The organism is Kitasatospora sp. NPDC085464 (assembly GCF_044541955.1).
Classification (GTDB): Bacteria; Actinomycetota; Actinomycetes; order Streptomycetales; family Streptomycetaceae; genus Kitasatospora.
The window spans coordinates 1-55745 of record NZ_JBITTM010000020.1; the positions used below are offsets into that span (position 1 = coordinate 1).

53 protein-coding genes and 1 rRNA gene (1 of these 54 running past the window's edge) are annotated in these 55745 nt (G+C 72.3%); 37 read left to right on the forward strand and 17 right to left on the reverse strand.

The genetic code is table 11. The annotated features are described in order from the left end of the window. The 9 genes from rrf to pstB form a co-directional block, all read left to right on the forward strand. Nucleotides 1–92: ribosomal RNA gene (gene rrf, locus ACIGG8_RS19025) — 5S ribosomal RNA — on the forward strand; the annotation flags it as partial. Between the two features lie 72 nt (nucleotides 93–164). Further along, nucleotides 165–1172, forward strand: a complete 1008-nt coding sequence (gene mshD, locus ACIGG8_RS19030) for a mycothiol synthase (RefSeq protein ID WP_396549271.1) — start codon at nucleotides 165–167, stop codon at nucleotides 1170–1172. A 342-nt stretch (nucleotides 1173–1514) separates the two neighbouring features. After that, nucleotides 1515–3692: an RNA degradosome polyphosphate kinase gene (locus ACIGG8_RS19035; protein ID WP_396549273.1), complete on the forward strand. Its 2178-nt coding sequence runs from the start codon at nucleotides 1515–1517 to the stop codon at nucleotides 3690–3692. 121 nt (nucleotides 3693–3813) lie between these two features. Beyond that, entirely contained in the window at nucleotides 3814–4899 is a 1086-nt protein-coding gene (locus ACIGG8_RS19040; RefSeq protein ID WP_350525716.1) for a CHAD domain-containing protein, read from the forward strand. Nucleotides 4900–4972: 73 nt separating this feature from the next. Beyond that, on the forward strand, nucleotides 4973–5410 hold the full coding sequence (locus tag ACIGG8_RS19045) for an NUDIX hydrolase (protein ID WP_396549435.1): 438 nt from the start codon (nucleotides 4973–4975) through the stop codon (nucleotides 5408–5410). A 245-nt stretch (nucleotides 5411–5655) separates the two neighbouring features. Continuing rightward, a complete protein-coding gene (gene pstS, locus ACIGG8_RS19050) occupies nucleotides 5656–6789 on the forward strand; it encodes a phosphate ABC transporter substrate-binding protein PstS (protein WP_396549275.1) in 1134 nt (377 codons plus the stop codon). Between the two features lie 150 nt (nucleotides 6790–6939). After that, entirely contained in the window at nucleotides 6940–7917 is a 978-nt protein-coding gene (gene pstC / locus ACIGG8_RS19055) for a phosphate ABC transporter permease subunit PstC (RefSeq protein ID WP_350525713.1), read from the forward strand. Beyond that, entirely contained in the window at nucleotides 7914–8984 is a 1071-nt protein-coding gene (gene pstA / locus ACIGG8_RS19060; RefSeq protein ID WP_396549277.1) for a phosphate ABC transporter permease PstA, read from the forward strand. Before pstC ends, pstA begins: the two co-directional genes overlap by 4 nt. Before the next feature lie 39 nt (nucleotides 8985–9023). Continuing rightward, entirely contained in the window at nucleotides 9024–9800 is a 777-nt protein-coding gene (pstB, locus tag ACIGG8_RS19065) for a phosphate ABC transporter ATP-binding protein PstB (RefSeq protein ID WP_350525711.1), read from the forward strand. 186 nt (nucleotides 9801–9986) lie between these two features. On the opposite strand, the gene ACIGG8_RS19070 is transcribed toward pstB, so the two are convergent. Both ACIGG8_RS19070 and ACIGG8_RS19075 read right to left on the reverse strand, forming a co-directional pair. Then, nucleotides 9987–10982, reverse strand: a complete 996-nt coding sequence (locus ACIGG8_RS19070) for an anion permease (protein WP_396549278.1) — start codon at nucleotides 10980–10982, stop codon at nucleotides 9987–9989. A gap of 5 nt (nucleotides 10983–10987) precedes the next feature. Continuing rightward, the gene (locus ACIGG8_RS19075) at nucleotides 10988–11608 is read right to left on the reverse strand and encodes a DUF47 family protein (RefSeq protein ID WP_350525709.1); all 621 of its coding nucleotides are present in this window, start codon (nucleotides 11606–11608) and stop codon (nucleotides 10988–10990) included. A 360-nt stretch (nucleotides 11609–11968) separates the two neighbouring features. On the opposite strand from ACIGG8_RS19075, the gene ACIGG8_RS19080 reads away from it, so the two are divergent. Next, nucleotides 11969–12358 carry a metal-sensitive transcriptional regulator gene (locus ACIGG8_RS19080; RefSeq protein ID WP_396549280.1) on the forward strand — a complete coding sequence of 130 codons (390 nt, stop codon included), beginning with the start codon at nucleotides 11969–11971 and terminating at the stop codon, nucleotides 12356–12358. Nucleotides 12359–12409: 51 nt separating this feature from the next. On the opposite strand, the gene ACIGG8_RS19085 is transcribed toward ACIGG8_RS19080, so the two are convergent. Together ACIGG8_RS19085 and ACIGG8_RS19090 are read right to left on the reverse strand one after the other, a co-directional pair. Next, a complete protein-coding gene (locus ACIGG8_RS19085; protein ID WP_396549282.1) occupies nucleotides 12410–12598 on the reverse strand; it encodes a hypothetical protein in 189 nt (62 codons plus the stop codon). A gap of 196 nt (nucleotides 12599–12794) precedes the next feature. After that, entirely contained in the window at nucleotides 12795–13691 is an 897-nt protein-coding gene (locus ACIGG8_RS19090) for a hypothetical protein (RefSeq protein ID WP_350525706.1), read from the reverse strand. Nucleotides 13692–13854: 163 nt separating this feature from the next. On the opposite strand from ACIGG8_RS19090, the gene ACIGG8_RS19095 reads away from it, so the two are divergent. Continuing rightward, entirely contained in the window at nucleotides 13855–14043 is a 189-nt protein-coding gene (locus ACIGG8_RS19095) for a hypothetical protein (RefSeq protein WP_350525705.1), read from the forward strand. 87 nt (nucleotides 14044–14130) lie between these two features. On the opposite strand, the gene ACIGG8_RS19100 is transcribed toward ACIGG8_RS19095, so the two are convergent. Further along, on the reverse strand, nucleotides 14131–14853 hold the full coding sequence (locus ACIGG8_RS19100; RefSeq protein WP_350525704.1) for a phosphatase PAP2 family protein: 723 nt from the start codon (nucleotides 14851–14853) through the stop codon (nucleotides 14131–14133). 194 nt (nucleotides 14854–15047) lie between these two features. Beyond that, nucleotides 15048–16235, reverse strand: coding sequence for an NlpC/P60 family protein (locus ACIGG8_RS19105; RefSeq protein WP_396549285.1), 1188 nt, complete (start codon nucleotides 16233–16235; stop codon nucleotides 15048–15050). A 239-nt stretch (nucleotides 16236–16474) separates the two neighbouring features. On the opposite strand from ACIGG8_RS19105, the gene ACIGG8_RS19110 reads away from it, so the two are divergent. The 6 genes from ACIGG8_RS19110 (at nucleotide 16475) to ACIGG8_RS19135 (ending at nucleotide 24053) form a co-directional block, all read left to right on the forward strand. Continuing rightward, entirely contained in the window at nucleotides 16475–16825 is a 351-nt protein-coding gene (locus ACIGG8_RS19110) for a hypothetical protein (protein WP_350525702.1), read from the forward strand. A gap of 167 nt (nucleotides 16826–16992) precedes the next feature. Further along, nucleotides 16993–17811, forward strand: coding sequence for a hypothetical protein (locus tag ACIGG8_RS19115; RefSeq protein WP_396549286.1), 819 nt, complete (start codon nucleotides 16993–16995; stop codon nucleotides 17809–17811). A 79-nt stretch (nucleotides 17812–17890) separates the two neighbouring features. Continuing rightward, complete coding sequence (locus tag ACIGG8_RS19120) at nucleotides 17891–19078, forward strand: hypothetical protein (RefSeq protein WP_396549288.1); 1188 nt, start codon at nucleotides 17891–17893, stop codon at nucleotides 19076–19078. Nucleotides 19079–19085: 7 nt separating this feature from the next. After that, on the forward strand, nucleotides 19086–20660 hold the full coding sequence (locus ACIGG8_RS19125) for an SCO6880 family protein (RefSeq protein WP_396549290.1): 1575 nt from the start codon (nucleotides 19086–19088) through the stop codon (nucleotides 20658–20660). Between the two features lie 57 nt (nucleotides 20661–20717). Next, nucleotides 20718–22067: an ATP-binding protein gene (locus ACIGG8_RS19130; protein ID WP_396549292.1), complete on the forward strand. Its 1350-nt coding sequence runs from the start codon at nucleotides 20718–20720 to the stop codon at nucleotides 22065–22067. Nucleotides 22068–22253: 186 nt separating this feature from the next. Continuing rightward, nucleotides 22254–24053, forward strand: coding sequence for a bifunctional metallophosphatase/5'-nucleotidase (locus ACIGG8_RS19135; RefSeq protein ID WP_396549294.1), 1800 nt, complete (start codon nucleotides 22254–22256; stop codon nucleotides 24051–24053). 92 nt (nucleotides 24054–24145) lie between these two features. Here ACIGG8_RS19135 and ACIGG8_RS19140 read toward each other — a convergent pair whose 3' ends face one another. The 5 genes from ACIGG8_RS19140 to ACIGG8_RS19160 all read right to left on the reverse strand — a co-directional run bounded on the left by ACIGG8_RS19140 (nucleotide 24146) and on the right by ACIGG8_RS19160 (nucleotide 29766). After that, nucleotides 24146–25672 carry a sensor histidine kinase gene (locus ACIGG8_RS19140; protein ID WP_396549296.1) on the reverse strand — a complete coding sequence of 509 codons (1527 nt, stop codon included), beginning with the start codon at nucleotides 25670–25672 and terminating at the stop codon, nucleotides 24146–24148. Then, the gene (locus tag ACIGG8_RS19145; RefSeq protein ID WP_350525696.1) at nucleotides 25669–26439 is read right to left on the reverse strand and encodes a response regulator transcription factor; all 771 of its coding nucleotides are present in this window, start codon (nucleotides 26437–26439) and stop codon (nucleotides 25669–25671) included. The genes ACIGG8_RS19140 and ACIGG8_RS19145 overlap by 4 nt, the downstream gene beginning before the upstream one ends. Nucleotides 26440–26507: 68 nt before the next feature. After that, nucleotides 26508–27662, reverse strand: coding sequence for a S1C family serine protease (locus ACIGG8_RS19150; RefSeq protein WP_396549298.1), 1155 nt, complete (start codon nucleotides 27660–27662; stop codon nucleotides 26508–26510). A 185-nt stretch (nucleotides 27663–27847) separates the two neighbouring features. Beyond that, entirely contained in the window at nucleotides 27848–28909 is a 1062-nt protein-coding gene (locus ACIGG8_RS19155) for a LacI family DNA-binding transcriptional regulator (RefSeq protein WP_396549300.1), read from the reverse strand. Between the two features lie 125 nt (nucleotides 28910–29034). Then, nucleotides 29035–29766, reverse strand: coding sequence for a response regulator transcription factor (locus ACIGG8_RS19160; protein WP_396549302.1), 732 nt, complete (start codon nucleotides 29764–29766; stop codon nucleotides 29035–29037). A gap of 708 nt (nucleotides 29767–30474) precedes the next feature. Between ACIGG8_RS19160 and ACIGG8_RS19165 the strand changes: the two genes are divergently transcribed. The 7 genes from ACIGG8_RS19165 to ACIGG8_RS19195 all read left to right on the forward strand — a co-directional run bounded on the left by ACIGG8_RS19165 (nucleotide 30475) and on the right by ACIGG8_RS19195 (nucleotide 35361). Beyond that, complete coding sequence (locus ACIGG8_RS19165; protein ID WP_350525692.1) at nucleotides 30475–30768, forward strand: MoaD/ThiS family protein; 294 nt, start codon at nucleotides 30475–30477, stop codon at nucleotides 30766–30768. 5 nt (nucleotides 30769–30773) lie between these two features. Next, on the forward strand, nucleotides 30774–32291 hold the full coding sequence (locus tag ACIGG8_RS19170) for a hypothetical protein (protein ID WP_396549305.1): 1518 nt from the start codon (nucleotides 30774–30776) through the stop codon (nucleotides 32289–32291). A 188-nt stretch (nucleotides 32292–32479) separates the two neighbouring features. Then, nucleotides 32480–33214: a DUF2993 domain-containing protein gene (locus tag ACIGG8_RS19175; protein ID WP_350525690.1), complete on the forward strand. Its 735-nt coding sequence runs from the start codon at nucleotides 32480–32482 to the stop codon at nucleotides 33212–33214. A gap of 273 nt (nucleotides 33215–33487) precedes the next feature. Beyond that, a complete protein-coding gene (locus tag ACIGG8_RS19180; protein WP_350517234.1) occupies nucleotides 33488–33568 on the forward strand; it encodes an Ms5788A family Cys-rich leader peptide in 81 nt (26 codons plus the stop codon). Nucleotides 33569–33802: 234 nt separating this feature from the next. Beyond that, on the forward strand, nucleotides 33803–34636 hold the full coding sequence (locus tag ACIGG8_RS19185; protein WP_396549307.1) for a sulfurtransferase: 834 nt from the start codon (nucleotides 33803–33805) through the stop codon (nucleotides 34634–34636). Nucleotides 34637–34674: 38 nt separating this feature from the next. Then, nucleotides 34675–34965, forward strand: a complete 291-nt coding sequence (locus tag ACIGG8_RS19190) for a DUF1416 domain-containing protein (protein WP_030059605.1) — start codon at nucleotides 34675–34677, stop codon at nucleotides 34963–34965. A gap of 123 nt (nucleotides 34966–35088) precedes the next feature. After that, nucleotides 35089–35361, forward strand: a complete 273-nt coding sequence (locus ACIGG8_RS19195) for a DUF3099 domain-containing protein (RefSeq protein ID WP_350525688.1) — start codon at nucleotides 35089–35091, stop codon at nucleotides 35359–35361. 37 nt (nucleotides 35362–35398) lie between these two features. On the opposite strand, the gene ACIGG8_RS19200 is transcribed toward ACIGG8_RS19195, so the two are convergent. Then, the gene (locus ACIGG8_RS19200) at nucleotides 35399–35761 is read right to left on the reverse strand and encodes a DsrE family protein (protein WP_350525687.1); all 363 of its coding nucleotides are present in this window, start codon (nucleotides 35759–35761) and stop codon (nucleotides 35399–35401) included. A 348-nt stretch (nucleotides 35762–36109) separates the two neighbouring features. Between ACIGG8_RS19200 and ACIGG8_RS19205 the strand changes: the two genes are divergently transcribed. The 3 genes from ACIGG8_RS19205 to ACIGG8_RS19215 all read left to right on the forward strand — a co-directional run bounded on the left by ACIGG8_RS19205 (nucleotide 36110) and on the right by ACIGG8_RS19215 (nucleotide 38291). Beyond that, entirely contained in the window at nucleotides 36110–36712 is a 603-nt protein-coding gene (locus ACIGG8_RS19205) for an FABP family protein (RefSeq protein WP_396549310.1), read from the forward strand. A gap of 114 nt (nucleotides 36713–36826) precedes the next feature. Continuing rightward, nucleotides 36827–37309: a Fur family transcriptional regulator gene (locus ACIGG8_RS19210; protein ID WP_350525685.1), complete on the forward strand. Its 483-nt coding sequence runs from the start codon at nucleotides 36827–36829 to the stop codon at nucleotides 37307–37309. 19 nt (nucleotides 37310–37328) lie between these two features. Continuing rightward, the gene (locus tag ACIGG8_RS19215) at nucleotides 37329–38291 is read left to right on the forward strand and encodes a folate-binding protein (protein ID WP_350525719.1); all 963 of its coding nucleotides are present in this window, start codon (nucleotides 37329–37331) and stop codon (nucleotides 38289–38291) included. Nucleotides 38292–38322: 31 nt separating this feature from the next. Here the strand turns inward: ACIGG8_RS19215 and dtd are convergent, their stop codons facing one another. Then, the gene (gene dtd, locus ACIGG8_RS19220) at nucleotides 38323–38763 is read right to left on the reverse strand and encodes a D-aminoacyl-tRNA deacylase (protein ID WP_350525684.1); all 441 of its coding nucleotides are present in this window, start codon (nucleotides 38761–38763) and stop codon (nucleotides 38323–38325) included. A gap of 784 nt (nucleotides 38764–39547) precedes the next feature. On the opposite strand from dtd, the gene ACIGG8_RS19225 reads away from it, so the two are divergent. The 3 genes from ACIGG8_RS19225 (at nucleotide 39548) to ACIGG8_RS19235 (ending at nucleotide 41615) form a co-directional block, all read left to right on the forward strand. Further along, nucleotides 39548–40168, forward strand: coding sequence for an ABC transporter substrate-binding protein (locus ACIGG8_RS19225; protein ID WP_396549313.1), 621 nt, complete (start codon nucleotides 39548–39550; stop codon nucleotides 40166–40168). A gap of 74 nt (nucleotides 40169–40242) precedes the next feature. Beyond that, the gene (locus ACIGG8_RS19230) at nucleotides 40243–41202 is read left to right on the forward strand and encodes an asparaginase (protein WP_396549315.1); all 960 of its coding nucleotides are present in this window, start codon (nucleotides 40243–40245) and stop codon (nucleotides 41200–41202) included. 203 nt (nucleotides 41203–41405) lie between these two features. Continuing rightward, the gene (locus ACIGG8_RS19235; protein WP_350525681.1) at nucleotides 41406–41615 is read left to right on the forward strand and encodes a dodecin; all 210 of its coding nucleotides are present in this window, start codon (nucleotides 41406–41408) and stop codon (nucleotides 41613–41615) included. Between the two features lie 197 nt (nucleotides 41616–41812). On the opposite strand, the gene ACIGG8_RS19240 is transcribed toward ACIGG8_RS19235, so the two are convergent. Then, nucleotides 41813–42481, reverse strand: a complete 669-nt coding sequence (locus ACIGG8_RS19240; protein ID WP_396549317.1) for a heme oxygenase (biliverdin-producing) — start codon at nucleotides 42479–42481, stop codon at nucleotides 41813–41815. 374 nt (nucleotides 42482–42855) lie between these two features. Beyond that, the gene (locus tag ACIGG8_RS19245; protein ID WP_030244505.1) at nucleotides 42856–43347 is read right to left on the reverse strand and encodes an inorganic diphosphatase; all 492 of its coding nucleotides are present in this window, start codon (nucleotides 43345–43347) and stop codon (nucleotides 42856–42858) included. A gap of 76 nt (nucleotides 43348–43423) precedes the next feature. Here ACIGG8_RS19245 and dacB point away from each other — a divergent pair, with 76 nt between their 5' ends. From dacB to folE, 6 genes are all read left to right on the forward strand, one after another. Beyond that, nucleotides 43424–45040 carry a D-alanyl-D-alanine carboxypeptidase/D-alanyl-D-alanine-endopeptidase gene (gene dacB, locus ACIGG8_RS19250; protein WP_396549319.1) on the forward strand — a complete coding sequence of 539 codons (1617 nt, stop codon included), beginning with the start codon at nucleotides 43424–43426 and terminating at the stop codon, nucleotides 45038–45040. Nucleotides 45041–45352: 312 nt separating this feature from the next. Next, nucleotides 45353–46522 (forward strand): zinc-dependent metalloprotease, encoded by a 1170-nt coding sequence (locus ACIGG8_RS19255; RefSeq protein WP_350525678.1) that lies wholly within the window; start codon nucleotides 45353–45355, stop codon nucleotides 46520–46522. Nucleotides 46523–46801: 279 nt separating this feature from the next. Continuing rightward, complete coding sequence (gene tilS / locus ACIGG8_RS19260; RefSeq protein ID WP_396549321.1) at nucleotides 46802–47929, forward strand: tRNA lysidine(34) synthetase TilS; 1128 nt, start codon at nucleotides 46802–46804, stop codon at nucleotides 47927–47929. A gap of 71 nt (nucleotides 47930–48000) precedes the next feature. After that, nucleotides 48001–48555, forward strand: coding sequence for a hypoxanthine phosphoribosyltransferase (hpt, locus tag ACIGG8_RS19265; RefSeq protein ID WP_030059589.1), 555 nt, complete (start codon nucleotides 48001–48003; stop codon nucleotides 48553–48555). A gap of 227 nt (nucleotides 48556–48782) precedes the next feature. Continuing rightward, nucleotides 48783–50837 carry an ATP-dependent zinc metalloprotease FtsH gene (gene ftsH / locus ACIGG8_RS19270; RefSeq protein WP_350525676.1) on the forward strand — a complete coding sequence of 685 codons (2055 nt, stop codon included), beginning with the start codon at nucleotides 48783–48785 and terminating at the stop codon, nucleotides 50835–50837. Nucleotides 50838–50944: 107 nt separating this feature from the next. Beyond that, nucleotides 50945–51550: a GTP cyclohydrolase I FolE gene (gene folE, locus ACIGG8_RS19275; RefSeq protein ID WP_093861483.1), complete on the forward strand. Its 606-nt coding sequence runs from the start codon at nucleotides 50945–50947 to the stop codon at nucleotides 51548–51550. Nucleotides 51551–51587: 37 nt separating this feature from the next. On the opposite strand, the gene ACIGG8_RS19280 is transcribed toward folE, so the two are convergent. Next, nucleotides 51588–52376 (reverse strand): ferritin-like domain-containing protein, encoded by a 789-nt coding sequence (locus tag ACIGG8_RS19280; protein ID WP_350525674.1) that lies wholly within the window; start codon nucleotides 52374–52376, stop codon nucleotides 51588–51590. A gap of 120 nt (nucleotides 52377–52496) precedes the next feature. Then, a complete protein-coding gene (locus ACIGG8_RS19285) occupies nucleotides 52497–53651 on the reverse strand; it encodes an alpha/beta hydrolase-fold protein (protein ID WP_350525673.1) in 1155 nt (384 codons plus the stop codon). 381 nt (nucleotides 53652–54032) lie between these two features. Between ACIGG8_RS19285 and ACIGG8_RS19290 the strand changes: the two genes are divergently transcribed. Next, nucleotides 54033–55745, forward strand: the 5' portion of a protein-coding gene (locus tag ACIGG8_RS19290) for a phosphatidylglycerol lysyltransferase domain-containing protein (RefSeq protein WP_396549324.1). It continues 129 nt past the right edge of the window; only the first 1713 of its 1842 coding nucleotides appear in the window; it begins with the start codon at nucleotides 54033–54035; its stop codon lies off the right edge, out of view.

A 55745-nucleotide genomic window follows, 5' to 3' on the forward strand; every position in this document is an offset into this window, starting at 1 on the left:
CGCCCGGTTACATTCCGAACCCGGAAGCTAAGCCTCACAGCGCCGATGGTACTGCAGGGGGGACCCTGTGGGAGAGTAGGACGCCGCCGAACAATCATTCCAAAGAACCCCTGATCCACTCGGATCAGGGGTTCTTTGCATTTCCGGTGACGTATCGTCAGTGCATGGACGAACAGACGGCAGTCACTGCGAACAACGTGCTCCACCCCGGGCAGCGCGACGGCGCCCTGCGTGTCCTGGCCGAGGCCCAGGCGGTGGACGGTCGGGCCGCCGTCTCGGAGCAGGGCCGGCTCCGGCTGCGTGCCGCGGAGAGCGCGCGCCCGGGGGTCACCCACTTCGTGGAGACCGAAGCCGGGACCGAAGCCGCGACCGAATCCGAACCCGGGGTCGTCCTCGGTTACGGCCAGCTGGAGATCCCGCAGGGCCCCGCCGCCGACCAGTCCGCCGCCCCCGCCGCCGAGCTGGTCGTCGACCCGGCCGCCCGCGGCCGCGGCCTGGCCCGCCCGCTGGTGGACGCCGTACTGGCCCAGGCCCACCGGGCGGGGCACGACGCAGTGGACTTCTGGGTGCACGGCGGGCACCCGGCGGCCCGGCACCTGGCCGCGTCGTACGGCGCCGAGCTGGTCCGCGAGCTGCGGCAGATGCGCCGCACCGGTCGGCAGGCCGAGGAGGTGGCGTTCCCCGCAGGCGTCGAGCTCCGCACCTTCCGTCCGGGGGAGGACGACGCCGAGTGGCTGCGGCTGAACGCGCTGGCCTTCTCCCACCACCCGGAGCAGGGCGCCTGGACCGAGCAGGACCTGGCGGAGCGGATCGCCGAGTCCTGGTTCGACCCGGCCGGCTTCTTCCTCGCCACCCGCGACGGCAAGGTGGTCGGCTTCCACTGGACCAAGGTGCACCCGGCCACCGTCACCGAGCCCGAGCGCGGCGAGGTGTACGTGGTCGGGGTGGACCCGGCGGAGCAGGGCAGCGGCCTCGGCCGCGCGCTGACCGCGGCGGGTCTGCGTCACCTGACCGGCTCCGGCCCGGACGAGCGAGGACTGGAAACCGTTCTCCTCTACGTCGACGCCGACAATCCGGCCGCCGTGCGGGTATATGAACGACTGGGATTCACCATTCACGAGGTGGACCTCATGTACCGAGCCCGGTACCAGGAGCAGAACCGGTCGGCCTGACCCCCTCACCCCACGGTCCGGCCGCCTCCCGGAGGTGGTGAAGTCGGCCCGGAGCGGTCGCGGGCGGAGTGGCCGGAACGGCAACGGCCCTTGCCCCGACCGACTCAGCTTTCCTCCTGGCCATGCGGTGTTTACCGTGGATTCAATTGCTGCCGCGAAGATCACAGGATGAAGTCCGTAGTGTCTCGCTCGTGCAGAGTCGACCGCCCCACGGCGGCCGGTCCTGTACGGACCGCGCCCGGCGGATGGGCGCTGTTCCCGGGATCGCCCCGGGGCGAGGGCGACGGCCCGCAGAGCCATTCGCGTCCGGACGCCGTCCTGCTGCTGGAGGAGCTGGAGCCCATGAGCATCCCCCGCCCCGTCTCTGCCGCGCTGTCGCCGACGGCCCGGATGTCCGGTGCGCTGGGCATCCCGCCCGAGCTGCCGGCCACGGACGAGCAGGAGTTCGAAGCGTTGCCGCAGGGCCGCTTCCTCGACCGCGAGCGGAGCTGGCTCGCGTTCAACGAGCGCGTCCTCGAACTCGCCGAGGACCCGGGGATCCCGCTGCTGGAACGGGCCAAGTTCCTGGCGATCTTCGCCAGCAACCTGGACGAGTTCTTCATGGTCCGGGTGGCCGGCCTCAAGCGCCGCATCGCCACCGGCGTCGCCCAGCGCAGCGCGTCCGGCCTCCAGCCGCGCGAGGTGCTCGACCTGATCTGGACCCGCTCCCGCGAGCTCATGGCCCGGCACGCCGCGGCCTTCCAGCAGGAGGTCCTGCCGGACCTCGCCACCGAGGGCATCGAGGTGGTCCGCTGGTCGGAGCTGGCCGAGAAGGAGCAGGCGCGGCTCCACACGCTCTTCCGGCAGAAGATCTTCCCCGTCCTGACCCCCCTGGCCGTCGACCCGGCGCACCCCTTCCCGTACATATCGGGACTCTCGCTCAACCTGGCCGTCGTGGTGCGCAATCCGGTCTCCGGGCACAAGCACTTCGCCCGGGTGAAGGTGCCGCAGTCGCTGGCGCGCTTCCTGGAGGCCTCGCCCCAGCGGTACGTCCCGCTGGAGGACGTGATGGGCGCGCACCTGGAGGAGCTCTTCCCCGGGATGGAGGTGCTGGCCCACCACGCCTTCCGCGTCACCCGCAACGAGGACCTGGAGGTGGAGGAGGACGACACCGAGAACATCCTCAAGGCCCTGGAGAAGGAGCTGATGCGGCGGCGCTTCGGCCCGCCGGTGCGGCTGGAGGTCGAGGAGTCGATCGACCCCTACATCCTGGACCTGCTGGTACGGGAGCTGAACATCACCGAGGCGGAGGTCTTCCCGCTGCCCGGGCCGCTGGACCTCACCGGGCTGTTCGGGATCGCCGAGCTGGACCGGCCGGAGCTGAAGTACCCGAAGTTCGTGGCGGGCACGGCCCGCGGCCTGACCGACGTCGAGTCGGCCTCCCAGCCGGACATCTTCGCCGCGATGCGCGAGCGGGACGTCCTGCTGCACCACCCGTACGACAGCTTCTCCACCTCGGTGCAGGCCTTCCTGGAGCAGGCCGCCGCCGATCCCGACGTCCTGGCGATCAAGCAGACGCTGTACCGGACCTCCGGCGACTCGCCCATCGTGGACGCGCTCATCGACGCGGCCGAGTCCGGCAAGCAGGTGCTGGTCCTGGTCGAGATCAAGGCGCGCTTCGACGAGCAGGCCAACATCAAGTGGGCCCGCAAGCTGGAGGAATCCGGCTGCCACGTGGTCTACGGCCTGGTCGGGTTGAAGACGCACTGCAAGCTGTCGCTGGTGGTCCGCCAGGAGGGCGACACCCTGCGCCGCTACTCGCACGTGGGCACCGGCAACTACCACCCGAAGACGGCCCGGCTCTACGAGGACCTCGGCCTGCTGACCTCGGACCCGCAGGTCGGCGCCGACCTGTCGGACCTCTTCAACCGGCTCTCCGGATACTCGCGCCGCGAGTCCTACCGCCGTCTGCTGACCGCCCCGCGCGGCCTGCGCGACGGGCTGGTCGCGCGGATCCACAACGAGATCGCCCACCACAAGGCGGGCCGCCCGGCGTACGTGAAGCTCAAGGTCAACTCGATCGTCGACGAGGCCGTGATCGACGCGCTCTACCGGGCCTCGCAGGCCGGGGTGCCGGTGGACGTCTGGGTGCGCGGCATCTGCGCGATCCGCCCGGGCGTGCCGGGACTGAGCGAGAACGTCCGGGTCCGCAGCATCCTGGGGCGCTTCCTGGAGCACTCCCGGATCTTCGTGTTCGGCAACAACGGCGATCCGGAGGTCTGGATCGGCAGCGCCGACATGATGCACCGCAACCTGGACCGCCGGATCGAGGCGCTGCTGCGGATCACCGATCCGGCGCACCGCGCCGAGCTGTCCGGGCTGATCGACCTCGGGGTGTCGGACGAGACCGAGTCCTGGCACCTGGGGCCGGACGGCACCTGGACCCGCCACTCGCAGGACGCCGAGGGCCGACAGCTGCGGCACGTCCAGGACCTCCTGATCGATTCGCGCCAGCGCCGCCGGGCCGCCACCACGCGCTGACGCGTCCACTGATGCGAAGCTGCCGGAACGGCGGGCCCTGGAGACTCCCGAGGGCAGCCGGTCCGGCGGTCGGCCACCAGCTCCGGGGAACGACCCCGGAGGAACGGGGATCTACCACGCCATGACCGATGCGCCGATGACGGCCCAGGCGGCCTCCACCGCGACCGCCGGGGACATCCTTTCCCGCCACCTCACCGCCCAGGCCGGCGCCTTCCTGCGCGCCCTGCCGCTGGCGGTGGGCGAGGTCGGCGCCAGACCCGGGACCGCCTCGGTCGTCCCGGCGGCGGGTACCGCCGACCTGCTGCGGGCCGTCCGGCGGATAGGCGGGCTGCTGCACACCTTCGGCTCGGTCTTCGAGCAGACGTGGGCGCAGGAGTCGCGCACCGAGCTGCGCTGGCTGCTCAACCTGCTGGCGCTCGAACCCGGGTACGTCCGCCGTTCGGCCCGGCTGCTGGGCGCGCTGGACTCGCTGAGCGGCAGCGACCCGGAGGGGACGGGCATGCTGGCCGGCCACGCGGGCGCCCCCAAGGCGCGGGCGCTGCTGGACCGGCAGCTGACCCTGGCCCGGACCCGGGCGCACTCCACGGTCCTCCAGGAGCTCCGCTCGGCCCGGCTGCACGCCCTGGCGGACCGGATGACGCTGCTGGTCGGCGAGGCGCCGCTGCTTGATTCGGCGGACGGCCGGGCGTCGGCGGTGCTGCTGCCGCACGCGGCCGCGGCCTTCGCCGCGCTGTCCGCGACCGCCCAGCAGCTGCCGCTGCAGCGGGCCGCGACGCCGTACGGCGGGGACGGGATGCGCCGGCTGGGCGCCGTCCCGGCCGCCCGGGGCGCGGTGGACGCGGACTCGGCACTGGCGGCGGACGACGCGCCCTGGGCCCGGCTGCGGATCCTGGTGAAGCGCGGCAGGTACGCGCTGGAGGTCTGCGGCCGCCCGTCCTCCGACCTGGACGAGCTGGACGCGGTGCTGGCCCGGCAGCAGGAGGCCGCGGACGCCGCGGTCACCGCCTCCACCGCGGCGCGCACCCCGCGGATCACCCCCGCGACCGCGTACGTGCTGGGCGTGGTGCACGCCGACCAGCGGCTGGAGGTGGAGTCGGCGCGGTACGCCTTCGGCCGCCGGTGGCCCGAGCTGATGCCCGGCCCGGACGGCTGGCCGGAGTTCCCGGCCGAGGGCTGGGGCCACTCCGCCGCACCGAGGACGGTCTGAGTTGGGCGGGCGCCCGGGAGCCGGGCGGGCGGCGGCGGTGCGCGCGACCGGGGCGGTGCGCGCGACGGTGGTCATGGCGGCGGGCGCGGTGCTGTGGCTGCCGGGCCGGCCGAAGAAGAGCGGCCGGCTGGGGCGGCCGCGGATCGCGGTGATCCACCGGCCCAAGTACGACGACTGGAGCCTGCCGAAGGGCAAGCTCGACCCCGGCGAGGGCGTGGTCGAGGCGGCGCTGCGCGAGGTGTGGGAGGAGACCGGCTTCCGGTGCCTGCTCGGCCCGGAGCTGCCCGCTCAGCACTACCAGGTGCAGGGCCGCCCGAAGGAGGTCCGCTACTGGGCCGCGGTGCCGTCGAGCGGCGCCTTCCGGCCCAACCGCGAGGTGGACCGGTTGGAGTGGCTGCCGGCCGGGAAGGCGCGCGCCCGGCTCACGTACGAGCACGACCGGTTGCTGATCGATGCGCTGCTGGTGATCCTGGGGGCGAAGCCGGTGCGCTCGGCCGGCGCGCCCCGGTGAGGGAACCGCGGAAGTGATCTTCCCGCGCCCTTGCCGTGACGCAACCGTTACTACCTGACGTAGTTTCCTGCCATCCCTTCGAGGTTCACTCCCCGTTCACTTGCGACCGGCTGTCGTGTCACTTGCCCGGCCTAACTTCGGGACCACCGGAGGGCCGAACGGGCCCCGGACCACAGCAGAAACCCGTGCTGAGCCGTACGCGTACGGCACGCGCAGCGGGCAATGCCTCAGAAAGGGACACCCCTGTGAAGCTCCAGCGGAACGGCCGCTCCAAGGCCCTCGCCATCGGTGCCGTGGCGCTCGTCAGCTCGCTGTCGCTCGCCGCCTGCGGCTCGGACAACAACAACACGACCGCCTCGGGCGGCTCCAGCGGCTCCGCCGCTCCCGCTGCCTCGATCAACTGTGGCAAGCCGGGCTCGCTGATCGCCGCCGGTTCGACCGCGCAGGGCACCGCGATCGACGTCTGGAAGACCAACTTCAGCGGCGCCTGCTCCGGCACCACGATCAACTACCAGGGCGTGGGCTCCGGCGCGGGCATCCAGCAGTTCACCCAGGGCAAGGTCCAGTTCGCCGGTTCCGACTCGGCCCTGAAGCCGGCCGAGGTCGACGCCTCCAAGGCGGTCTGCACCGGCGGTCAGGGCATCGACCTGCCGATGGCCGGCGGTCTGATCTCGCTGGTCTTCAACGTGGAGGGCGTCGACAACCTGGTCCTGGACGGCCCGACCGCCGCCAAGATCTTCGACTCGCAGATCACCAAGTGGAACGACCCGGCGATCGTCGCCCTGAACCCGGGCGCCAAGCTGCCGGACGCCGAGATCCAGTCGTTCCACCGTTCGGACGACTCCGGCACCACCGACAACCTGACCAAGTACTTCGCCGCCGCCGGCAACGGCGCCTGGTCCTACCCGTCCAGCAAGACCTGGGCGGCCAAGGGCGGCCAGTCGGCCAACGGCAGCGCCGGTGTCGCGGCCCAGGTGAAGCAGGTCAAGAACTCGATCAGCTACGTCGAGCTGGCCTACGCCCAGACCAACAGCCTGAAGAGCGCCGCCATCAACACCGGCGCCTCCAAGCCGGTCGAGGCCACCGCCGCCAACGCCGCCAACACCTTCGCCAAGGCCCAGATCGCCGGCACCGGCAGCGACCTGGCGCTGAAGCTCGACTACGCGACCAAGGACGAGGGCTCGTACCCGCTGGTCCTGGTCACCTACGAGATCGTCTGCGACAAGGGCAACAAGGCCGAGACGGTCGACACCCTGAAGTCCTTCCTGACCTACACCGTCAGCGAGGCGGGCCAGAAGGCGGCCGGCGAGAAGGGCTACGTCCCGCTGCCGAAGGAGCTGACCGACAAGGTCAGCGCCGTCATCCCGACCCTGGCCTGATCCGACAGGACCACCGGTGGAGCGGCCCCGTGAGCGAGGGGGGCCGGGGCCGCTCCACCGGAACGCACCAAACCCAGCACCACGTCCGGGGCACCGCCGCCATGGTGCCGTCCCCCTTCCGGGGCGGCATCACCAGACCGGAGTAGACCAATGACTTCATCCTCCCCTGCCGCCCCGCGAGGCAGGGAACGCCGACCGCGTGACAGCCGGTTCGGCGACAAGATCTTCATGAACCTCGCCCGGGGATCGGGCATCCTGCTGCTGGTCATCATGGCCGCGATCGCCGGCTTCCTGACCTGGCGCTCGGGCCTGGCCCTCAGCAAGAACGAGGGCAACTTCTTCACCACCTTCGAGTGGGCGCCGGACGCCCCGAAGCCGGTCTTCGGCATCGCGGTGCTGGTCGTCGGCACCATCGTGAGCGCCGTCATCGCGATGGCGATCGCCGTCCCGGTGGCCATCGGGATCGCGCTGTTCATCTCGCACTACGCGCCGCGCCGGATCGCCCAGCCGTTCGCCTACCTGGTCGACCTGCTCGCCGCCGTCCCCAGCATCGTCTACGGCCTGTGGGGCGCGCTCTTCCTCGTCCCGCACATGGACGGCCTGACCAGCTGGCTCAACGAGTACCTGGGCTGGACGTACATCTTCGACCAGACCAAGTCCGGCACCCCGCGCAACCTGTTCACCGTGGGCATCCTGCTGGCGATCATGGTCCTGCCGATCATCACCGCGGTCTCCCGCGAGGTGTTCCGCCAGGTTCCGCGGATGCACGAGGAGGCGGCGCTCGCGCTCGGCGCGACCCGCTGGGAGATGATCCGCACCGCGGTGCTGCCGTTCGGCCGCCCCGGCATCATCTCGGCCTCGATGCTCGGCCTCGGCCGCGCGCTCGGCGAGACCATCGCGGTCGCGGTGGTGCTCTCCTCCAGCAACGTCCTGTCGCTGCACATCCTCGACGCGGGCGGCGGAACCTTCGCGCAGAACATCGCGCTGAAGTTCGCCGAGGCCGGCGAGAACGGCCGCAACGCGCTCATGGCCTCCGGCCTCGTCCTGTTCGTCATCACCCTCCTGGTGAACGGTGCCGCGCGACTGATCATCGCCCGCCGCAAGGAGTACTCGGGGGCCAACGCATGACCGCCACCGCCGTCGTCGAGGACGCCCGGCCCGCCGGCCGTCCGCTGACCGCCAACCGGCTGCCCAAGTGGGCCCCCGCCGCCGTCGCGGTCGGTTCGGTCGCCCTCGGCTGCGGGATCGGCGCTGCCGCCGGCCTCGCCAGCCACCTGCAGTGGGGCCTGATCTCGGGCCTGCTGTTCCTCCTGATCAGCTACGGCGCCTCGGCCTGGGTCGAGGGCCGCCGACAGGCCAAGGACCGGCTCGCCACCTCGGTGGTCTGGGTCGCCTTCATCCTGGCGGTCGTCCCGCTGGTCGCCCTGACCGTGTACACCGTCCAGCAGGGCATCGAGGTGGTCAACGGGAACTTCCTGAGCCACTCGATGAAGGGTGTGCTCCAGTCCGGTCCCGGCGGTGGCATCTACCACGCGCTGATCGGCACCCTGCAGCAGGTCGCCCTGGCGACCGCGATCGCCGCCCCGATCGGGCTGCTGACCGCCGTCTACCTGGTCGAGTACGGCCGCGGCAAGCTCGCCAAGGCGGTCACCTTCTTCGTCGACGTCATGACGGGCATCCCGTCGATCGTCGCCGGTCTGTTCATCCTCTCGCTCTGGAACCTCGCCCTGGGCTTCAGCTACTCCGGCTTCTCGGGCAGCCTCGCGCTGGCGATCCTGATGATGCCGGTCGTGGTCCGGTCCACCGAGGAGATGCTCAAGCTCGTCCCGAACGAGCTGCGCGAGGCCTCGTACGCGCTCGGCGTGCCGAAGTGGAAGACCATCCTGCGGATCGTCCTCCCCACCGCGATCGGCGGCATCACCACCGGTGTGATGCTCGCGGTCGCCCGCATCACGGGCGAGACCGCCCCGGTGATGATGCTGGTGTTCGGCGCCGACTACATCAACAACAACCCGTTCGACGGTCCGCAGCAGTCCCTGCCGATGTACATCTGGACTCAGTACTCCCAGGTGAACAACCAGTACGGCTACGCCCGAGCCTGGGGTGCGGCGCTGGTGCTGATCGCCTTCGTGATGGGGCTCAACCTCATCGCCCGGGGTATCGCCCGCTGGCGCTCGCCCAAGACCGGCCACTGACCAGACTGACGTACGAGACAGACGAGAGAAGCAACGATCATGGCCAAGCGCATCGACGTCAGCGGACTGTCGGCCTACTACGGCACCACCAAGGCCATCGAGGACATCTCGATGAGCATCGAACCCCGCTCGGTGACCGCCTTCATCGGCCCCTCCGGCTGCGGCAAGTCCACCTTCCTGCGCACCCTGAACCGGATGCACGAGGTGATCCCCGGCGCCCGCGTCGAGGGCAAGGTCCTCCTGGACGACGAGAACCTGTACGCCGCCAACGTCGACCCGGTCGCCGTGCGCCGCTCGATCGGCATGGTCTTCCAGCGCCCGAACCCGTTCCCGACCATGTCGATCTACGACAACGTGGTCGCCGGCCTCCGGCTCGCGGGCGTGAAGAAGAAGGCCGTCCTGGACGAGGTCGTGGAGCACTCGCTCAAGGGCGCCAACCTCTGGAAGGAGGTCCACACCCGGCTGAACAAGCCCGGTGCCGGCCTCTCCGGCGGTCAGCAGCAGCGCCTGTGCATCGCCCGCGCCATCGCGGTCGAGCCGCAGGTCCTGCTGATGGACGAGCCCTGCTCCGCGCTCGACCCGATCTCCACCCTCGCCATCGAGGACCTGATCGGCGAGCTGAAGTCGCAGTTCACCATCGTCATCGTGACCCACAACATGCAGCAGGCGGCCCGCGTCAGCGACCGCACCGCCTTCTTCAACCTGGCGGGCGTCGGCCAGCCGGGCAAGCTGATCGAGCTGGACGACACCCAGCGGATCTTCTCCAACCCGTCGGTCCAGGCGACCGAGGACTACATCTCCGGCCGCTTCGGCTAGACCGGACCCCGCCACGCGCGCAAGCGCGGCGAACGGCGGAACGCGAGCTGTCCCGTGGTGCTGCATGGCGGTGCCGCCGCGGGACATGAAGAAGGGCCCGCCCCCGAGATGTGGGGGCGGGCCCTGTCATGTTCCCGGTGTCGTCCGGGGGCCTCCGGGACCGGCGTCCGGCGGGTCCCTCCGGGATCAGCCCCAGAACAGGTGGACGAACCAGTACACCAGCGCTGCGACGACGGCGGCCGCCGGCATCGTGATGAACCAGCCGAGCACGATGTTCTTCGCGACGCCCCAGCGCACCGCGCGGATCCGCTTGGTGGCCCCCACGCCCATGATCGCCGAGGTGATCACGTGGGTGGTGGAGATCGGCGCCTTGTACACGAACGATGTGATGTACATGACGATCGAGGCGGTGGTCTCGGCCGCGAAGCCCTGCGGCGGGTCCAGCTCGATGATCTTGCGGCCGAGCGTCCGCATGATCCGCCAGCCGCCCGCGTAGGTGCCCAGCGAGAGCATCGTCGCGCAGGAGATCTTCACCCAGACCGGGATGTCGTAGGTGGCCTGCTGACCCGAGATGACCAGGGCCATCACCACGATGCCCATGGTCTTCTGGGCGTCCTGGAGGCCGTGCGCCAGTGCCATCGCGGCGGCGGAGGCGGTCTGGGCGACCCGGAAGTTGCGCTTGGCCCGGTGCGGGTTGGCCCGGCGGAAGATCCACAGGATCGCCAGCATCACCAGGTAGCCACCGATCAGGCCGACCACCGGCGAGACGACCATCGGGATGATGATCTTGTCGATCACTCCGCTCCAGATCACCCCGGTGCCACCGGCCAGCGCGGCGCCCACCAGGCCGCCGAACAGGGCGTGCGAGGAGGAGGAGGGCAGTCCGAAGTACCAGGTGACCAGGTTCCAGGCGATCGCGCCGATCAGGGCGGCGAACAGGATCGCCATGCCCTGGTTGCCCGAGGGGGTGTCGATGATCCCCTGCGAGACGGTGTGCGCCACCCCGCTGCCGAGGAAGGCGCCGGCCAGGTTCATCACCGCGGCCATCGCGAGCGCGGCCCGCGGGGTGAGCGCCCTGGTGGAGACCGACGTGGCGATCGCGTTCGCCGAGTCGTGGAAGCCGTTGGTGTAGGTGAAGAAGAACGCAACGCCGATGACGGCGATGAGTGCTGCCATGTCCACGAGGGTCAGGACTCCTTGACGGCGATGGTCTCCACCGTGTTGGCGACGTGCTCGAACGCGTCCGCCGCCTCCTCAAGAACGTCCACGATCTGCTTGAGCTTGAGCACCTCGATGGCGTCGTACTGACCGGAGAACAGGTGGGCGAGCAGCTTGCGGTGGATCTGGTCGGCCTGGTTCTCCAGCCGGTTGACCTCGATCCAGTACTCGGTGAGGTTCGACATGCTCCGCAGGTTCGGCATCGCCGCCGCGGTGAGCTCGGCGGCCCGGGCCAGCACCTCGATCTGCTGCTCGATCCCCTTCGGCAGGGTCTGGATGTCGTAGAGGACGACCAGGTCGACGGCCTCCTCCATGAAGTCCATGATGTCGTCCAGCGACGAGGCGAGGCTGTAGATGTCCTCGCGGTCGAAGGGCGTGATGAAGGACGAGTTCAGCTGGTGGAAGACGGCATGGGTGGTGTCGTCCCCGGCGTGCTCGGCGGCGCGCATGCGCTCGACGATCTCCGTGCGGGCCGACACGTCCGATCCCAGAAGCTCCAGCAGGAGCTTCGATCCGACGACGAGGTTCTCCGCCGCGGCGGCGAACATGTCGTAGAAGCTCGTCTCCTTCGGGGTCAGGCTAAAACGCACGGAAATCTCCGATGTGCGGGGTAGGGACTGAACGATGCTAGGTGCAACCGAGCGCAATCACGCAAACGGGGTGCCGAGCGCGGAGCCGGCGCCTCCCCTTCCGTTCGGCTGCTGCATCGGCCGGCCCGGCCGCACCGCCACGTACGGACGCGGGCCCCCAGTCTGACGGAACCTCGCCCGGATTGTCCCCGTCGTGCGCACGGAGGGCCGGGTCGCCGCTCAGACGGGTGAACCCGCCGGACGGCCCCGCCCGAGCTCGGCGGCACATGCCGCATCGGCCGCCGGAACACCACCGGAGGCCCCGGTGTTGGACACTGGTGGCCGACGCAGCCACCAGGCACTCAGACGAAGGCGGGGCCGATGACCACGACGCAAGCGCGCACCGAGCCGGATCACGCGCACGGGGCCGACCCGCACGCCGGCCACGCCGCACCCGCGGCCGCCGCCGGACACCAGGGCGGGCACGGCCCGCACGGCTACAGCGCCCAGAAGGACGCGCACCTCAAGCGGCTGCGCCGGATCGAGGGCCAGATCCGCGGTCTCCAGCGGATGGTCGACGAGGACGTCTACTGCATCGACGTGCTCACCCAGGTCTCGGCCGGCACCAAGGCGCTGCAGTCCTTCGCGCTCTCCCTGCTGGAGGAGCACCTGCGGCACTGCGTCGCCGCCGCCGCCGAGGAGGGCGGGGCCGAACTGGACGCCAAGGTGGCGGAGGCCACCGCCGCGATCAGCCGCCTGCTGCGCAGCTGAGCCCACGGGCTCCACGGCCCGACAGCCCTGAGGGTGGTCCGGGCGGCCCGGCTAGCCGTCGGCCTCCCGGTCGGCGGACCGGGGATCGGCCCGGTCGAGCAGCACCTCGTCGATCCGTTCGGTCGGCAGCCGCTCGCCGGAGCTGGCCGTCGCGGCGATCATCAGCTCGCCGGCCAGCTCGATCTCGTCGAGGGCCGCGTCGTCGTGGCCGCCGCTGCGGCCGCCCGTGGACGACACCACCTGCACCACCCCTTCAGTGCCTCGCCAGCCCGGGCGGCAGCCACCCGACGTCCAGCCTAGGCACTCCGGGGCCCGTCCACATGGCACGGACGGGCCATCTCGGCGCCGCCGAAACGGGTGACCGCCGCTCCCCGGACGGCCACCCGCTCCGACGGCACCCCGTCTCGCCCCGGCGCCGGAGCGCTGCCCGGGCGACCTACTTGGGGCTCTCCGTGGGCTTCATCTGGTAGATGTCCGAGGCCGACGGCTCGGCCGCCTCGACCGGCTTGCCGAAGTCCGCCAGCGCGGTCGTCGACGTCACCTTCACCTGGTCCTTGGCCTCCTTCGACCCGGCCACCCCGGCGAAGGTGAACACCTCGACCACCTTGTGCAGCCGGCCCTGGTCGTCCAGCCAGGCGTCGTACGGGACTTCCTTGACGGTGAAGGTCTGTGCGCCCATCCGCAGGCCGTCCCCGCCCCGGCCACCGGTCGCGTCGGCGGCCTTGGCCAGGTCCAGGGTGCCGCGGTAGTGGTGCAGCGCGACGCCGTCGACCGTCTCGGTGCCCACCGCGTCCGCCTTCTGCGCCCCGCGAAGCGCCCCCGCCGCCGAGGCCGGGTCGGTCGCGCCGCTGCTGACCAGGTTGCCGTCCGGCAGCTGGCGCACGTCCAGCTTCACCCACTTGCCCTCGGGCACCTTGGCGCCGCTGTTCTGCAGGTACACGGTGCCCGGCAGGACCACCTCGACGATCTTCCCGGTGGTCGCGGCGCCCGGCGGGACCTGCACCTCCAGCCGGCCGATCCGCTTCACGTAGTCGTAGCCGCCCGTGCCGCTGAACGAGGCCTTCTTCTCGGCGGACTCGGTGACCAGCTCGGTGGCGGTGTGCGCGGAGCCGGTGCGGCCGGTGATGTCGGCGGCGTTGCGCACCGCCGTCAGCGGGTCCGCGGCGAGCTGGTCGGGGGCGTTCGACTGCTGGTCCGAGGAACCACCGCCGGATCCCGTGCAGCCGGCCGCGCCCGCCGCGAGCGCGACGGCGAGCAGGGCGGCCCCGGCCGCCGAGCGCAGGTGCGGACCCGGACGGCGCGCTGGCCGCCCGGTGCGCTGCTGGTCGGTCATCTTCATCCTCGCGACAACCCCCTCGGGCCCGACTGCCCTGCCGGGACACCACCGGGTGGGCAGAGCTCTTTCCGGGCAAACGAGTTGGGCCGGAAAGGGTTACGGGTGCCCGCCGGCCGGAGGGCGTCGCGCACCGGGCATCCGGCGCGTTACGGTGAACTACGTGCACAGTGAGCTGTCGGCCGCGCCCGGCACCCGGATGCCCGAGCACCGCGTCGCGATCAGCGAGCGCGGCTCCTTCGCCTACGCGACGTGCAGCTGCGGCTGGTACTCCCCGGCCCGACGCTCCCGCGACCTCGCCCGCCGAGAGGGGGCCGGCCACCTGGCCGAGAACGGCACGGCGTCGGACTGACTGCCCGGGCCGGCTGCCCCGGGCCGCCTCCGGGCGTGACCGTTTCCTGGCCGGACGGTTTCCCGGCCGTGCCACCGGTGCGCTGGGTCAGGCCGCGAGGTCGGACTCCGGCGGCTGCTCCTCGGCCCGCACCGGCCCGCGCCCGCGCCGACGGCCGCGCGGAGCAGCCCCGCCGCGGGCCGCGTCGGCGCGCTCCGGTGCCCGGATCAGCGGGGCGACGGCCGTCCGGCTCAGCGCGTGGCAGAACGGGACCAGCACCGCCATCGCGATCGGCGCCAGCAGCAGCACCACGGCGACGGCCAGCGCGAAGCCGCCGATCACGTCGGTCGGGTAGTGGACGCCCATGAACATCCGGCAGAAGCCCTGCAACAGGGCCAGGCCGCCGGCGATCCAGCCGAGCCTCCGGTTCACCAGGAACAGCGCCACCGCGACGCCCATCGTCATCGTCGAGTGGTCACTGACGAAGGAGTGCGTGCCGGCCTTGCCGTCCACCAGCACCAGCAGCCCGGGGTGGTCGACGAACGGGCGCGGACGGTTCACGATCGCGGCGATCGGCAGGTTGGCCAGCTCGGCGATCGCGACCGAGAGCGGCACCCAGAGCAGCCCGGCGACCGCCACCGGCGCGTCCGGGCGGCGTCTGGCCTGCAGCCAGGCCACCAGACCGAGCATGCCCAGGCCGATCAGGATGCCGTACTCGCCGATCCACGAGACCAGGTGGTCCAGCCACTGCGGGGAGCGTTTGGCCAGACCGTTGACGGCGTAGAGCAGGCCGAGGTCGGGGTTGGTCGTGTCGGCAAGCGGCGTCGACACGCCGCACCTCCTTCTGGTCCGCTGCACCTGTGGGTTCCCGCCGGGGCCCGCCCGGCGCGGACTGCTGACGAGGGGCCACCGGAAGAAACGTCATTTCCGGGATACAGCGTTCCACGGAAACGCGCGGTTATCGAAACTTGACTCAGCGTCCACAGTGCGCACACAGGTCCCGGGCGGCCCGGCCGCACCGCGGCCTACCGGCCCGCCCCGGCGGGGGCCGGCCCGGTCGGCGCCGCCGGGGCCGCCGCCGCGGGCCGGGCGGAGACCGCCTGGCTGCCGCCCTGCGTGCCGCCCGGGGGTCCGCCCTGGTTCGCGGCGGGGCTCGCCGGCGCCGTCGAACCGGGCCGGCTCGGGGCGTTGACCGATCCGTCGGTGTTCCGGCTCGGCAGCGCCTGGGCGCCGTCCGAGGTGACCCGGGTCGCGCCGATGTACTCCTTGGTGTCGATCTTGTCGTAGCGGATCACCGCGCCGGTGTGCGGAGCGTTGATCATGTAGCCGCCGCCGACGTAGATCCCCACGTGGTGGATGCTCCGCGGGTCGCTCAGGTCCGTCGCGAAGAACACCAGGTCCCCGGGCCGCAACTGATCGCGCGACGGGTGCGGGCCCGCGTACCACTGGTCGTTGGCCACCCGGGGCAGCGTGATGCCCACGCTGGCGTACGCCGCCTGGGTCAGGCCCGAGCAGTCGAACCGGCCGCTCTGCGAGGGCAGGCCCTCGCCGCCCCACAGGTAGGGGGTGCCGAGCTTGGTCTGCGCGAAGTAGATGGCCGCCGCCGACTGCGCGGACACCTCCAACGGCGCGGTCGGTGCCGTGAAGCTGCGCGCCATCGCCTGGATGCTCCGGACGTAGCCCTGGGTCTCCTTGTACGGCGGGATGCCCCGGTTGCTCGTCACCGCGTACGGACCGGCGTTGTAGGCGGCCAGCATGTTGGCCTGCGGGTCGCCCGGGACGTTCGAGACGTCCTTGGCGAGCGCGCAGTCGTAGACCGCCGCCGAGGCGATCGCGTCGTACGGGTCCCAGACGTCCTTCCGGCCGTCACCGTTCGCGTCCGTTCCGTACGTCACCCAGGTGCCCGGCATGAACTGCGCCATTCCCTGCGCCCCGACACCGGAGCGGGCCTTGGGGTCGAATCCGCTTTCCTGGTACAGCTGCGCCGCGAGCATCGGCGGGGAGATCTCCGGGCAGAGCGCGCCCCACTTCTGGATCGCGTCCTGGTAGGCCGCGGGGACCGTTCCGGGGGAGAGGGCGGAACGATTCGCCGCCTGCTGTGCCGTCCCACTCGCCGCATAAGTCCCCATCGTCACCAGCCCGATGAGCCCGAACGAAACAACTCCCGCAGCGACGGCGGCCGCACCGGCCTTCCGGAGTACCATCAGCACCATCCCGACGATTCGTCAGTCGAAGTGTCCCGGAAGGCGTTGCTCACCGCAATCATCAGAGATACAAGGAGTGAGCGCTATCCTTCGTACGGTGGACATCCTCGCGTACGTGTCCGATGCCTCACGACCAATCCGCGAGAAGTAGCCAAGTCGACATCAGATCTGGCCAAGAATAGGCACCGACCCTTCGCGCGGGCGGGGTCCGGGCCCTTGAATTTGCCTGATCGGGCGGTGAGATGGAAATGAACCTGAGCAGCGTGCACACCTATGCGGTCGGCCACCTGGCCGATGACCCACCGAAGAAGCCGAATATCGACACCATCATCGGCGGGATCGCCCCGGACTGGGGCCCGTTCGCGAGCCTCGGGTCGGAGGCCCGGGTGATGGTCGAGGTCATCATGGCCGTCGCCATCCTCGTCTGCCTCGGCCTGGCCGTCTGGGGCGCCGCCAAGCAGCGGATCGGTGCGACCGCGATGCGCGACAGCTTCGGAGCCGAACAGGGCAAGGGGCTGATCGTGGCCGGACTGACCGGCGTGTTCATCATCGGATCACTGGGCACTCTGTTCACCATTGTCTACGGCATGGCGATCTGACGATCGGACAGCAGTAGTCCGCCCGTCCGCGGTCGGGTCCCCGTCCGGACCCCCTCCAGCGGCCGGCCTGCCAGGACTCCACCCCCGTTCCCACCCTCCGTCCGCGCCCGCCCCCGGGTGGAGGGCCCCCGGAGCCGCCCCCGGCTCCCCGCACCAGGAGGGCCGCCGTGCCGTTGTCCGACGACCAGCCGCACACCCGTACGCGGCTACCGGTCGGCGAACAGCCCTCCCCGCAGCCGAGCCTCCGTCAGTCACGACCGCTGCGAACCCTGCTGACCGTCCTCGTCGTCGTCACCCTGCTCGTCGTGGCCATCGCCATCGCCAACCGCGGCAAGCCCGGCACCGGCAGCGACGGCGGCCGCTCCGCCGACCACGCCACCCCCAGCGCACCCTCCGGCGCCGGCCCCGCCCCCAGTGGCGACCAGCCCGTCGGCACCACCGTCAACGGCATCGCCTCCGGCTTCCCGCACAGCGACCAGGGCGCCCAGTCCGCCGCGGCCAACTACGCGGTGGCGATCGGCTCGGCGGACATGTTCCGCGCGGACAGCCGCCACACCATCGTCGCCACCATCGCCGACCCCGGCGCGGCGCCGACCCTGCAGAGCCGACTGGACCAGGGCTTCGGCGGCGACACCGTCGCCCGCTACGGCCTCGACGCCCAGGGCCGCGCCCCCCAGGGCCTCACCTTCGTCAGCCGCACCGTCCCGGTCGGCACCAAGTCGACCGGCTACACCGACAGCGACGCCAAGGTCGAGGTGTGGTGCACCGGCCTCACCGGCCTCGCCGGCGAGCGCTCCGTCCAGCCGGTGACCACGAACTGGTTCACCCTCACGCTCTCGTTGCACTGGACGGGCGGCGACTGGAAGCTCACCGACTTCACTCGGAAGTCAGGCCCGGCTCCCATGCCGGGCGACCAGCAGGCGGCCACAGCGGATGAGATCGCCGGATCAGCAGAGCAGTTCGGAGGGTTCCGCTATGCGCGTTGACGGTGCGGTCGGGAGACGGCTCCCTCGATTCGGCCGGGTCGTCACGGCCTTCGCTCTCGTGCAGGCCACAGTCATCGGCATGGCGTCCCGGGCCTTCGCGGACCCGACTCCCAGCCCGTCGGGCAGCAACAACTGCGATGTCCTGCCGCTGCCCGGCAGCGACGTCTACTGCGCCTCCAAGCCTGGGGGATCGGTGCCCGGCGGTGCCGTCAGCAATGTGACCGATCCGCTCGGGGCGTTGGCGAAGAGCTGTGCGCAGGCGGCGGCGTGGGTGGTGCGGAACCTGTCGGGGGCGATCGACGGGACGACGCAGGTGGACTTCACCAACGCGTCGTTCCTGCAGCAGTACGCCGTGGTGTTCGCGGTGTCGACGGTGATCACGCTGGTGCTGTGGCTGCTGGCGGTGACGAAGCGGGCCGTGCGGGGGGCGCCGCTGACGACGGCGTTCTCGGAGGCGATCGGCTTCCTGTGGCTGACGGTGGTGGCGTCCGCGTTCACGCCGTTGATCCTCTACACCGTGGTGAGCGTGACGGACGGGCTGACCAAGGCGATCGCGGTCGGCACGAAGACGGACACCGGGTCGTACCTGGGCGGGTTCGCGGACACCCTGGAGAAGGGGAACGTCGGCGGCGGTCCGCTGATCCTGGTGCTGGTGTCGCTGGTCGCGGTGCTGGCGGCGGCGGTGCTCTGGATCGAGCTGCTGATCCGGGCGGCGATGCTGTACGTGGGCGCGCTGCTGGGGACGGCGGTGTACGCCGGGCTGGTCGACAAGCAGCTGTGGAAGCACGTGCGCCGGTGGGCCGGGGTGATGCTGGCGGTGGACCTGGCGAAGCCGATCATCGTGATCATCCTGGGCCTGGCGGGCGCGGTGGCGAGCGGGGCCGGGGCGAGCGACGACTTCGCCCGGGTGCTGTCGGGGCTGGCGATCCTGTTCCTGTCGATCTTCGCCAGTGCCGCGATCTACCGCTTCGTGCCGGGCTTCGGCGACGAGATCCTGAACATGCGCCAGGCCCGGGCCAATGCGGTGCAGGCGGGTTCGGCGATGATCAACGGTACCGCGAACCTGATGAAGCAGGGCATCACCACCCACGGCGACCGCGGCGGGCCGGCGGGCGCGGGTGGCGGCGGTGGTGGCGCGGGCGGCGGTTCGGTCGCGCCGGGCATCGCCGCCCACGCCGGCCGGACGCCCGCCCCGCCGCCGCAGGCCGGCCCGCCGCAGGCCGCCCCGGTTCCGATCCGCGACAGCAATCCAGCGAAGGGAGGGTGACGGGTAAGTGAGCAGCGAACCGCTCGGCCAGTACGGTGCCCAGTACGCCCAGCCGTACGTGCACCAGCGCCGCACCTACCTGATCGGCAAGGCCCGCCCGAACGCGCCGATCGGCCGGAACCGGGAGTCCGGCGAGATCCTGCTGATCATCTTCGGGGCGTTCCTCGGCATGCTCTGGGGCCTGTTGATGCCCATCCTGCCGCTGCGGATCGGCGGTCTGCTCGGCCTGCCGGTGCTCGCCATCGCGGCGGTGTACGTGCCGTACCGCAAGCGGACGTTCTACAAGTGGGTGGAGATCAACCGGACCTACCGCCGGACGATCCGCAGCGGGCGGGCGGTGTGGCGCTCGGACGTGATGGACGCCGGCACCCGGATGGACGGCCGGGAGGTGGAGGTCGGGCCGCCGCCCGGAGTCGGGCGGCTGCGCTGGCTGACCGCGCCGTTCGGGCCGGACGAGGTCGGGGTGCTGATGCACCTGGAGCGGCGGACGGTGACGGCCGCGATCGAGATCGAGGGCCCGGGCGTCGGGCTGCGCGACTCGGAGGACCAGGAGGCGTTGGTCGACCGGTTCGGCACGCTGCTGAAGCACGTCGCCAACGGGGACGGCTTCGTGACCCGGCTGCAGATCCTGGCCCGGACCCTGCCGGCTGACCCGGACGCGCACGCCAAGGACGTGGAGCGCCGCGGCGATCCGTCCTCGCCCCGCTGGCTGCAGGACTCCTACGACCAGCTGCAGTCGATGGTGTCGACGTCGTCCGAGCAGCACCGGGCGTACCTGGTGGCCTGCATGCACTACACCCGTGACCTGGCCGCAGAGGCGCACGCGATGGGCCGCACGGCCACCGGCCGGCGGGCCCGGGACGACGAGGGGCTGGCCGCCGTGATGGCGCGCGAGCTGACCGACATCTGCGCCCGGCTGGCCGAGGCGGACATCCGGGTGCGCCAGCCGCTGGGCCAGGCCCGGCTCTCCTCGCTGCTGCACTCGATGTACGACCCGGACCACCCGATCGACCACATCCAGGCGATGTCCCGGCGCAACGCCTGGCCGGCCGAGCTGGACGCGACCAACCCGCAGTACCTGGAGGCGAAGACCCGCGAGTCGGCGACTCGGGAGCCGTGGTGCCACGCCACCGCCTGGATCAAGGAGTGGCCGCTCACCCCGGTGGGCGTCAACTTCCTGGCGCCGCTGCTGGTGCACACCCCGGACGTGATCCGGACGGTCGCGGTGACGATGGACCTGGAGCCCACCGACGTCGCGATCGAGCGGATGCTGACCGAGAAGACCAACGACGAGGCGGAGGCCAGCCGCGCCGCCAAGATGAACCGGACGGTCGACCCGCGCGACCTGGCCCACACCGGCCGGGTGGACCAGCGCGGTGACGACCTGGCCTCCGGTGCGGCCGGGGTGAACCTGGTCGGCTACATCACGGTCTCCTCGCGCAACCCCGACGCGCTGGCCCGCGACAAGCGGACCATCCGGGCCTCGGCCGGCAAGAGCTACCTCAAGCTGGAGTGGTGCGACCGCGAGCACCACCGGGCCTTCGTCAACACCCTTCCGTTCGCCACCGGCATCCGCCGCTGACGCCGCCGCGGACCTCCGCACCCGTCCGACCGTTCCGCCGACTCAGGGAGGCCGCACATGGCGCTCGGCAACCTCACCGACGCGTTCACCAGCCTGATGTTCGGCAAGGTGGAGACCACCCGCCTGCCGGTGCGCACCTCCACCGGCCAGGCGCAGGCGGTCTACCTGCCCACCGCCGCGCCGGGGCTGGGCGACTCGGGCGTGATCATCGGCCGTGAGGTGTACAGCGGCAAGGGGTACGTGTACGACCCCTTCCAGCTGTACGGGCAGCAGCTGCCGGCTCCGCACTGGCTGGTGCTCGGCGAGTCCGGCAACGGCAAGTCGGCGCTGGAGAAGACGTACGTGCTACGGCAGTTGAGGTTCCGCGACCGCCAGGTCGTGGTGCTCGACGCGCAGGGCGAGGACGGCGTCGGCGAGTGGAACCTGATCGCCGACGCGCTGGGCATAAAGTCGATCCGGCTGGACCCGATGGCCGCCCGGGACGGCGGGGTGAAGCTCAACCCGCTGGACCCGGCGATCACCCAGACCGGCCAGCTCTCGTTGCTGCGCACCATCATCGAGGTGGCGATGGGGCGCGGGCTGGAGGAGCGGGCCGGCTTCGCGCTGAAGGCGGCGCACGCCCACGTGGTGGCCTCGGTGACGGACCGCCAGCCGGTGCTGGACGACATCATCGACACCCTGCGCAACCCCGACCTGTCTTCGGTGGAGTCGCTGGGCGTGGCGGTGGAGGAGGTGCAGTCCTGGGGCCTGGACGTGGCGCTGGTGCTGGACCGGCTGGTCGACGGTGACCTGCGCGGCATGTTCGACGGGTCGACCACCGAGGGCATCGACCTGGACGCGCCGCTGATCGTCTTCGACCTCTCGCACATCGACCGCAACTCGATCGCGATGCCGATCCTGATGGCGATCGTCGGGGTGTGGCTGGAGCACACCTGGATCCGACCGGACCGGAAGAAGCGCATCTTCCTGGTCGAGGAGGCCTGGCACATCATCAACAGCCCGTTCGTGGCGCAGCTGTTCCAGCGGCTGCTGAAGTTCGGCCGCCGGCTCGGGCTCTCCTTCGTCGCGGTGGTGCACCACCTGTCGGACGTGGTGGACGGTGCGGCGGCCAAGGAGGCGTCGGCGATCCTGAAGATGGCCTCCACCCGGACGATCTACATGCAGAAGGCCGAGGAGGCGCGGGCCACCGGCCGGGTGCTGGGTCTGCCGCGGTGGGCGGTGGAGATCATTCCCACACTTTCGCCGGGCATCGCGGTCTGGGACGTCAACGGGAACGTCCAGGTGGTCAAACACATCATCACCGAGACCGAGCGACCGCTGGTGTACACCGACCGCGCGATGACCGAGGACGCGGTGGCCGAACGGGTGCGCGCGGAGCGGCACTTGGCCGCCGAGCCGGGGGTCTGAGGCCCGCCCCTGCGCAGTCTCCGCACCCCGCGGACGGCGACGGTTCGTCAGGAGGTAATCCTCTCGTTACGTTCGACGTCCTGACAGCTACGCGCGTTGACCCTAGGCTTCACACGCGCAACACATGCCCGTACGCCGATGCTGTCCCACAGCCGGTGCTCCTCCGAGGTGCAGGGGACCCCTCTCATGCTCACCGTCAGATCCCGACGGACGGCGCTCGCCGTCGTCGCCGCCGCTGGTCTGCTCGGCACGGTGGTCGTGCCGACGGCCGCCCAGGCCGCCGACGCCAACTCCAAGCGTCACAAGACCGTCAACCTCCAGCTGCTGGCGATCAACGACTTCCACGGCAACCTGGAGCCTCCGGCCGGCTCGTCCGGCACGATCAAGGAGATCGACCCGGCCACCGGCAAGGAGGTCGCCACCCCGGCCGGCGGCATCGAGTACCTGGCCACCGAGCTGCGCAAGGCGCGGATACCGGCCGACGACTCGATCACCGTCGCGGCCGGCGACATCGTCGGCGCCAGCCCCCTCACCTCGGCGCTCTTCCACGACGAGCCGACCATCGAGGCGATGGACAAGCTCGGCCTGGACGTCACCTCCGTGGGCAACCACGAGTTCGACGAGGGCGCGCAGGAGCTGCTGCGCATGCAGGAGGGCGGCTGCCACCCGACCGACGGCTGCTACGAGCCTGGCCGCACCTTCAAGGGCGCCAACTTCAACTACCTGTCGGCGAACGTCACCGACGAGAAGACCGGCAAGCCGCTGCTGGCCCCGTACTGGATCACCAAGTCCCAGGGCGTGAAGGTCGGCTTCATCGGCGTCACCCTGGAGGGCACGCCGAACATCGTGACCGCCGAGGGCGTCAAGGGCCTGAAGTTCGCCAACGAGGTCACCACGATCAACAAGTACGCCGCCGAGCTCAAGGCCAAGGGCGTCAACTCGATCGTCGCGCTGATCCACGAGGGCGGCTACCCGGCCAGCTCCGTCTACAACTACGACTGCGGTGCGGCCGGCCAGGGCGTCTCCGGCCCGATCGTCGACATCGCGAAGAAGATCGACCCGGCGGTCGGCGCCATCGTCACCGGCCACACCCACAACGCGTACGCCTGCACCATCCCCGACCCGAACGGCGTTCCGCGCTCGGTGACCAGTGCCGCCTCCTTCGGCCGGCTCTTCACCGAGATCGACATGAAGCTGGACAAGACCACCGGCGAGATCGTGCGCCCCTCGGTCAAGGCCGAGAACCACGTGGTGCGCCGCACGGTCGAGAAGGCGCCCGACATGACGGCGCTGGTCGAGCACTACCAGAAGCTGGCCGCCCCGATCGCCAACCGTCCGATCGGCTGGATCGGTTCGGACATCAACGGCCGCGGCAGCAGCGACCTGGAGAAGCCGCTCGGTGACGTGATCGCCGACGCGCAGCTGGCGGGGCTGACCCCGGCCGACAAGGGCGGTGCGCAGGTCGCCTTCATGAACCCGGGCGGCATCCGTTCCGACCTGGTCTACAAGGCCTCGGGCAGCGAGGGCGACGGCGTGGTGACCTACGGCGAGGCGTTCACCGTCCAGCCGTTCACCAACATGATGCAGGTCAAGACGCTGACCGGGGCCCAGCTGGTCCAGCTGCTCCAGCAGCAGGTGAGCGGCTCCAACGACGCCGCGCCGAAGGTCCTCCAGGGGTCGTCGAACCTGCACTACACCCTGGACATGCGCAAGACCGGCGCGGACCGGGTCCTGGTGGACTCGATCCGGCTGAACGGCGCGCCGGTCGACCCGGCTGCCAAGTACCGCGTCGCGGCCAACGAGTTCCTGGCCGGCGGCGGCGACGGCTTCCCGGCCTTCGCGGCCGGCACCGACAAGCTCGTCGGCGCCTCCGACCTGGACCTCTTCACGGCCTACCTGGGTGCCCACAGCTCGGCGAGCGCGCCGCTGCAGGCCCCGGCGCAGGACCGGATCAAGATCATCGGCCCGGGCAGCGACATCGACTGACCGTGAGCCGGCCCTGAGGGGCGGGTGGGGCGCTGTCGGGGCGCCCCACCCGCCCCTTTCCCTGTCCGGGGCCGCTCCGGCTCGGGGCGGGCCTACTCGGGGGCGGGGCCGCCGGGCAGCCGGACGGTGGCCAGCGCGCCCGGACCGCCGTCCGCGGCCGGGCCGAGGGTGACCTCGCCGCCCGCCTCCCGGACGCTCTGCGCGACGATCGACAGCCCGAGGCCCGAGCCCGGCAGCTGCCGCGAGGACGGCGAACGCCAGAACCGGTCGAAGACGTACTGGAGCTCGTCCGGCGGGATGCCCGGGCCGTGGTCCCGGACGGTCAACACGCCCTGCTGCAAACGGACTTCGACCGTCCCCCCGGGCGGGCTGTACTTGACCGCGTTGTCCAGCAGGTTGATCACGGCCCGCTCCAGCCCGGCGGCGTCGCCGTGCACGTACCAGGGCTCGGTGCTCGTCTCGAAGACCAGACCCGGGCCGCGCAGCTTCGCCCGCTCCACGGCCCGCCCGGCGATCTCGTGCAGGGCGACGACGGCGAGGTTCGGGCCCGCCTTGGGGGAGTCGGGCCGGGAGAGCTGCAGCAGGTCGCCGATCAGGACGGTGAGTTCCTGCATCTGCGCCTTCATGTTGCCGAGCAGCTTGGTCTTGGTCGCCGGGGGGAGCGGGCGACCGGTGTCGTTGCTGCGGATCAGCAGGTCGACGTTGGTGCGCAGCGAGGTGAGCGGCGTCCGCAGCTCGTGGCCCGCGTCGGCGATCAGCCGGGTCTGCCGCTCGCGGGAGTTGGCGAGCGAGGTGCTCATCGAGTTGAACGAGGTGGAGAGCCGGGCGATCTCGTCGTGCCCGTGGACGGGGATGGTGGTCCCGACCTCCTCGGTCCGGGCGATGTGCTCGACGGCGTCGGTGAGTTGGTCGACCGGCTTCAGGGCGGAGCGGGCGACCAGGCGGCCGGCGATGGCGGCGAGGAGGATGCCGCCGACGGAGACGGATCCGAGGAGGATGGCGAGGCCCTGGAGGGATTCCTCGACGGACTGGGTGGGAGTGGCCACCATCACGACGACCGGCACCAGGTACCTGGGGTCGTTGGTGAGCCGGACCAGTGCGGGATCCCCGTTGGTGAACCGGCCCTCCCGGATGATCGACTGGCCGGGTTTGATACGGAATACGGCGGTGTCCCCCGGCACGGTGACGATCGCCTTGGTCGCGCCGGGGGGCAGGCAGACCCCCTTCCCCTCTGCGAGGAACTGGGTGTCCCGGGGGGCCGCTCCGCTGATCTCCTGAAGACTGCTGACGGGTTGGTGATCCAGGGCCTGTTCCGGGGTGCCGTAGCAGTTGAGACCGGCTCCCCGGGGAGGCATGGGCAGCGGTGCGCTGGCCAGATCAGCCCGGACCTGGTTGTAGAGCTGCTTCTCCACGATGAACCAGCACGCCAGCGCCGACAGTGCGATGGCCACCGCCACCGCCGCCGCGCTCAGGAAGGTGAGGCGGCTGCGCAGCGAGCGGGAGCGGAGCCAGTGGACCAGGCGCCGTCGGCGGCCGGGGGCGCGGGGCGGGGCCAGGGGCGGGGGCGGGACGTTGCCGCTCCGGACGCCGTGCTCGGCCCGCTCGGCGTGCTCGTTCACGCGCCGACGCCGGCGGCCGCGCGCAGGGCGTAGCCGACGCCGCGCACGGTCTGGATCAGACGGGGCATGCCGCCCTGCTCGGTCTTGCGGCGCAGGTACATCACGTACACGTCCAGGGAGTTGGAGGAGGGCTCGAAGTCGAAGCCCCAGACCGCCTTGAGGATCTGCTCCCGGGTGAGGACCTGGCGGGGGTGGGAGAGGAACATCTCCAGCAGCATGAACTCGGTGCGGGTGAGTTCGATGGGCTTGCCGGCCCGGGTGACCTCGCGGGTGGCGGTGTTCATCCGCAGGTCGGCGAAGGAGAGCACCTCGCTCTCGTCCTCGGCGGCGGCGCGGGCGGCGGCCTCGGCGGCGAGGGCGTTGCGGCGCAGCAGGGCCCGGACGCGGGCGAGGAGTTCGTCGAGCTCGAAGGGCTTGGCGAGGTAGTCGTCGGCGCCGACGTCGAGGCCGGTGACGCGGTCGCCGACGGCGTCGCGGGCGGTGAGCATCAGCACCGGGACGGTGTCGCCGCGCGAGCGCATCCGGCGGACGGCGGTGAGGCCGTCCATCCGGGGCATCATGATGTCCAGCAGGACGAGGTCGGGCCGTTCGCGTTCGACGGTTTCCAGGGCTTCGTAGCCGTCGGTGGCGGTGGAGACCTCGTAGCCCTCGAAGGCGAGGCTGCTCTCCAGGGCGTCCCGGAGGGCGGGTTCGTCGTCGACCACGAGGAGCCGGGCGGCGGGGTGGCCGGGCTCGGCGGGGGTGCGGTCGTCGGCGGACGGGGTCATGGGCGGGTGCCCTTTCTCGTCGGGTGGAGGGCCTGCTGGGGCCAATTGTCCGTCGTAGGGATTGTGGCTTACAGGTTCTGTCCGGCTTCGAGCTTCGGCAGAGCCTGCTTGATGTCGTTCATCGGGATGGCGAAGCCGAGGCCGACGCTGCCGGCCGAGCTGCTGCCGCCGGAGCCGTTGCCGTTGCCGCTGGGTGCGTACATCGCCGAGTTGATGGCGATGACCTGGCCGTTGGCGTTGATCAGCGGGCCGCCGGAGTTGCCGGGGTTGAGGGCGGCGTCGGTCTGGAAGGCCTTGTAGGTGGTGCTGCTGCCGGACTGCGGGGCGGTGCCGCGGGTGCCGGGCAGGAAGGGGAGGCCGAAGCCGCCGTTGGTGCTGGTGCTGCCCTCGTCGAGCTGGACGGTGACGTCGCGGTTCTCGGCGCTGATGATGCCGGAGGTGACGGTGCCGGTGAGCCCGTCGGGGTTGCCGATGGCGACGACCGGGTCGCCGACGGCCACGGAGGAGGAGTCGCCGAGGACGGCGGGGGTGAGGTTGCCGGCGCCGGTGGCGGTGATGACGGCGATGTCGAGGGCCTTGTCGGTGCCGGTGACGGTGGCCTGGGCGGTGGAGCCGTCCTTGAAGGTCACGGTGATCCGGCCGCCGGCGCCGACGGTGTCGATCACGTGGTAGTTGGTGAGGATCCGGCCGTCCTTGTCCAGGACGACGCCGGTGCCGGTGGCGGTGCCGTTGCCGCTCTTCACGGTGATCTGGACGACGCTGGGCGAGACGGCGGAGGCGATGGCCGGCACGTCGGCGCTGCCGTCGCTGCGGGCGGAGACCGGGCTGGCGACGGTGGCGACCCGGGTGTCGGCGGACTGCCGGTCGGCAGCGACCACCCCACCGGTGACCCCGCCGAGGACGGCGGCGACCGCGGCGACGGCGGTCACCAGGGCGAGTCGGCCGCGCAGCAGGCCGCTGCGGGCCCGGCTGCGGCGGCCGTGGCCGTCGGGACCGTCGGGGGAGCCGGGGCCGAGCAGGGTCGGCGGCTCGGGCGGGATGGGCGGGGGAGGCGGCGGTCCGTCGAAGCTGCCGCCGGAGTGGTCCTCGTGGTACGCGTACCCGGCCGGGTCGGTGCTGCCCGCGGGGCCGCTGCCGAGCACGGTGCCCTCGATCACCCGGGGCTCGTAGGGGCCGTACTGGTCGCGGTACCGGTCGTCGGGGTGCTGCTGCTGTTCGCTCATGCCGACCAAGCTCCGCCCGGTGGATGAGGACCGGATGAGAACCGGCTCAGAACGGGGCGAGAAGCCCGTTGGGTTCTCATAAAGCCTGGTCAGGCACCCTGCGGAGCGGAATCGACGGCTCCGGGCGCGCCCCGGCCCGACCCGCCGCTCGGGTCCGCGTGCTACCTGCCGGTCTTCTGCGCCCGCTACTGCGCGGCGGTGCCCGCCCCCGGGGCCTCCCCGTCGCAGCCGCAGGAGCGGCGGATGACCAGGCGGGAGGGGAACTTGCGGACCCGCTCGGTGTCCGAACCGGGCACCATCAGCGAGTCGTCCAGCACCAGGTCCACGGCGGCCCGGGCCATCGCGTCGCGGTCGGAGGCGACGGTGGTCAGCGGCGGGTCGGCGAGCGCGGCCTCCGGCACGTCGTCGAAGCCGGCGACGGCGAGGTCCTCGGGGACGCGCAGGCCGACCTCGCGGGCGGCCCGCAGCACGCCGATGGCCTGGTCGTCGGTGGAGCAGAAGACCGCCCGCGGCCGGTCCGGCGAGCTCAGTACGGAGAGGGCGACCTCGTAGGCGCCGTAGCGGTGGAAGGGCGCGTCGATCAGGTGCGGCTCGGTGGGGACGCCGTGCGCGTCCATGGCGCGCTGCCAGCCCTCGACGTGGTCGATGACCGGGTCGCCGGGGGCGGGGGACTCGACCGGGCCGCCGAAGCAGGCGACGTACGGGTGTCCGTGCACCTCCAGCAGGTGGCGGACGACGGCCTCGGCGCCGCCCACGTCGTCGGTGACCACCGCGACGTCGTCGATCGCCTCGGGGCGGCGGTGCAGCAGCACCACCTTGGCGCCCTCCATCGCGGCGAACTCCTCCGCGGCACGCTGCGAGGGGCCCTGGCTGACCAGGATCAGGCCGGAGACGCGCATGCCGAGGAAGGCGCGGACGTAGTGGACCTCGCGGTCGTCCACGTAGTCGGAGTTGCCGATCAGCACGAGCTTGCCGCGCTCGGAGGCGGCGCGTTCCACGGCGTGCGCCATCTCGGCGAAGAAGGGCTGGCGGGCGTCCGGGACGACCATGCCGATCAGGTTGGTCCGGCGGGAGGCCATCGCCTGGGCGACGCTGTTCGGCCGGTAGCCGAGCTGCTCGATCGCCGCGAGGACCTTCTCCCGGGTCGCGGGCGCGACCGGGCGCGGTCCGTTGTTGATGACGTAGCTGACGACCGCGGTCGAGGTACCAGCCAGCCGGGCTACATCGTCGCGCGTCACTTTGGCCACGAGTGGAGTCTACGCGTGTGGTCACCGGGGCGGCAGTGGGACCGGGGGACGCCGTCGGTGGACGGCGGGCGGCTCGGGGATGAACCGGACAAGCCGGGCGGGTGACGGCCCGCCCGGCTCGCCGGTCACGCCTCCAGGGAGGCGGGGGGCCGTTGGGCCGGCTCCGGGCGCTCGCCCTTCTCGGGCTTCTCCGGGACGACGAAGCGGTAGCCGACGTTGCGCACGGTGCCGATCAGCTGCTCGTGCTCCACGCCGAGCTTGGCGCGCAGACGACGGACGTGGACGTCCACCGTCCGGGTGCCGCCGAAGTAGTCGTAGCCCCAGACCTCCTGCAGCAGCTGGGCCCGGGTGAAGACCCGGCCGGGGTGCTGGGCGAGGTACTTGAGCAGCTCGAACTCCTTGAAGGTGAGGTCGAGCGACCGGCCCTTGAGCTTCGCGGAGTAGGTGGCCTCGTCGACCGAGAGCTCGCCGTTGCGGATCTCCATCGGGCTGTCGTCGGTGGTGACCTGGAGACGGCCGAGGGCCAGCCGCAGCCGGGCCTCGACCTCGGCCGGGCCTGCGGTGTCCAGCAGGACGTCGTCGATGCCCCACTCGGCGGTGACGGCGGCCAGGCCGCCCTCGGTCACCACCAGGATCAGCGGGCAGCCGATGCCGGTGGAGCGCAGCAGCTGGCACAGGCTGCGGATCTGCGGCAGGTCGCGTCGGCCGTCGACCAGGATGACGTCCGCGCTGGGCGTGTCCACCAGGGCGGAGCCCTCGGCGGGGGCCACCCGGACGTTGTGCAGCAGCAGGCCGAGGGCGGGCAGTACCTCGGCCGACGGTTGCAGTGCGTTGGTGAGGAGGAGGAGAGAACTCATACCCGGTGGTCCCCTTTCCGGGTCGTCGCGGTCGCGTTACGGCTGCCGCCACAGCCGGATGGCGCACGTGCTGAGGGGGAGGAGAGGAGGACGGGCGCCCGGGGCGTACCGGGGGAGCGGACGGTGTGCAGGGCGAAGGAGGGGTCGGAGGAAAGGGAATGGCGGACCCGCCGGGGGTCCCGCAACCCCTGGCGCACCGTTCCTGCCCTGTCCATCACCGTGAACCCTCCGGTCTGGTTCCGGTCCCCGGGCGGCGGCCCGGTGCCCGGTGGCGACGTCCCGGCCGGCCGCGGCACGTCGTTGTGCCGCGACGGACGGGGCGGTTCCCGCGCTGCGCCGGGGGTGGGCCGACGAATCGCAAGAACGTCCGTACTGGCGTCCTGAAAGCACAAAAGGACCCGGGGGCGACTCTGCCCGGATCCCTCTTGGTGGTCGAGGATAGCCGACCTCCCGCCGCGCCGGGAGTGTTCGAATCCGGCGGTTCACCTATTTCGGGCGTGCGCCGGGTGAGCCTGGACACAGCTTCGAGCGCTGCTCCGCACCGGTGGAGCCAGGGCGATTGCCGCTCGTGGCGACGGACACGCCATCATGGGACGCACATCGGCGGCGCATCGCGGGTCCATCGTTCGGGTGGTCGGGCGGCCGCCCCGGTGGCGAGCCGGACCGGGTCACCGGGGCCGGGCGAGGACGACGAGAAGGGGTGGCCCGATGGGCGCTACCACCGAGCCCGCGAGCGGCGCCCGGGTGCGCGGGACGATCCGTTACTGGGCGGCTGCGAAGTCCGAGGCCGGGCTGGCCGAGGAGCCGTACGAGGCGGCGACCCTGGCGGAGGCGCTGGCGGCGGCCAAGGAGCGGCACGCCGACAAGCCGAAGCTCGTCCGGCTGTTCGGGCACAGCTCGTACCTGGTCGACGGCGCCCAGGTGGGCGGCCGGGACCACGCGACCGTCGCCCTGACCGAGGGCGGGACGGTCGAGGTCCTCCCGCCGTTCGCGGGAGGGTGAGCGGCGTGACCGACACGAACGACCCGAACCGCGGCCCCTACGGCGAGTGGCCGCAGCAGCCCCGGCACCCCCAGGCCCCGCAGGGGTACCCGCAGCACGGGCAGCAGCCGTACCCGCCGCAGGCTCAGCACGGGCAGCACGGGCAGCAGCCGTACCCGCCGCAGGCTCAGCACGGGCAGCACGGGCAGCAGCCGTACCCGCCGCAGGCTCCGCACGCGCAGCAGCCGCCGTACGGCTACCCGGTGGACGACGCCGCGGCGACCACGGTCCTGCCGCCCGTACCGGCGTTCGACGACGCGGCCGCGACCAGCCTGTTGCCGCCCGTTCCCGCGATGGACGACCCGGCGGCGACGACGCTGCTGCCGCCCGTCCCCGCTATGGACGACGCCGCGGCCACCACGCTGCTGCCGCCGGTGACGGCCTCCGGCTCGGTGCCCGCCGGGGCGCCGCTACACCCGGGGCAGGCTCCGGGGCGGCACCAGTCCCCGGCTCCGCAGTACCAGCCGCCGGTGCCGCAGCACGCCCAGCAGCCGCCGCAGCCGCCGCAGCCGCCGCACATGCCGCAGCAGCAGCAGCCGCAGCAGCCGCCGGCCCGGGCGCGGGCCCGGCACGCGGCTCAGGCGCCGCAGCCTGCCGCCGCGCAGCCGTCGGCGGAGGCCTTCGACCCGCCGACCATGACGCTCAAGCGCCCGCCCGCCCCCGGCCCGGTGGGTACGGCGGGCCCGCTGGGTGCCGCCGGCGCGCCGCCGTTCGCGCCCGTCCCGGCGCAGCCCCTTCCGCCCGTGCAGCCCGTGCCGCCCGCCGGTCCGGCGGGCCGGACCGGTTCTCCGATCATCGACCCGGGTCTGCAGCCGGCCCTGATCACCGCCGGCGCGGCCGCGCTGCTGGCCGGCGGCGCCGCGCTGGGGCAGGTGGCGCTGGCCCTGGTGGTCGCGCTGCTGCAGCTGCTGACGGCGGCCGGCTGGTTCCGGCTGAACGGCATGTGGCCGGCCCGGCAGGGCATCCTGCTCGCCGCGCTGGCCGGCTTCACCGCGGATGCCGCGGTGCTGCTGGCGGACTCCGATGGCGGCGTGGCGGCGGTGGTGGGCACCCTGGGCGGGTTCTTCCTGCTGGTCCTGGTGCTGCAGACGTTCCGCCCGTCGGACCCGAAGGAGCGGTTCTACGCGCTGACGGTGTTGGGCTCGGCCACCGTGGTGACGGCGCTGTGCACCATGCTGCTGCTGGCCGACTGGGTGCCGGCCGGGGTGGGCGCGGTCGCGCTGGCCACCCTGCTGGCCGCGGCGCCGCTGCCCGGCCCGAAGCAGCTCGGCCCGGTCCTGGGCCTGGTCGCGGCCGTGGCGCTGGGCCTGCTGGTGGGTGCGCCGGTGGCGCTCGGTGCGCTCGCCGGGCTGGGGGCGCTGGTCGGCCGTCGGGTCGCGGCGTACGACTTCCCGTCCCGCTTCGTGCACATGACGGCGGGCGTGGCGCTGCCGCTGGCGGTGGCCGCACCGCTGATCTGGATCGCCACCGACCTGTTGGCCTGACGCTCCTCGGCGTCGAGCCGCCCCTTACCCACGACGTCCCGCCCCGGAACCATGCTCCGGGGCGGGACGTCGTACCGTCGTGCGGGGCGGCCGCGTTCGGCGGCCGCCGCGGGACCACGAACGACGGCGAACGACCACCAGCGGACAGCAGCGAACGACCACAGCGACCGGCGACGACGGGGGACACGATGCGCGGATGGCTGAAGGCCACGATCGGCCTGGTGGTGCTCTCGGGCCTCCTGGTGGGCGCCGACCGCATCGCGGTCGGCGTGGCCGAGGACGAGGCCGCCGACCGGATCGTGCAGAGCGGCCGGATGAGCCAGCGGCCGGACGTCTCGATCGACGGCTTCCCGTTCCTCACCCAGGTGCTGTCGATGAAGCTGGACGACGTCCGGATCTCCGCCGACGGCCTGACCGTCGGCGACGGCAGCCACCAGGTCGCGCTGCACTCGTTCAAGGCCGAGCTCGCCGGGGTCAAGGTGAGCGACAGCATGAACAGCGCCACGGTGGACAGCGGCACCGGCAGCGGGGTGATCTCGTACCCGGACCTCGCGCAGCTGCTGCCCCCGGCCTCCCAGCTGCTGCACGGCACCAAGCTGCCGGTGGGCAGCAGTACGCGGCTGAGCCTGTCGTACGGCGGGCCGGGCAAGGTCAAGGCCTCGCTGGGGCCGATCGCGATCGGCGAGGGCACCGTGCACAACGACGGGAACACCGTCACGGTGGACGGCTTCCGGCTGAGCGCCCTCGCGGGGATGATGGCCGGGATCACCAACCAGCAGATCGAGCCGATGAGCTTCACGCTGGACACGCTGCCGGCCGGGCTGAAGCTGGCCGCCAAGGACGGCGACAAGGACGGCGTGACGCCGCTGCCGGAGGGCCTCCAGCTGACCTTCGACGGCAAGGGTGTCAAGCTCCTCGGCTGAGCCCCCCGTCGATCCGTCCCGTCCGGCCCGCCGTCCCGGGATCGACCCGCCGTCTGATCGCCGAAACGTTCCGCTCCGCGAGACGCGCTGTCCAGCGCGGACCGCGGAGCGGTGTCGTTTCCGCCCGTTGTGCGCCACCGGAAGGCGGCCCGGCCGGGGCGGACGGGCCGGGCAGAGGCCACGCGGAGGCCGAATCTCGCGATGCGGCTGTTTTGATCTCATTATTCGATACGCTGATGACAGCGGGCCGTCGGTGTCCCTAGCATCGTCGGCATGAAGCGACAGACGGACCTCACGAAGCGGCGGGCGGTAGACCTGTGCCGCGTGGCCGCCTGTCTGTGTCGAATGCGCTGACTCGGCATCCAGGCAGGGCAGTTGACGCTCGCCGCCGATCTTCCCGGTGACCGTACCCGGCTGTGCCCGCGGGTCGGTGCCGATGTACTCCGCAGTCTCCTGCCCGGTCGCCCCGGTCCACCCGCCCTGTCCCACCATTCGGACAGCGATTCGGACCCGCATCCGCCCGGGTGCCCCTGCAGCACCTCCTGAGCAGCACCTTCCGCCAACCGCCCTCGGATGGAGAACACCACCATGAGCCGCAGCGACGTCCTGGTCGACGCCGACTGGGTCCAGGCCCACCTGGACGACCCGAAGGTCGTCATCGTCGAGGTCGACGAGGACACCTCCGCCTACGACAAGAACCACATCCGCAACGCCGTCCGGATCGACTGGAAGAAGGACCTCCAGGACCCGGTCCGCCGCGACTTCATCGACCAGGCCGGCTTCGAGGCGCTGCTCAGCGCCAAGGGCATCGCCAACGACGACACCGTCGTCCTGTACGGCGGCAACAACAACTGGTTCGCCTCGTACGCCTACTGGTACTTCAAGCTGTACGGCCACGGCGACGTCCGCCTGCTGGACGGCGGCCGCAAGAAGTGGGAGCTCGACTCCCGCGACCTGGTCTCCGAGGTGCCGGCCCGCCCCGCCACCGAGTACACGGCGCAGGCCGCCGACTCGTCGATCCGCGCCTTCCGCGACGACGTGATCGCCGCCATCGGCAACCTCAACCTGGTCGACGTCCGCTCGCCCGACGAGTTCTCCGGCAAGCTGCTGGCCCCCGCCCACCTCCCGCAGGAGCAGTCGCAGCGCCCGGGCCACGTGCCGAGCGCCCGCAACATCCCGTGGGCCAAGAACGCCAACGACGACGGCACCTTCAAGAGCGACGACGAGCTCAAGGCCCTGTACGAGGCCGAGGGCATCGACCTGGCGAAGGACACCATCGCCTACTGCCGCATCGGCGAGCGCTCCGCGCTCACCTGGTTCGTGCTGCACGAGCTGCTCGGCCAGGAGAACGTCAAGAACTACGACGGTTCGTGGACCGAGTACGGCAGCCTGGTCGGCGTGCCGATCGAGCTCGGCAACTGAGCCCCGGCTCGACCCGTAAGTCAGAAGGGAAGACAGACATGTGCGGTGCGAAGGCCGGCGGCCCGGACCTGGCAGGAGTTGACGTGGCGAACGAGACGATCATCCAGGGTTCGGTGACCCGCGACGGTGAGCCGGTCAACGGCTACGTCCGACTGCTGGACGAGGGCGGTGAGTTCACGGCCGAGGTGCCCACCTCGGCGACCGGCCAGTTCCGGTTCTTCGCCCGCCCGGGCAAGTGGACCCTGCGCGCGCTGGTGCCGGGCCAGACCGTGGACCGTCAGGTGGTGGCCTCCCAGGGCACCGCCGTCGAGGTCGCGATCGCGGTCTGACCGGATCGGTCGATCGGAGCGGCCGACCGGGTCGCCCGCTCCGGAGCGAGCGCGTCGACCGGAGTGCGGACGACACCCCGAGGGCCCCTGCCGAGCAGGGGCCCTCGGCCGTACCGTGGAGGGGTGCAGGCAAGACGGCGGCGTCGCTACTACTTCGCCATGATGGGCGTGTGCGTGGGCCTGTTCGTCATGGCCTGGGGCGTGGTGCGGTTCTTCTCGGTGGGCGCGGCGATCGGCATGTGCCTGGTCGCGATGGTGATCCCGCCGGCCGCCGCGGTGTTCGCCAACAAGCGCGACCCGGACGACGACTGGTGGAACGACCCGCGCTGGGACGATCCGAAGTGGGACGAGCCCGGCCACGACCGGGACCGCCCCGACCACGAGCAGCGTCCGTGACCCCCGGTACGGAATCGGTCGGCGGGTGCGGGAGCGGTCAGTAGACGAGCGCCTGGACGCCGTCGGCCATGATCTCGCTGACGAAGACCTGCGCGCCCGCGATCCGGACACCCTCGACGGTGTCCTTCTGCTCGATCCCGCGCCGGGCGGCGCACTGGGTGCAGAGCGTCACCGAACCGACCGCCAGGATCGACTCCAGCAGGTCCGGCAGCGGCGCCGCGTGCGGCAGTTCGAACTCGGCGGCGCGCCCCGGCAGCGCGAACCAGGAGGACTCGCCGGTCAGCCAGAGCGAGACCTCGATCCCGCTGGCGACGGCCACCGCCGCCACCGTGAACGCCTGCGAGCACCGCTCCGGCGCGTCCGCCCCTGCGGTGACCTTGATGACCAGTTTCTTCGACATGGCGCCACCTTAGAGGTCCCGCCACCCCCGTCGGCCGTCATCCCGGGAACCCGTGGGGAAAGCTCGGGTGGCGTGGTAACCCCGGCGCGAACAGCGACGTGGTGGGGCTCACCGCGACCGGCCGGAGCCCGACGGATAGAGTGAGCGGAGCAAAATCCACCACACTGTCGCCGCCTGGGAGCCCCCCGTGTCCGGTCTGGAAATGTTCTTCGACGGTCTGCTGGCCCTCATGGCCGTGCTGATCACCTGGTTCGCCATCTTCTCGGTGATGAAGCTGTACCAGGGTCAGCGCTGAGCCTGCCGTACGGTTGAGGCAGCCCCACACCGACGACGACAGCGACCAGGAACATGATCGAGATCCCCTCTGACCTCCACAAGGACGTCGTGCCGCTCGCCTTCCTCCTCGGCACCTGGGAGGGCGCGGGCGTCTACGCCCCTCTGCCGGGTGAGGGGGGTCCGCGCACGGAGAAGTGCAACTTCGGCCAGGAGATCGTGATCCGCCACGACGGCCGGCCCTTCCTGGAGTTCCGCTCCCGCACCTGGGTGCTGGACAACGACGGCGAGAAGGTCCGCCCGCTGGAGAACGAGCACGCGTTCTGGCGCATCACGAGCAACCCCGACGGCACCAGCGGCGCCCGGGGGATCGAGATCTCCTCCGTCCGCGACGACGGCACGGTCGAGATCTGGTACGGCGAGCTGGCCGACGGCAAGCCCCAGGTCGACGTCTCGACCGACGCGGTGGCCCGGATCGAGGGCTCGCCGGAGTACTCGGGCGGCAAGCGGCTGTACGGCTTCGTCAACGGCGAACTGCTGTGGGTCGGCGAGAAGGCCGCCCCGAGCGTGCCGCTGCGCCCGTACATGTCCGCGCAGCTGAAGAAGGTGCTCAGCCCGGCCCAGCTGATCAAGGACATCAACGACCTGCCGGACGACGGCATCGCGTTCTTCAAGTAGGCACGGCTCCGGCAACAGCGCAGTCCGTGCAAGTGTAGGGACCGGCCCCGGGCCGGTCCCTACACTTGCATCAGGACCCCCGACTTTCCATCTTTCCTTGGCAGGGACAGCACCGTGGCGGACACCGGCACCACCGACTGGCAGCTCTCCGGCGACTGGCACCTCTCCGACGGCTGGAAGGCCGACCTGCGTGAGCGCGGCTACCGCCTCACCCCGCAGCGGCAGCTCGTGCTGGAGGCCGTCGACGTCCTCGACCACGCCACCCCCGACGACATCCTCTGCCACGTCCGGCGGACCGCCAGCGGCATCAACATCTCCACCGTCTACCGGACCCTGGAGCTGCTGGAGGAGCTGGGCCTGGTCTCGCACGCCCACCTCGGCCACGGTGCCCCGACCTACCACCTGGCCGGCCGCCACCACCACCTGCACCTGGTCTGCCGGGACTGCGAGAAGGTCACCGAGACCGGCACCGAGATCGCCCAGCCGCTGATCGACAGCCTGCGCGCGCAGCACGGCTTCGACACCGACCTCAAGCATTTCGCCATCTTCGGCCGCTGTGCCGACTGCACCGCCAAGCTCGCCGAGGGCCGGTCGTAAGCTGGCCGGTATGACCGGTGTGAAGAGCCCGCTGCTTGCCCTGCCCGGAGCCGTCCCCGCCGAGGGGGCCGACGAGGGCGTCGCCGCCCACTACGGCGACATCTTCCGCGAGCAACGCCACCTCGCGCAGGGCACCGGCTTCGTCGACCTCTCGCACCGCGGGGTCGTCACCGTCACCGGCGCCGACCGCCTCGCCTGGCTGCACCTGCTGGTCACCCAGCACGTCAGCGAGCTTCCCCCGCAGCAGGCCGCCGAGGCGCTGGTGCTCTCCCCGAACGGGCACGTCGAGCACGCGCTCTACCTGGTGGACGACGGCACCACCACCTGGGCGCACGTCGAGCCGGGCACCCAGGGTGCGCTGGTCGCCTACCTGGAGAGCATGAAGTTCTTCTACCGGGTGGAGGTCGCCGACGCGACCGCCGAGTACGCCGTTGTCCACCTGCCGGCCGGCTCCACCGGCTCCGTCGAGGGCGCCGCGGCCGTCCGCGAACTCCCCTACGGGCGCGACCTGTTCGTGCCGCGCGCCGACCTGGAGAAGCTCACCGCCGGGTACGGTCCGGCGGCCGGGATCTGGGCGTACGAGGCCCTGCGGATCGAGGGCCACCGGCCCCGGCTCGGCTTCGAGACCGACCACCGGACCATCCCGCACGAGGTGGACTGGCTGCGCACCGCCGTCCACCTGCAGAAGGGCTGCTACCGCGGCCAGGAGACCGTCGCCCGGGTGCACAACCTGGGCCGGCCGCCGCGCCGACTGGTCTTCCTGCACCTGGACGGCACCGAGGAGTCGCTGCCCCCGCACGGCACCGAGGTCCGGCTGGCCACCGACCCGGACGGGCGGTCGCTGGGCTTCGTGACCTCCTCGGCCCGCCACCACGAGCTGGGGCCGATCGCGCTGGCGATCGTCAAGCGGAACGTCCCGGTGGACGCGGTGTTGCTGGCCGGGACGGTGCCGGGCACCCAGGACGTGATCGTCCCGCAGTAGCCGGGGCGGGGCTCCGGCCTCCGGCCTCAGATCAGACCTCGACGAGGACGGTGAACGGGCCGTCGTTCACCAGCGCCACCTGCATGTCGGCGCCGAACCGGCCCGTCTCCACCTTGGCGCCCAGCGCCCGCAGCGCGCCGACCACCTCGTCCACCAGCGGCTCGGCGACCGGGCCGGGGGCGGCGGCGTTCCAGGTGGGGCGGCGGCCCTTGCGGGCGTCGCCGTAGAGCGTGAACTGGCTGATCACCAGCAGCGGGGCGCCGAGGTCGGAGCAACTCTGCTCGACGCCCTCCTCGTCGGCGGGCAGCAGCCGCAGCGTCCAGAGCTTGCGGGCCAGTTGGGCGGCCTTGGCGGGGGTGTCGTCGTGGGTGACGCCGACCAGGACGCAGAGCCCCGGCCCCTCGATCGCACCGACGGTCTCACCGGCCACGGTCACCCGGGCCTCGGTCACTCGCTGCACCACTGCTCGCATGCCGCCATTGTGCCGGAGGGCGGCGCGGCCACCGGAGGGGCCCCGGCGCGGCACAGCCGGGCGTCCCCGGGCGCTCCCGGGCGCTCCCGGGCGCTCCCGGCGGCGTGGGCGATGGTCGGGCGACGGACCGGGACAGGCCGGGCGACGGGCCGGACGGTGCGGGCGGTGCCGGCCGGGCGGTGCGGGGACGGCGCCCGCCCCGTCGTCACGCGCTCCGCCCGCTGTCGCGCGCCCCCACGGGCGCTGCGCGGGCGGTCCGCCCGTCCCTCGGCACCCGCTTCTGCACGTCGCTCCCCGTGCGCCCGCCGCCCGTCGCGCCGCATCCCCCACGTGCGTCACAGAGGTCGTCCCAGGGCGCAGACGAGGGGCGCGCACGATGGTTGCGCACGCCGCAAAGTGGGCGCCTGCGCCGGTTCGGGCGCTGCTCTTCCTGCGGAAAGGGCCGGTCATATCAGCCACCCCCGTTCGCCAGGGGGCCGTTCGGGTGCACGGGCGGTGCGCGCGCGCCGGGTGGGGTGGCACGCTGTGGACCGTACGAAGGGTCCGGGGCGCCAGGAGGTCCGCCGCGCCGGGCCCGGGTTCGGCCGGGCGGTCGAGTCGGTAGGTCAGGCGTTCTGGTGGTGTCGCCCCGACGGGTGGTCGCGACCGGGGAGCGGAACCTCCGGGGGGCTCCCGGGCGTGCCGAGGGACGGAACGCCGAGCCCGTCGGGGGACGGGCCGGACCGGCGGCAGGGACGGGGTTGCCGCGAGCGGGCGGGATCGACGACGGCAGGTGGGTTGGGTGATGGACGCGAGCAGCGCGGCGCGGGACCGGTCCGGGCGGATGGCGCCGGCCCCCGGGGGCCCGTGCGGTCCGGTGGCGGACGCGGAGGACGAGCCCGATCTGGAGGGGCTGGGCCTGGACCAGCTGCGGGTGCTGCGCCGGGAGACCCTGGAGCAGGAGGCCGACCTGTCCTACCTGCGGCGGCTGCTGCACGGGCGGATGGACATCCTGCGCGCCGAGCTCGACCGGCGCCCCGCCGCCGGCCCGGTCCGGGCGGCCGGCGTGCCCGGCCCCGACCCGGCCCCCGGCGACCTGCTGGACCGGTTGCCGGCCATCCTGACCGACGCGCCCTCCACCGTGCGGCGCTCGGCCCGGCACGTGACCCTCGGCCCGCCGCGCACCCGGGAGTCCGGGCTGGAGGCGGACGCGCTCATGGGCGACGTCCAGCTCGCCGACCTGGCGGCGCACCCGGCCGAGGAGCTGCTGGCCGCCCTGGAGCGGCTGCGGGCGCACGAGCGGGAGGTGTCCGGACGGCGTCAGCGGCTGCTGCGCACGGCCGACGGTTGCAATGCCGAGATCACCCGCAGGTACCGTGATGGGGAAGCACGGGTCGACGACCTGCTCGCAGGGGGGCCGCTCTGACCGGGTGAGTCGCTGCGGGCGGGTGGAGCCCGGCTCGTTCCCGGCTCACCCTCGCCCCGGAAGGCTCAACCCCCATGCCCCAGCTCGCCACCGTGCCCGTGCTCGCCGAGGTCATACGATCGGGCTTCGTCGAGGGCCACCACCACGGTTCCCTGGTGCTGCTCGCCGCCGACGGCTCGGTCGAGTTCGCGCTGGGCGACCCGGACGCACCGGTCTTCCCGCGGTCGACGGCCAAGCCGTTCCAGGCGGTGGCCACCCTGCGGGCCGGGCTGTCGATCGACGCCGAGCTGTTGGCGCTGGCCGCCTCCAGCCACTCTGCAGAATCGTTTCACCTGGCCGGTGTGAGAGCCATCCTCGGCGCCGCCGGGCTCGACGAGTCGGCCCTGCGGACCCCGGCCGACCTGCCGCTGGACGAGACCGAGGCGGAGCTGCTGCTCGGCGCCGGCGGTCGGCGCGCCCCGATCCTGATGGACTGCTCGGGCAAGCACGCCGGCTGGCTGGCCGCCTGCGTGGCCAACGGCTGGGACACCGAGAGCTACCTCGACCCGTCCCACCCGATCCAGCTGCTGGCCCGCGAGGCCCTGGAGGAGGGCACCGGCGAGACGCCCGCGCACGCCGGGGTGGACGGCTGCGGCGCCCCGCTGCTGGCCGTCACGCTGACCGGCCTGGCTCGCGGCTACCGCGGCCTGGTGCTGGCCCCCGAGGGGTCCGCGCCGCGCCGGGTGGCCGACGCGATGCGCGCCCACCCCGAGTACGTGGCCGGCACCCGCCGGGCCGACACCTGGCTGATGCGGGCGATCCCGGGCGCGCTGTCCAAGATGGGCGCCGAGGCCGTCCAGGTGGTGGCGCTGCCGGACGGGCGGGCACTGGCCTTCAAGATCGACGACGGCGGTGAGCGCGCCCGCGGCCCGGTGCTGGCGGCCGCGCTGCGCCGGCTCGGGGTGGCCGGGGCGGACGAGACCGTCGAGCGGATCGGCGCGGCCCCGCTGTTCGGCGGCGGCGCGCCGGTCGGACAGGTGCGGGCGGCCTTCTAGGCCCGGCACCCGGGAGCCCGGCCCGGCGCCCTGGGGCCGGTCCTCCGGGGCCCGATCCGGGAGCCCTTGGGGCCCCTGTCCGGGCAGGGCCCCCGGAGTCCCGGGGCCCGGCTCGGGGGCGGCGGCGGCCCGTCGGGGTGCGGGCGGGGCGGGGGCGGTGCACGGTGGACCGGGGGACCGTCGCACAGCTGAGGGAGTCCGCCATGACCGACCACGTGTACCGGGTGACCGAGATCGTCGGGTCCTCGACCGAGAGCATCGACGCCGCGATCCGCAACGGGGTGGAGCGGGCCGCCCGGACGCTGCGCAACCTCGACTGGTTCGAGGTGTCCCAGGTCCGGGGGCATCTGGAGGACGGCCGGATCAAGCACTACCAGGTCTGTATCAAGGTCGGCTTCCGGCTGGAGGACTGACCCGGTTCAGCCGCGCCGCGGCAGGCCCGGCGGCACCCCGGTGCGTAGGTGCGCCGGCACCTCCACCGGGTGGCCGTACGCCTCGCCGAGCAGCGGTGGGCGCAGCACCTCGGCGGCCGGCCCGTCCGTGACCGTCGCCCCGGCGGGCGGTCGTTCGCCGGGGCCGGCCCGCCTCCGGTGGCGTCGGAGGGCGGCGCCTACGCGCTGAGCGGGTAGCGCGAGTCCAGGTCGCGGAAGACCGCTCCGTTGAGCACGAAGGCCCGCTTGCACTCCTCGACCACCCGGCGCCGCTCGACCTCGTCCATCGCCGTCCCGGCAGCGTCCAGCTTGGCCCGGTACTCGCGCTTGAAGGCGGCCGGGTTGTCGACCTCCTCGAAGACGTAGAACCGCACGCCGTCGCCCTTGCGCGCGAAGCCCCAGGTCCGCTCGGCCACGCCCCGGATGATCTGGCCGCCCGACAGATCGCCCAGGTAGCGGGTGTAGTGGTGCGCGATGTACCCGGCGGGCCACGCGGCGGCCAGCTCCTCCACGCGCGCGACGTACGCGGCGGTGGCCGGCAGCGGCGCCAGTCCGTCCCGCCAGCCGGGCCCGCGCAGGTGCGCCAGGTCGCGCTCGATGGCGGCGGTGCGCAGCAGCGCGCCGTCGATGAAGGGGCCGGCCAGCGGGTGCTCCGCGAGCTGCCCGGTCCGGCTCTCCAACGCCCGGTAGACGTGCCAGAGCTGGCCGGTGAGGTCGGCGTACGCCTCGATCCCGAGGCGCCCGTTCAGCAGGTGGCTCATGAACGAGGAGTGTTCGGCGGCCTCGTGCTCCTCGCTGCTGGCGGTGCGGAGCACGGTGGAGAACGGGACGGGCGCGGGCGCGGGCATGCGGCCTCCAGCGATCGGATGCGGCCGGGTCGGATCCGGCCCCGACAGTTTTGGTTAGGCTAACCTTAGTTCACATCGTGCCGACAGTCTGTCGGCAACCAGTCTGGCAAGCCGGCCCGGCCACCGCTCCGCGAAACGGAACGGCCCCGATCGGAACGGCCCCGATCGGAACGGCCCCGATCGGAACGGCCCCGATCGGAACGGCCCGCATCGGAACGGCAGGAACGGCCCGAGCGGAAGGGACCGGCCGGACCGGACGGCCCGGCCCCGGACACGACAGAGGCCGGGGCCCGCGGACGAATCCGCGAACCCCGGCCCCAGGCTGTCCCGACCTACCTCGAACGGTCCTGATCGATCGAGATCGGAACGACGGCTCAGTGGCCGCCCTGCTCCGCCAGGCGCTTGATCGAAGCGGTGACCTCGGCCTCGGCCTCGGCGCGGCCGACCCAGTTGGCACCCTCGACGGACTTGCCGGGCTCCAGGTCCTTGTAGACCTCGAAGAAGTGCTGGATCTCCAGGCGGTCGAACTCCGACACGTGGTGGATGTCGCGCAGGTGCTCCCAGCGCGGGTCGGTCGCCGGGACGCAGAGCAGCTTGTCGTCGCCGCCGGCCTCGTCGGTCATCTGGAACATGCCGATGGCGCGGCACTTGATGAGGCAGCCCGGGAAGGTCGGCTCGTCCAGGATGACCAGGGCGTCCAGCGGGTCGCCGTCCTCGCCGAGCGTGCCCTCGACGTAGCCGTAGTCGGCCGGGTAGCGGGTCGAGGTGAAGAGCATCCGGTCGAGCCGCAGGCGACCGGTCTCGTGGTCGACCTCGTACTTGTTACGAGAGCCCTTCGGGATTTCGATAAGGACGTCGAACTCCAACGGTTCCTCCAAGGTAGGGACTGACAGAATCCAAGTGTCTCCTACGGGAGTGGGTGCTCGGGAAAGGGGCCGGTCGGTGAGCGCTGGGGGAGGGGCGGTCCGCCGCCGCAGGGGGACGGCCGCGGGGCTGTTCGGAGCGGCGCTGCTGGTCGCCGGAACGGTCCTGACCTCGGGCGGTGCGTACGCGCAGCCCTCACCGCCCCCGGGCGGGCACAGCACCGGGCACGGCGAGGACGACGACCGCGACGGCGGCCGGGACGGCAGCGGCGGCAAGAAGGGTGACCACGGGAAGGGCGGCGCCAAGCCGGGGCCGGGCGACAGTCCGGGCGCCGCACCCGCCCGCCGGTCCGGGCCCTCCGCGGCCCCCGCGCCCGCGAACACCGGTGGCGACCCGTCCGCCGCGCGCCCGGCCCCCGTGGCGGGCAACGTCCTGGCCTCCGCCGACGGCGCTCCGACGGCCGCCGTCCCCACCGCGCAGGGCCTCCGGCAGGCGCTCGCCGGCGCCGTCGCCGACCCGAACCTCGGTGACGTCACCTTCGCCGTCGCGGACGCCGCCGACGGCCGGCTCCTGTACGGCTCGGGCGAGAACACCCCGGCCACCCCCGCCTCCACCACCAAGCTGGCCACCTCGATCGCGGCCCTGTCCCTGCTCCCCGGCGACACCCGGCTGACCACCAAGGTGGTCCGCGGCGCGGATCCGGGCACGATCACGCTGGTCGGCGGCGGCGACCCGACGCTCACCGCACTGCCCGCCGACCAGGTGCAGATCGGCGGTCAGCCCGTCGACGCCGACACCGCCCCCGCCTCGCTGGACGCCCTCGCCCGGCAGACCGCCGCCGCCCTGGCCGCCGCCGGCACCACCGCGGTCAAGCTGGACTACGACCTGTCGATGTACGCCGGCAACCCGCAGCACAACAACCACGACGGGCAGAACATCGCCCTGGTCGTCCCGCTGATGGTGGACGAGGCCAAGGCGGACCCGAAGAGCCGCGAGGACGCGCCGGACCGCGTCCCCGACCCGGCCGGCGCGGCCGCCGGGGCCTTCGCCGCCCTGCTCAAGGCCCAGGGCATCACCGTGCAGGGCGGGCCCGGGCCCGCCGCCGCGCCGGCCGCCGCCGACGCGCCCGTCCTCGGCCGGGTCGACTCGCCCACGCTCGACCGCCTGGTCGAGCGCCTGCTGACCACCTCCGACAACCAGCTGGCCGAGGCGATCGCCCGTCAGGCCGCGCTCGCGGCCCACCAGCCGGCGAGCTTCGAGGGGGCGGCGGCCGCCGTCACCCGGGAACTGACCCGGCTCGGCGTGCCGATGGGCGACGTGGTCCTCAACGACGGCAGCGGCCTGCACACGGGCAACGCGATCCCGCCCGCCGTGCTGGTCCGGCTGCTCTCCCTGGCGGCCTCCGCGGAGCACCCCGCCCTGCGGCCGGTGCTCACCGGTCTCCCGGTCGCCGGCTTCACCGGCACCCTCGGCAAGCGCTACGGCTCCGGCTCCGGCTCCGCTGACGCGGCCGGCCTGATCCGCGCCAAGACCGGCACCCTCCGCGGCGTCAACACCCTCGCCGGCACGGTCGTCGACGCCGACGGCCGCCTCCTCGCCTTCGCCGTCATGACCCGCACCCCCGCCCCCGCCGACACCGCCCGCGCCGCCATGGACCGCATAGCCGCCCACCTCGCCGGCTGCGGCTGCCACTGATCCACCCGCCCGTCCCCGCCCCGCCGGCGCCGCTCGGCGCCGGCCCCCGGGTCGCCGTGGTCCTCCCGCGGGGACGGCGGCGACCAGGCGCGGCGCCGCCCCTCCCGCGCGCGGCCCCGGGTGCCCCCGCCGCGCCCCCCGGCGGGCCCACCGTCCACCCGGCGCGGAGCGTCACGGCTCCCGGGCAGCACGGGAGTTGGCGTGCCGACCGGGTCGGGGCCGGTGCCGGGAGGCCGCGCCCCGGGGCGCCGGGGGCGAGGTGTTCCGGGTGGGTGGCTGCCGTTGGTGGTGGGGAGCACGTACGGTGAGGGCATGACGAGCGCGAGTGGCGGTGCTGACATGGTCGACTGGAACCTCGCGGTCGCGACTGCGACCAGGCTGGTGAGGCCGGGCCCGGAGGTGAGCCGGGAGGAGGCGGCGGCGGTGGTCGCCGAGCTGCGCCGGCACGCCCTGGAGGCGGAGGAGCACGTTCGGGCGTTCACCGGCATGCAGTCGTCGAGCCTGGCCCGGGCCGCGGCGACGCCGGTGCTGGTGGTGGACCGCCCCGGGTGGGTGCGGGCCAACGTGGCGGGCTTCCGTACGGTCGTCCAGCCGCTGGTGGAGAAGCTGCAGGCGCGCCGGACGAACAGCGCGACGGCCGGGGTGTTCGGCACCGTGGGGGAGAAGGCGACCGGCATCGAGGTCGGGGCGCTGCTGGCGTTCCTGGCGACGAAGGTGCTGGGCCAGTACGAGACCTTCGCCCCGGCGGAGCCCTCGCTGGAGGCGCCGGACAGTCCGGCGGCGCTGTTCGACAAGCCGCGGCTGGGGCCGGACGGTCCCGGGCCGGGCCGGCTGCTGCTGGTGGCGCCGAACATCGTGCACGTCGAGCGTGAGCTGGACGTCGACCCGTCCGACTTCCGGCTCTGGGTCTGCCTGCACGAGGAGACGCACCGGACGCAGTTCACCGCGGTGCCGTGGCTGCGTGACCACATCCAGTCCGAGGTGCAGTCCTTCCTCGCCGAGACGGACGTCGACCCGGGCGCGCTGCTGGACCGGCTGCGGGACGCGGCGGGCTCGCTCGGCGGGCTGCCGGGCGTCGGCGGCCGGGAGGGCTCCTCGTCGAACCTGATGGAGATCGTCCAGTCGCCCGCGCAGCGCGAGATCCTCGCCCGGCTGACGGCCGTGATGTCGCTGCTGGAGGGCCACGCGGACGTGGTGATGGACGGTGTCGGCCCGGCCGTGGTGCCGACGGTGGCGGAGATCCGGGAGAAGTTCCAGCAGCGCCGGGACCGCGGTGCGAACCGGCTGGACCTGTTGCTGCGCCGGCTGCTGGGCATGGACGCCAAGCTGCGCCAGTACCAGGACGGTGCGGTGTTCGTGCGCGGGGTGGTGGAGCGGGTCGGCATGGAGGGGTTCAACCGGGTGTGGACCTCGCCGAACACCCTGCCGACCAAGGAGGAGATCCACGACCCGGCCGCCTGGGTGGCCCGGGTGGCCCGCTGAGCGCCCGTCGTGAGGCAGGCGCGCCGCCAGCCGGACGGCAAGCGGCGCGCGGCGGTCAAACCCGCTCGTACGAGTGGTCCAATCGGGCAGATGGTGCGTGAAGAAGCGTTTCTTCATTCACCCGAACGTGGGACGGTGGTCGTACCGGTGGCGCGGGTGGCGTAGCGGGTCGCTCCTTTCTGCCACCATCTGTGAGCGCCCGGTAACAGGGCGCGCACGCAGTGTGCGGTCCCCGCCGCCCGCCGCAGTCCTGTCCCCCTCCGTCGAGGAGACTTCGCCGTGGGCCCTCACCCCGCCGTCGCCGCGATACGCCTGGCCGTTCGCCGCACGCTCGCCGACCTCGCCGCCGAGGCCGGTACCACCTTCACCGCGCCCGTGCGCGGGCCCCGCGAGCGCCCGGCCGGGGCGCCGCTGGTGGGTGCCGCCGTCGGCACCACCCTGATCGGCAACGCCGCGCGCCACCCGTCCGGGCTGCCCCGCACCCCGGCCGCGCCCGGTTCGCCGCTGGTCCTGGTCGCCGTCAGCGGCGGCGCCGACTCCATGGCGCTGGCCATCGCCGCCGCCTTCGAAGCCCCCAAGATCGGCCTGCGGGTCGGCGCCGTCACCGTCGACCACGGCCTGCAGCCCGGCTCCGCCGAGCGCGCCGACCAGGTGGCGGAGCGGCTGCGCTCGCTCGGCCTGGACCCGGTCGAGGCGGTCCCGGTGCGCGTCGGCCGGGCCGGCGGCCCGGAGGCGGCCGCCCGGGACGCCCGCTACGCCGCCCTGGACGAGGCCGCCGAACGCCACGGCGCCGTCGCCGTGCTGCTCGGCCACACCCGGGACGACCAGGCCGAGACCGTGCTGCTGGGCCTGGCCCGCGGCTCGGGCGCCCGTTCGCTGGCCGGGATGCCGGCCCAGAAGGGCCGCTACCGCCGTCCGCTGCTGGAGCTGGACCGGGCCGCCACCCGGCAGGCCTGCTCCGCCCAGTCGATCCCGGTCTGGGACGACCCGCACAACTGTGATCCCGCCTACACCCGCTCCCGGGTCCGCCACGAGGTGCTGCCGGTGCTGGAGAAGCACCTGGGCGGCGGCGTGGTCGAGGCGCTGGCCCGCACGGCCCGGCTGTTCCGCGACGACGCCGACGCCCTCGACCAGTGGGCCGCCCTGGCCGAACGCGACCTCCGTACGGGCGAGGGCGCCCTGGACGCCGTGAAACTGGCCGAACTGCCGCCGGCCGTCCGGCGCCGGGTGCTGCGCCGGGCCGCGCTGCGCGCGGGGTGTCCGGCCGGGGACCTCTTCGCCCGGCACCTGGAGACGATCGACCTGCTGGTCACCGGATGGCGCGGCCAGGGGCCGCTGCACCTACCCGGGGGCGTCGAGGCCACCCGCAGGTGTGGCACGCTGGTCTTTCGGCGGCAGGGCGACTGAGGGGCGAGGCATGCCCCGGGGGAGCCGGCCGCCGGCCACACAGACCCCGAACGTTTGAGGACGTATCCCCGGTGGACCAGAACGACATGGGCGCTGACCTCGCGAAGGTGCTCATCAGCAAGGACGAGATCGACGCCAAGCTCCTTGAGCTGGCCGAGCGCATCGACCGGGACTACGCAGGCAAGGACCTGCTGATCGTCGGCGTCCTCAAGGGTGCCGTCATGGTCATGGCCGACCTCGCCCGGGCCCTGCACTCGCAGGTCACCATGGACTGGATGGCCGTCTCCTCGTACGGGATGGGCACCAAGTCCTCCGGCGTGGTGCGGATCCTGAAGGACCTGGACACCGACATCGCCGGCCGTGACGTCCTGATCGTCGAGGACATCATCGACTCCGGCCTGACGCTGTCCTGGCTGCTGGGCAACCTGGGCTCGCGCGGTCCGGCCTCGCTGGAGGTCTGCACGCTGCTGCGCAAGCCGGATGCGGCCAAGGTCGAGATCGACGTGAAGTACGTCGGGTTCGACATCCCGAACGAGTTCGTGGTCGGCTACGGCCTGGACTACGCGGAGAAGCTGCGTAACCTCCCCTTCATCGGCACCCTCGCCCCGCACGTCTACGGCGGCTGAGGGCTCCGTTCGGGCTATGGGCGGGAACAGTGGGTCGTTCCCGCCCGTTGGACCGGGGGATCGAAGAACCAAGCCGTGTCCGCTGCGCTCCCGCCATCGGTGGGTCCGACTGCGGTACGGTCCAATAAAACCGCTCTTCACATGAGCACCGACCGGATGCGCCGCGGCCGACAGCCACACGGCGCCGTTGAGTGGCAGGAGGGACGGGGCGGCAACGCCCCGCATGGATGGACGTCAAGCGATACTTCCGTGCGCCGATCATGTGGATCGTGCTGGCCGTCCTCGCCGTCATCGTACTGATGCAGGTCGTTTCGGACTCGAACGGCTACAAGACGGTGGACACCGGTCAGGTCGTGGCGGCGATCGACGCGCACAACGTCAAGTCGGCGCAGATCACCACCGGTGACTCGAACACGATCAAGATCCAGCTGAAGGACGGCGCAACGCTGCCCAGCGCCGGTACGGGCAAGACCCCGTCCGGCACCAAGTTCCAGGCCTCGTACATCGGCGACCAGGGTGTCGCGATCGCCGACAAGCTGCAGGCCCAGGTCAACGACAAGGACTCGAACACCCTCGCCGAGGGCTACACCGTCAGTCCCGAGAAGCAGAGCACCTTCGTCAGCCTGCTGCTGTCGATGCTGCCGATCGTGATCATCGTCCTGGTGTTCCTGTTCCTGATGAACCAGATGCAGGGCGGCGGCTCCCGCGTCATGCAGTTCGGCAAGTCCAAGGCCAAGCTGCTCACCAAGGACACCCCGAAGACCACCTTCGCCGACGTCGCAGGCGCGGACGAGGCGGTCGAGGAGCTCCACGAGATCAAGGAGTTCCTGCAGGAGCCGGCCAAGTTCCAGGCCGTCGGCGCCAAGATCCCGAAGGGCGTGCTGCTCTACGGCCCGCCCGGGACCGGCAAGACCCTGCTGGCGCGCGCCGTCGCGGGCGAGGCCGGGGTGCCGTTCTACTCCATCTCCGGCTCGGACTTCGTCGAGATGTTCGTCGGTGTCGGCGCCAGCCGCGTCCGCGACCTCTTCGAGCAGGCCAAGGCGAACGCCCCGGCGATCGTCTTCGTCGACGAGATCGACGCCGTCGGCCGGCACCGCGGTGCGGGTCTCGGCGGCGGCCACGACGAGCGCGAGCAGACCCTCAACCAGCTGCTGGTCGAGATGGACGGCTTCGACGTCAAGGGCGGCGTGATCCTGATCGCCGCGACCAACCGCCCCGACATCCTGGACCCGGCGCTGCTGCGCCCGGGCCGCTTCGACCGCCAGATCGCGGTGGAGCGTCCCGACCTCCAGGGCCGACTGGACATCCTCAAGGTGCACCAGAAGGGCAAGCCGATCGCGCCCGACGTCGACCTCTCGGCCGTCGCCAAGCGCACCCCCGGCTTCACCGGTGCCGATCTGTCGAACGTCCTCAACGAGGCGGCGCTGCTGACCGCCCGCTCGGACAAGAAGCTGATCGACAACGGCATCCTGGACGAGGCGATCGACCGCGTCGTGGCCGGTCCGCAGAAGCGCACGCGGATCATGTCCGACAAGGAGAAGAAGATCACCGCGTACCACGAGGGCGGTCACGCCCTCGTCGCGGCGGCCTGCCAGTACAGCGACCCGGTGCACAAGATCACGATCCTGTCCCGCGGTCGGGCCCTCGGCTACACCATGGTGCTGCCGGACGAGGACAAGTACTCCACCACCCGCAACGAGATGCTCGACCAGCTGGCCTACATGCTGGGCGGGCGCGCGGCGGAGGAACTGGTCTTCCACGACCCGACCACCGGCGCCTCGAACGACATCGAGAAGGCCACCGCCACGGCGCGGGCCATGGTCACCCAGTACGGCATGACCGAGCGCCTGGGCGCGATCAAGTTCGGTTCCGACAACTCGGAGCCGTTCCTGGGCCGTGAGATGGGCCACCAGCGCGACTACTCGGAAGAGGTCGCCGCGCTGGTCGACGAAGAGGTCAAGAAGCTCATCGAGAGCGCGCACAACGAGGCCTGGGAGATCCTGGTCGAGAACCGCGACGTGCTCGACAACCTGGTGCTGGAGCTCCTGGAGAAGGAGACCCTCAACAAGGAGCAGATCGCCGAGATCTTCGCCCCGATCGTCAAGCGCCCGACCCGGCCGGCCTGGACGGGTTCCACCCGTCGCACGCCGTCCACCCGGCCTCCGGTGCAGTCCCCCAAGGAGCTGGCGCTCACCAACGGCGCCGTCTCCGGGGACACCGCTCCGGTGGACGTCGTGAAGCTCCCGCCGCTGCCGGCCTCCGAGCCGCCGGTCGAGGGCTGACCCCCGGTTCCGTAGGGAATGGATGCCGCGTCACCAGGGTTTGTACCCTGGAGGCGCGGCATCCGTGCTGTTCAGCCAGAGTCTTCCCACATGTAAGCGAGGCCCGCATGATCGACCCGGTGACGCTCGACGGTCCGCCCGCCGTCGGGACCTTCGACCAGAAGCGGGCCGAGAACGCCATCCGCGAGCTGCTGCTCGCCGTGGGGGAGGACCCGGACCGCGAGGGCCTGCTGGAGACCCCGGCCCGCGTCGCGCGGGCCTACAAGGAGATATTCGCGGGCCTGTGGCAGGAGCCCGAGGACGTCCTGACCACCACCTTCGACCTCGGCCACGACGAGATGGTGCTGGTCAAGGACATCGAGCTGACCTCGGTCTGCGAGCACCACCTGGTGCCGTTCCGCGGGGTGGCGCACGTCGGGTACATCCCGTCCCCCAGCGGCAAGATCACCGGGCTGTCCAAGCTCGCCCGGCTGGTCGACGTCTACGCCCGCCGGCCGCAGGTGCAGGAACGGCTGACCAGCCAGGTGGCCGACGCGCTGATGCGAATCCTGGAGCCGCGCGGGGCGATCGTCGTGGTCGAGTGCGAGCACATGTGCATGTCGATGCGCGGCATCCGCAAGCCCGGCGCCAAGACCATCACCTCCTGCGTGCGCGGTCAGCTGCGCGACCCGGCCACCCGGGCCGAGGCGATGAGCCTCATCATCGGCCGGTAGGGCCGGTAGGGCCCGGCCGAGCGGCAGGGAACGGCTCTCAGGGCACCTCGTGCTCCGCGTGCGGCGGAGCCGGGGTGCCCAGTGCGTTGCGGCGCTCGGGCATCCGCAGCGTGACCATCCGGCGCCAGCCGTAGGCGCGGTCGTACAGGTACAGCGCGTGCACCCCGAGGGTGACCAGGGCCAGCTGCCAGCGCGGCCAGCGCAGGATCCGGGCCATCCGGGAGGTGACCGCGAGGCCGACGTCCCGGTGGGTGCGGATCTCGCCGCGGGCGCTGGTCTCCAGGGTGTGCCGGATGTACGGGCCGTGCCCCTCGGCCCGGAGCCGCAGCAGCTCCTCGTGGCAGTACGCCAGGTGGTTGTCCTCGTCGGCGGAGATCATCCTCATCGCCCGGCCGAGGTCGGGGTTGTCCCCGTACACCTTGACCAGCTGGCGCATCTGCTCGGCGGCGCGCTGCTCGGTGACCCGGCTGTGCGCGAGGTAGGTGATGATCTCGCGCTCGGTCAGCGGGAGGTCGCTGTTCAGCCGCTCGTGGGAGAGGCCGACGCCCTGGCGCTCCAGCAGCATGCAGTAGTCGGCCTCGTCCGGGACCGGCACCTTGGGCAGGCCGCGCTTGGCCAGCAGCTGGGTGAAGATCCGGCCGTGCTTGCGCTCGTCGGCGCCGTGCCGGGCGACCTTCGGGGCGAGGACCGGGTCCCGCGTGAGCGTGGTGATCCGCTCGTTCTCCCAGCCGCCCTGGTCCTCACCGCCGGCCGCGATGCTGCAGAACAGCTGATAGGCCTGGTCGTTCCGGTAGATCTCGTTGAAGAGCGATCGGGTGCTCAGCACTGCGCCTCCTGCGCGGATCCGGGACGTCCGCGCGCCTGGGCGGCGAGCGGGGCGGCCTCGATGCGTTCCCCCCCGGCCGTCGGCCGCCCGGGCCGACCGGCGGGTAATCACTCACACGCGCTAGCCGAGGTGCGTGCCCAGCCATTCGAGCGAGGCCGGCAGCTCCTTGGTCCAGCTGTCGATGTTGTGCCCGCCGTCCTCCAGGTAGAGCGAGTCGACCTTGAACTGCGGGTTGGCCGCCGCGACCTGGGTGGCCTGATCGACGAACTGGACGGTCTGCGGGTAGTCCGACTCCTTGCGGGTGGAGACCACCAGGACGTTGAGCGTCGGCACCGGCAGGTTCTGCAGCCGCCATCCGAGGTCGTGCTGCTGGGTCAGCGCCTTGTCGCCGTTGAAGAGGTCGCCGCCGGTGTAGCCGTCCTGGCGCACGGTGAAGTCGCCGTGCAGGCTGGCCGCGGTGCCGAAGACGTTCGGGAAGCGCATCGCCAGGCGCAGCGCGCAGCTGCCCCCGGTGGAGTAGCCGAAGGTGGCCCAGGAGCCGGCCGTGCGGCCGACCCGGTAGGTGCTCAGGACGGCCTCCGGGACGTCCTTGGCGAACCAGGCCTCGGTGCGCGGCCCGCCGGGGACGTCCACGCACTCGGTGTCCCGGGACGGGACCACCCCCGGGCGGACCATCACCAGGACGGTCGGCGGCATCTTGCCGGAGCGCTCCAGCTCGTACGCCGTCTGGGGGAGGGAGAGGTCCTTGACCAGGTTCAGCGCCGTGCCCGGGTAGCCCGCGATGGCCAGCAGGACGGGGAAGCGGACCAGGGCGAACTTCGGGTCGAAGTACTCGGGCGGCAGGTAGACGAACATCTGGTCGGAGAAGCCCGTCTCCTTGCCGCTGACCTGGACCGACTCCACCTTGCCGACCTCCTCGGGGGTGCCCTTCGGCAGGTTGGTGACGGTCTCCAGGCCGCCCTCGGTGGTGGGCTGGATCAGCGCGTCGGCGACCGGGGTGCCGCCCTTGTGGTTCTCGTTGCTGGTCAGGGCGAGCTTGGCGCCGCTGTGGCCGAGCAGGTCGTTCCAGGACGTGTAGAACCCGAAGGAGTTGTTCACCGACAGCGCGAGCACGGCCACGATCGAGACTTGAACGACCGTCAGCAGGCCGATCCGGCCGAGCACGGGCAGGGGGCGCTGCCTGGCCAGCCGGGGCCAGACCCACAGGGTGGTGACCAGGGCCGCGGTCCCGAGTGCGAGCAGCGAGTTCATCAACGCGTCGCTGGTCAGTTCCATGCGGTCGGCCTTCCGGTGGGACACTGGCGGGGCAGGCTTCATCGTCTGGCGGCCCATCAGATCGGGCCACCGCAGCTAGGCTGTCCGGGCGCCCGGGCGGGGGCCGGAAGGGCGGGGGGAAGTCGCAGGCAACCGGCGCCCTAGAATGCGGCGTCCACCGTACGTAACGCGTCCCGGGGGGTGCCGCCGCGCCACGCTGCGGCGACCCCCCTGCTCCCACCGCCGGCTCAACCCCGCAGCGCGTCCACGGCCCCGGTTTACCGACCGTTTCCGGGTCCTTGGTATGCGCATTGCCTGATGAAGGAATAGGCATGAAGGTCCATCACGCGTCCTCCCCCGGAGTGACGGGACACCGCACCGCAGCCTCTACGCTGAGCTTCCATGAGCGTTCCCGTGTCCGTTGAGCCGAGCCCCGAGCAGCCGCCGCGCCGTCGCCGCGGCCTGCAGACGCTGCGCACCCAGGCAGCCGCTGTTCCGAGGGCCTGGCTCCCGGGCGCGGTCGGCTACGCCTGTCTGCTGATCGGGCTGGTGGACATCGCCAGCGCGGTGTTCCCCAAGCTCCGGCACACCAAGATGCACACGGTCGCCGGGCAGCTGCCGGGCGGCACCACCAGCCTGGCCGCGGTCGGCACGCTGATGGTCGGCATCCTGCTGGTGCCGCTCGCCCACGCGCTGCGCCGCCGCAAGCGTCGGGCCTGGCGGGTGGTCTGCGTGCTGCTGCCGCTCAGCGCGGCGCTGCACATCGTGCGCTGGCACCAGGTCGGCCCGGCGGTCGTCTCGCTGGTCGTCCTCGCCGTGATGCTCCTCCACCGGCGCGAGTTCTACGCCAAGGCCGACCCGCGCACCCGCTGGCGGGCGCTGGCCAACCTGGTCGTCATGGGCGTCCTCAGCGTGCTGCTCGGCCTGCTGATCGTGAGCACCCGGAGCAAGTACGAGATCGGCCACCCGGGCCTGACCCAGCGCCTGGAGCACGTCGGCTACGGACTCTTCGGCTTCGAGGGCCCGATCCGGTACACCAACATCCGGATGTCCGACCTGGTCGCCTACCTGCTCGGCGGGCTCGGGCTGCTGACCGCCTTCACCACCGCCTACCTGGCGCTGCGCCCGGGCAAGCCGAAGCCCGAGCTCACCGCGGAGGACGAGGAGAAGGTCCGCGAGCTGCTCGCGCGGCACGGCGAGCGCGACTCGCTCGGCTACTTCGCGCTGCGCCGCGACAAGAGCGTGCTGTTCTCGCCCACCGGCAAGGCCGCGATCTCCTACCGGGTGGTCTCCGGCGTGATGCTGGCCTCCGGTGACCCGGTCGGCGACGTCGAGGCCTGGCCGGGCGCGATCAAGGTGTTCATGGCCGAGGCCCGCGAGCACGCCTGGGTGCCGGCCGTGATGGGCTGCAGCGAGGTCGGCGGCGAGGTCTGGACCCGCGAGGCGGGCCTGGACGCGCTGGAGCTGGGCGACGAGGCGATCGTCGACACCTCGACCTTCTCGCTCGCCGGCCGGGCGATGCGCAACGTCCGCCAGATGGTCAAGCGCATCGAGCGCAACGGCTACTCCTGCAAGGTGCGCCGGGTCTCCGAGCTCACCGCGGAGGAGAAGTACCGGATCGCCGACGCCGCCGCCCGCTGGCGCGGCACGGACACCGAGCGCGGCTTCTCGATGGCACTGGGCCGCTTCGGCGACCCGCTGGACGACGACTGTGTGGTGGTCACCGCCCACAAGGACCCCGAGGAGGGCGAGAGCGGCGACGACCTGAAGGCCGTGCTGCACTTCGTCCCCTGGGGCCCGGACGGCATCTCGCTGGAGCTGATGCGCCGCGACCGCGCCGCCGACCCCGGCCTCAACGAGCTGCTGATCGTCGCCGCCCTCCAGGCGGTGCCCGCGCTGGGCGTCCGCCGGGTGTCGCTCAACTTCGCGATGTTCCGCTCGGCCCTGGCCCGCGGCGAGCGGATCGGCGCGGGCCCGGTGCTGCGCGCCTGGCGCGGACTGCTGGTGTTCCTGTCGCGCTGGTTCCAGATCGAGTCGCTGTACAAGTTCAACGCCAAGTTCCAGCCCGAGTGGGAGCCGCGCTTCCTGGTCTTCCCGAACACCCGGGACCTGCCG

What these genes read in the sequence shown, in the direction of transcription:
- ACIGG8_RS19090 (WP_350525706.1), bottom strand. Translation starts at nt 13,691, where the DNA reads ATGACCGACCAGCAGCGCACCGGGCGGCCAGCGCGCCGTCCGGGTCCG.
- ACIGG8_RS19150 (WP_396549298.1), bottom strand. Translation starts at nt 27,662, where the DNA reads ATGAGCGAACAGCAGCAGCACCCCGACGACCGGTACCGCGACCAGTAC.
- ACIGG8_RS19240 (WP_396549317.1), bottom strand. Translation starts at nt 42,481, where the DNA reads ATGCCCGCGCCCGCGCCCGTCCCGTTCTCCACCGTGCTCCGCACCGCC.
- ACIGG8_RS19145 (WP_350525696.1), bottom strand. Translation starts at nt 26,439, where the DNA reads ATGACCCCGTCCGCCGACGACCGCACCCCCGCCGAGCCCGGCCACCCC.
- ACIGG8_RS19130 (WP_396549292.1), top strand. Translation starts at nt 20,718, where the DNA reads ATGGCGCTCGGCAACCTCACCGACGCGTTCACCAGCCTGATGTTCGGC.
- ACIGG8_RS19205 (WP_396549310.1), top strand. Translation starts at nt 36,110, where the DNA reads ATGATCGAGATCCCCTCTGACCTCCACAAGGACGTCGTGCCGCTCGCC.
- pstC (WP_350525713.1), top strand. Translation starts at nt 6,940, where the DNA reads ATGACTTCATCCTCCCCTGCCGCCCCGCGAGGCAGGGAACGCCGACCG.
- ACIGG8_RS19080 (WP_396549280.1), top strand. Translation starts at nt 11,969, where the DNA reads ATGACCACGACGCAAGCGCGCACCGAGCCGGATCACGCGCACGGGGCC.
- folE (WP_093861483.1), top strand. Translation starts at nt 50,945, where the DNA reads ATGATCGACCCGGTGACGCTCGACGGTCCGCCCGCCGTCGGGACCTTC.
- ACIGG8_RS19160 (WP_396549302.1), bottom strand. Translation starts at nt 29,766, where the DNA reads ATGAGTTCTCTCCTCCTCCTCACCAACGCACTGCAACCGTCGGCCGAG.
- ACIGG8_RS19200 (WP_350525687.1), bottom strand. Translation starts at nt 35,761, where the DNA reads ATGTCGAAGAAACTGGTCATCAAGGTCACCGCAGGGGCGGACGCGCCG.
- pstB (WP_350525711.1), top strand. Translation starts at nt 9,024, where the DNA reads ATGGCCAAGCGCATCGACGTCAGCGGACTGTCGGCCTACTACGGCACC.
- ACIGG8_RS19110 (WP_350525702.1), top strand. Translation starts at nt 16,475, where the DNA reads ATGAACCTGAGCAGCGTGCACACCTATGCGGTCGGCCACCTGGCCGAT.
- ACIGG8_RS19190 (WP_030059605.1), top strand. Translation starts at nt 34,675, where the DNA reads ATGTGCGGTGCGAAGGCCGGCGGCCCGGACCTGGCAGGAGTTGACGTG.
- ACIGG8_RS19040 (WP_350525716.1), top strand. Translation starts at nt 3,814, where the DNA reads ATGACCGATGCGCCGATGACGGCCCAGGCGGCCTCCACCGCGACCGCC.
- ACIGG8_RS19225 (WP_396549313.1), top strand. Translation starts at nt 39,548, where the DNA reads ATGGACGCGAGCAGCGCGGCGCGGGACCGGTCCGGGCGGATGGCGCCG.
- dtd (WP_350525684.1), bottom strand. Translation starts at nt 38,763, where the DNA reads ATGCGAGCAGTGGTGCAGCGAGTGACCGAGGCCCGGGTGACCGTGGCC.
- ftsH (WP_350525676.1), top strand. Translation starts at nt 48,783, where the DNA reads ATGGACGTCAAGCGATACTTCCGTGCGCCGATCATGTGGATCGTGCTG.
- ACIGG8_RS19230 (WP_396549315.1), top strand. Translation starts at nt 40,243, where the DNA reads ATGCCCCAGCTCGCCACCGTGCCCGTGCTCGCCGAGGTCATACGATCG.
- pstA (WP_396549277.1), top strand. Translation starts at nt 7,914, where the DNA reads ATGACCGCCACCGCCGTCGTCGAGGACGCCCGGCCCGCCGGCCGTCCG.
- ACIGG8_RS19120 (WP_396549288.1), top strand. Translation starts at nt 17,891, where the DNA reads ATGGCGTCCCGGGCCTTCGCGGACCCGACTCCCAGCCCGTCGGGCAGC.
- ACIGG8_RS19035 (WP_396549273.1), top strand. Translation starts at nt 1,515, where the DNA reads ATGAGCATCCCCCGCCCCGTCTCTGCCGCGCTGTCGCCGACGGCCCGG.
- mshD (WP_396549271.1), top strand. Translation starts at nt 165, where the DNA reads ATGGACGAACAGACGGCAGTCACTGCGAACAACGTGCTCCACCCCGGG.
- ACIGG8_RS19045 (WP_396549435.1), top strand. Translation starts at nt 4,973, where the DNA reads ATGGCGGCGGGCGCGGTGCTGTGGCTGCCGGGCCGGCCGAAGAAGAGC.
- ACIGG8_RS19255 (WP_350525678.1), top strand. Translation starts at nt 45,353, where the DNA reads ATGACGAGCGCGAGTGGCGGTGCTGACATGGTCGACTGGAACCTCGCG.
- ACIGG8_RS19235 (WP_350525681.1), top strand. Translation starts at nt 41,406, where the DNA reads ATGACCGACCACGTGTACCGGGTGACCGAGATCGTCGGGTCCTCGACC.
- ACIGG8_RS19165 (WP_350525692.1), top strand. Translation starts at nt 30,475, where the DNA reads ATGGGCGCTACCACCGAGCCCGCGAGCGGCGCCCGGGTGCGCGGGACG.
- ACIGG8_RS19180 (WP_350517234.1), top strand. Translation starts at nt 33,488, where the DNA reads ATGAAGCGACAGACGGACCTCACGAAGCGGCGGGCGGTAGACCTGTGC.
- ACIGG8_RS19285 (WP_350525673.1), bottom strand. Translation starts at nt 53,651, where the DNA reads ATGGAACTGACCAGCGACGCGTTGATGAACTCGCTGCTCGCACTCGGG.
- ACIGG8_RS19185 (WP_396549307.1), top strand. Translation starts at nt 33,803, where the DNA reads ATGAGCCGCAGCGACGTCCTGGTCGACGCCGACTGGGTCCAGGCCCAC.
- ACIGG8_RS19105 (WP_396549285.1), bottom strand. Translation starts at nt 16,235, where the DNA reads ATGGTGCTGATGGTACTCCGGAAGGCCGGTGCGGCCGCCGTCGCTGCG.
- ACIGG8_RS19135 (WP_396549294.1), top strand. Translation starts at nt 22,254, where the DNA reads ATGCTCACCGTCAGATCCCGACGGACGGCGCTCGCCGTCGTCGCCGCC.
- ACIGG8_RS19175 (WP_350525690.1), top strand. Translation starts at nt 32,480, where the DNA reads ATGCGCGGATGGCTGAAGGCCACGATCGGCCTGGTGGTGCTCTCGGGC.